Raw genomic sequence first — 56049 nt, 5'->3', positions numbered from 1 at the left:
CGTGGCGGACCACCACAGGCCTTCCGTGTCGACCAGGGTCCCGTCCATGTCGAAGAGCACGGCCTGCGGAACGTCAGACCGCATCGGCGACTTTCGACGCGGCGGGCGTGGTCACCGTACGGGCGGCGACCAGGACGGGCCGCTCGACCAGGCGCACGGACACGCGGGTGCCCGGCGCCAGCCGTACGGCCTCGTGACCGGGGACGTCGGCGAGCACCTCGCCCCCTTCCAGCGACACCCGGAGCCGGACGGAAGCCCCGCGGAAGGACGCCGCGATGATCTCGGCGCGCCCGTCGGGGTCGGGGGAGACCTGCACGGCTTCCGGACGGATCAGGACGTCCACGGCCGGGTCGCCGGAGTGCGAGCCGTCGACCGGCAGCAGCTGCCCGAGCACCGTGACCTGGTCGCCGGAGACCTGCCCGGCCAGATGGTTCATGGTGCCGACGAACTCGGCCACGAACGGCGTGGCGGGCCGGTCGTAGACCTCGGCGGGCGGGCCGCACTGCTCGAGCCGCCCGTCGCGCAGCACCGCGACCCGGTCGGCGATCGAGAGCGCCTCCTCCTGGTCGTGGGTGACGAAGATGGTGGTGATGCCCAGGTCGAGCTGGATGCGCCGGATCTCCTCGCGCAGCGTCACGCGCACCTTGGCGTCCAGCGCCGACAGCGGCTCGTCGAGCAGCAGCACCCGCGGCTCGAGCGCGAGCGCCCTGGCCAGCGCGACCCGCTGCTGCTGCCCGCCGGACATCTCGTGCGGGAAGCGGTCGGCGTACCCCGGCAGGCCCACCAGCTCGAGCAGCTCCTGCGCCCGCGCGGCCCGCGTCGCGGCGGGCACCTTGCGCACCCGCAGCCCGAACGAGACGTTGTCGCGCGCGTTCAGGTTGGGGAACAGCGAGTACGACTGGAAGACCATGCCCGCGTCCCGCTTGTTGGCGGGCACGTCGGTGACGTCCTTCCCGTCGACCAGGACCGCCCCGGAGTCAGGACGTTCGAACCCGGCCACGCACCGCAGCGCCGTCGTCTTGCCGCACCCGGACGGCCCGAGCAGTGCGACGAACTCGCCCGGCTCGATCGTCAGGTCCAGCCCGTCGAGCGCCACGGTCTTGCCGAACTCCCGCCGCAGCCCGCGAAACTCCACCCGCGCCGTCATCGCTTCTTTTCCTTCCCGAAGGCGGTGGAGACCGCCAGCAGCAGCAACCAGATGAGCACCAGGCTGAGGATCGACACCGCGACCGACAGCTGCCCCTTGGACCCGGAGATCGTCACGATCCACACCGCGAACGGCTGGTAGCCGAGCAGGCTGGCCACGGTGTACTCGCCGAGCACCAGCGCGAGCGCCAGGAACGAGGCACTGGCCAGCGCCGAGCGCAGGTTCGGCACGATCACCCTGAAGACCACGTACGGCCACGACGCGCCCAGGTTGCGGGCCGCCTCGACCAGCGTCCGCACGTCCATGGTGCGCAGCCCCGCGTCCAGCGACCGGTAGACGAACGGCAGCACCAGGACCACGTACGCCAGCACGAGCACGAGGGGGAAGCCGGGGTCCTGGATCGCGTTCAGCGTGGCCCAGAACGGCGTCGGCGCCAGGATGTCGCCCCCGTTCTTCAACGTCGTGGTGAGCCCCACCACGAACGTGATCGGCGGCACCACCAGGGGCAGCGTGCACAGCACTTCCATGACGGGCCTCAGCCGGGGCGCCGCCAGCCGTACGGCCAGCATCGCGGGAAGCGTCAGGAGCAGGACCAGCACGATCGTGGCGACGGCCAGCGACAGCGAGAGCAGCAGGCTCTGCACGAAGCCGTCGGCGGTGAGCAGCTCGCCGTAGGCGGAGAAGGAGACACCCTCGGTCGGGGTGTAGATCGTGTACCACAGGGCCGCGCCCAGCGGGATCAGGAAGTACGCGGCGGCCAGCAGGAAGACGACCCAGCGCCACGCCCTGCGCGGCGGGCGCGCGGGGGCCGTGGCGGCCACCGGCTCCAGGCCGGTCAGCGCAGCCATCGGGTGCTCCTCCTCTGCAGCGGCAGGTAGATCGCCATGACGAGCCCGGCGACCACCACCATGTCCAGGCTGAGCGCCAGCGCGATGTTCTCGTAGCCGATCAGCACGTCGCCGGTGAGCGCGCTGGCGATCTTCAGGGTGACCAGCGGGACCACGGTGCCGACCATCGCGTTGGCCGTGGCGAACGCCGAGAACGCGCTGCCGAACAGCAGCACCACCCCGCCGAGCATGGCCGGGGTGAGCACCGGGATGCCGACGTAGCGCCAGTAGTGCCAGGAGGAGGCGCCGCTGTTGGCCGCCGCCTCCCGCCACTGCGGCCGCAGCCCGTCCAGCGCGGGCGCCATCACCAGCACCATCAGCGGAATCGAGAAGTACATGTAGACGATGACCAGGCCCCAGAAGGTGTACAGGGACCCGGACGGCAGCCCGATCAGCCCGCTGACCACGCCGGAGTTGCCCAGCGTGGCGATCCAGAAGAACGCCAGCGGCACGCCGCCGAAGTTGGCCAGCACCCCGGAGGCGGTCAGCACGGCCTCGCGCAGGCGGGAGGTGACCACCGCCTGCGCCAGGAACGTGCCCAGGATCGCGCCGAGTACCGCCACCACGCCCGACAGCTTGATGCTGCCGAGCATGGCGTTGAGGTAACCGCCCTGCAGGCTCTGGCTCAGGTTGCCCAGGCTCGGCCTGCCCTGCGCGGTGAAGGCCCCCGCCACCAGAGCGATGGCGGGGATGCCGAAAACCACGGCGAAGAAGATCAGCAGGGGCCACGCCCCTAGGGAGCGCCTCATCCCGAGATGGCCGCGTCCCAGCCGCTGGCCAGCTTGGCCTTGGCGGCGTCGACCTGCTCGGGGGTGGGGAACGTGGGCGTGCCCTCCACCTTGGGCAGCGCGTCCGCCGCGGCCTTGTCGACCGAGCCGTCGCTGGTCATCGAGGGCAGCAGGACCGGCCGGGCGAAGCCCTTCAGGTACAGGTTCTGGCCCTCGGCGCTGTACAGGTACTCCTGCCAGAGCCTGGCCGCCGCCGGGTGCGGGGCGTCCTTGTTGATGGCCTGGGCGTACATCTGGAAGTACTGGCCGTCCGTCGGGACGTTGACCTTCCAGTCGATGCCCTTGGGCGTCATCTCGGGGGCGTAGGCGGCGTTGTTGTAGTCCCAGTCGATGCTGATCTGGGTCTCGCCCTTTTCGATGGTGGCCGGGGTGGTCTCCACCGGGTTGTAGTTGCCGGCCTGCTTGAGCTTCTTGAAGAAGTCGATGCCGGGCTGGATGTCGTCGAAGGAGCCCTTGTTGGCCAGCGACGCGGCGTACACGCCGGCGAAGGCCGAGCCGGACTTGGTGGGGTTGCCGTTCATCGCGACCTTGCCCTTGTACTCGGGCTTGAGCAGGTCGGCGAAGGTGGTCGGGCAGGTGGCGATCTTCTTGGCGTCGCAGCCGATCGAGACGTAGCCGCCGTAGTCGTTGGCCCAGAGCCCGGTCGACTCCTTCTGGCCCTCGGGGATCTTGTCGAACGACTGCACCTTGTAGGGGGCGAACAGGCCATCCTTGGCGCCGCTCAGCGCGAAGGACTGGCCGAGGTCGACCACGTCGGGCGCGCGGTCCTGGCCCTTGCGGCTCTTGATCGCGGTGATCTCGTCGGCGCTGGCCGCGTCCGGCGTCTCGCTCTCGATGGTGATGCCGTACTTCGCCTGGAAGCCCTTGATGATCTCACCGTAGTTCGCCCAGTCCGGCGGAAGGGCGATCACGTGGAGCTTGCCCTCCTTCTTGGCGGCTTCGACGAGCTTGTCCAGCCCGCCGAGGTCGGCGGCCGAGGTGGCGGTGCGCGCGTTCACCCCGCCCTCTGATGCCTTGCCCTGCTCTGCGCCGGGGGCGGCGCCGCACGCGGCGGTGACTACGGTTAGTGCTGCAAAAACGCCTGCCACGCGGGCGCGAGGTGTGAGCACGTCGCCTCCACTCTCTGGGGGTGTGGAAAGAACTTAGGGGAACTTGTACAAACAAGCCAGACCCAGTTAGTCGCATATACATTGCTATTTCGTGAACAGGGAGGGTCGCGGATGGTTGCGCGCTATGAATGGATTGCCGCTGAGTTGCGCGACGAGATCCACGCCGGTGTCCACCCCGTCGGGTCGCAGTTACCGAGTGAGGCGGAGCTGGCGGCGCGCTACGACGCGGCCAGGGGCACCGTACGGCAGGCCGTGGCAGTCCTGGTCGCGGAGGGGCTGGTCGGCTCCAGGCAGGGCGCGCGGCGCATCGTGCTGGGCAGGTCCCGCAGCCAGAGTTTCGCCGAGTTGCACAGCTTCGCGCAGTGGGCGCGCGCCAACGGCTACCGCTACGGCGGCCAGGTGATCAGCCAGAGCCGCAGGGCCGCCGGCCCCGTCGAGGCGGCCCGCCTCGGCTCCGACCAGGTCCTCGAGGTGCTCAGGCTGCGCACACTCGAGGACGAGCCGGTCCTGCTCGAGCGCACCGTCTACGCCGACTGGATCATCGCGGCCGTGGAGGCCCTGCCGCCCGACTGCGAGTCGGTCACCGCCGCGCTCTATGCCTCGGTCGGCCTGGTCGTGGCCTACGGCGAGCACCTCATCGACGCGGTGCCCGCGGGCACGCAGGACGCGCGGCTGCTGGGGGTGCGGCGGGGTAGTCCGCTGCTGCGCCAGCGCAGGATCACCACCACCCACGAGGGCAAGCCCGTGGAGTGGTCCGACGACCGCTACCGGGCGGGGAGCGTGGCCTTCAGCATCCGCAACTCGGTCGGCGCGAACCCGCTCACAAGGGAGGCAGGCGACTTGCATTTCGGGGCGTAAGAACATATGTTCGAGTAGCAGAAACGCCCGTCTTCCCCCGGGTGGCTCAGCGACAGATCAAGAGCCGCGGGGAGAAGAAGCCTTGAGCAGACTCTATGGCGATCCGATAGAGGTGTGGACCCGAGACGGGCAGCCGACCCAGTTCGTCTGGCGTGACCGGCTCTTCCTCGTGCGCCGCGTCCTCGACCACTGGGTGGTCGCCCGCGAGTGGTGGAAGACCGGCGAGGGCGATCCCGGCGAGCGCCAGTTCTGGCGGGTCGAGGCTTCGCCCGGCCGCGAGGTGGGCTCCTACGAGCTGCGGTTCGACACCGCCAGCGGAGGCTGGCTGCTGCTGCGGGCGTGGGACTGATGGCGCCGTTCCCGCACCTGAACGTGTCCTCCGCCTACTCGATGCGGTACGGCACCGCCTTCCCGCACGCGCTGGTGGCCAGGGCGGCCGACGAGGGCATGGACATCCTGGCCCTCACCGACCGCGACGGCCTCTACGGCGCGATCAAGTTCGCCCAGGCCTGCCACGAGGCCCACATCGCCCCCGTCTACGGCGTGAACCTCGCCCTCTCGCGAGGTGAGGACTCCCGTCCGCGAACGGGCCCCGACGCCGAAGACCGGGTCACGATCCTGGCCCGCGCCAACGGCTGGTCCCGCCTGGCCCGCCTGGTCACGGCCGCCCACTACGTCGGTGACCGCGGCGACCCCCGCCTCACCCCCGACCTGGTCGCCACCTGGGCCGGTGCCTCCCGGGGAGGTGCCGGGCCCCACACCGGCACCTCCCCGGGAGGCATCGCGGGCGGGAACGGTCCAATCCCAAAAGCGAACGGCTCCCGTACGCGCGGAGAGCGGGAGCCGTTCGGGCCTGACGACGGGCTGGTGGTGCTGCTGGGTCCCAGGTCGGACGTGGGCCGGGCGGTGGCAACGCGGCGCGACGAGCACGCCAGGGCCCTGCTGGCCCGGTGGCGCTCCCTGGCCCCAGCCGTCGTGATCGAACTGGTCGACCAGTACGGCTACCGCGACGCGAGCACGGCCGTCCGGATGCTGGCCCTGGCCGAGGAGGCGGGCGTGCCCGCCGTGCTCACCAACGCGGTCAGATACCTCGACCCCGCCGACCACCAGGTGGGCGACGTGCTGGACGCGGCGCGGCAGCTCGTACCGCTGCACCCGCGGCACCTGGACCGGCCCACCTCGCACGCCTACCTCAAGAGCGGCAAGGACATGTGGCAGGTGGCGCGCAAGATCTGCGGCGCCGACACCCAGCGGATCACCACGCTCCTGCGCACCACCCGCGCGCTGGCCGAGGCGTGCGCCGCCGACCCGATGGGCCTGCTGGCGCTGACGGCCGACGACCCGGCGCGGCTGCTCCTGCCCGAGACGGGCAGGGACCCGGTCCCGCTGCTGCGCCACCGGGTGGAGGACGGCCTGCACACGCGCGGCCTGGCCGGTGACCGCGACGCCCTCGAGAGGCTCGACAGGGAGCTGGACATCATCGAGCGCAAGCGCCTGTCCGGCTACTTCATCTCCGTGGCCGGCATCACCGACAGGATCCGCGAGCTGGGGATCCGCTGCGCCATCCGCGGCTCGGGGGCGGGCAGCCTGGTCAACTACCTGATCGGCATCGGCGAGGTGAACCCGCTCGAGCACGGCCTGCTCATGGAGCGCTTCCTGTCCGACGGCCGGATCGGGCTGCCCGACATCGACGTGGACGTGGAGTCCGCCCGCCGCCTCGACTGCTACAAGGCGATCTTCGACATGTACGGCGAGGAGCGGGTGGCCTGCGTGTCGATGATGGAGACCTACCGGGCGCGCAGCGCGATCCGCGACGTGGCGGGCGCCATGGGCCTGCCGCCGCACGAGATCGACGCGATCGCCAAGGCGTTCCCGCACATCAGGGCCAGGCAGATCTCCGCCTCGCTGAGCGACCTGCCCGAACTGCGCGACAGCAGGCTCGGCGAGGCGGGGCTGGATCGCGTCTTCAGGCTGGCGGAGAAGCTCGACGGGCTGCCCAGGCACATCGCGCTGCACCCGTGCGGGGTGCTGATCGGCAACTCGCAGCTGTACGACAGGACGCCGGTGGAGCGCAGCCTGCTCGACTTCCCGATGTCGCAGTTCGACAAGGACGACGTGGAGGAGGCAGGGCTGCTCAAGCTGGACGTGCTCGGGGTGCGCATGCAGTCGGCCATGGCCTACACGCTGGGCGAGATCAAGCGGGTCGACGATCTCGACATCGATCTCGAAGAAGTGCCCCACGACGACCAGACCACCTACGACATGATCTGCGCCAGCCGTACCCTGGGCTGCTTCCAGATCGAGTCGCCCGGCCAGCGCGAGCTGGTGGCCAAGCTGGAGCCGCGCACCATGCACGACCTGATCGTGGACATCTCGCTGTTCCGCCCGGGTCCGGTGAACTCCGACATGGTCACGCCGTACCTGCAGGCCAGGCACGGGTGGCGGCAGCCGTACTACCCGCACGAGAGGCTGCGCGAGGCGCTGAAGGAGACGCACGGCGTCGTCGTCTTCCACGAGCAGGTGCTGAAGATCATCTCGGTGATGACCGGCCGGAACCTGTCCTACGCCGAGAAGTTCCGCAGGACGCTGGCCACCCCCGAGGGCAGGGAGAAGGTGCGCAAGCACTTCGTGCCGCTGGCCAGGTCCAACGGGTTCGGCGACGCCGAGGTGGACAAGGCGTGGAAGGTGCTGGACGCGTTCGGCGCGTTCGGCTTCTGCAAGGCGCACGCGGCGGCCTTCGCACTGCCCACCTACCAGTCGGCCTGGCTCAAGCGGCACCACGCGGCCGCGTTCTTCGCCGGGGTGCTCACCCACGAGCCCGGCATGTACCCGCAGCGGGTGATCATCGACGAGGCCCGGCAGTGCGGGGTGCGGATCCTGCCGCTCGACATCAACAAGTCGGGCAGGGACTGGCGGGTCGAGCGGCTCGGCCCGCGGGTCGAGGTCAGGCTGCGGCCGCTGAGGATCGGCGACATCGGCAAGGGGTACGCGCTGCGCGTCCCGTTCTCGGCGATCAAGGGGGTCAGCGAGGCCGAGGTGGACCGGATGGTGGCAGGCCAGCCGTACACCTCGCTGGCCGACTTCTGGGACCGGGCCAGGCCCTCGCGGCCCGTGGTCGAGCGCATCGTCCAGGTGGGCGGCCTGGACGCCCTGCACGACCTGCGGCCCGGCGACGGCGGCGCGCGCTGGCGCCCCGGCGAGCTGACGAGACGCGACCTGATCGCGCAGGTGGGGGCGCTGGAGCGAGCCTCGGGCAGCGGGGTCACCTCGGGGGCGCGCCGCTCCAAGCGCTACCACGAGCGCGCGCCCGTGGAGGTCGCGACGCCGGCCGTGCAGCTGCCGCTGGGGTTCACCGAGCACATCCCGCCGGGCGAGCTGCCCGAGATGACCGAGAGCGAGATGGTCGAGGCCGAGCTGGAGATCCTCGGCATCGACGTCAGCAGGCATGTGATCAGCTTCCACGACGAGCTGCTCGACGCGATCGGGATCGTGCGCTCCAAGGACCTGCTGGCCCAGCGCAACGGCGCCGAGGTGCTGGTGGCGGGGGTCAAGGTGGCCACGCAGACGCCGGCCGTGCGCTCGGGGCAGCGCGTCATCTTCACCACGCTGGACGACTCCACGGGTCCCGTCGACCTGACGTTCTTCGAGTCGGTCCAGGGCAGGTGCGCGGCCACGGTGTTCGGCTCGTGGCTCATGGTGGCCAAGGGGGTGGTCAGGCGTACCGGCACCCGGGCGGTCTCCATGCGGGCCGTCGACTGCTGGAACCTCACCGACCTGGACGCCCTGTGGCGGGCCCAGGGCATCGAGGCCGTCCGCGCGCTGCTCGACCGGCCGTCCGAGGAGGGCGACAGCGTGACCGGGCGCCGCATCGAGTACGCCAACGGGTTCCGGCTCTCGCCCTACGCGGATCTGGGTCCGGCGATCGTCAGCCCGTCGCGGCGGCTCTGGCACGCCAGCCAGGGCAGCTCGGGCCCCACGGCGGCCTAGCGTCCCGGCGGGCTACAGCGGAGTCGTGACGGAGCCCAGCCCCGCACCCGGCTCAGTGGCGTTTCCCTGGACAGGCCTGCGCCACGTGCGGCGGGTGGCGGTGGGGCGGCCTGCCGTACGGGGGAGCAGGACGCCCAGCGAGGACTGCTGGATGCGGGTGACCTCGCGCACGGTCGTCGCGCACAGCGCGGCGGCCAGCGCGGCGACGGCGAACTCCAGCGGCCCCACCCCGGTGAGGCTGGACCTGCCCGTCTCGAGCGGCAGCTTGACCAGGAACAGCGCGAGCGTGCCCAGCCAGGCCAGCCACCACGCGCCCAGCAGCGCCAGCCAGCGGTTGCGGCGGTCGAAGGGCGGCCGGGCGCCGCGCCAGACCTCGTCCACGAGCATCACGGGGGCGACCAGGTTGACGCCGGGCACCAGCCACGCCGCCACCGCGGGGCCGGCCGGCGCCGAGCGCGCGTTGGCCTGGCGGGCGCGGGCCAGCCAGGTGAGGTAGGCGCAGGCGGCGGCGACCGTGGTGCCGACCAGCAGCATCATCAGCACCGCGAAGACGGTGACCGCGCCCACCACGGCCTGGGCGTCGGCGCCGTGCGGGCGCCCGCCGTAGGCGGCGAGCTGGTGGGCGAGCCGGCGGCCGCGGGCGTACTCGAAGATCACGAGAGCGCCGAGGGAGAGGACCTGCGCGGACAGCGTGAAGTAGACGGCAGAGGCGGCCTTCGTCGGTGGTGTCTGGGCAAAGCGCACGTCTGTCTCCCCCCGGGCCATGCGCTGAGGTCTTGAGTCACTTCTATCCAGCAGACACCGTTGTTAATCAGCTCACCACACCGGATTCCCACGCCCAGGCCGCTATACCCACCCGATTTCGGACACCGAGTTTCGCCTGGATGCTGCCCAGATGCGTCTTGATCGTCGACAGCGAGACGAACAGCTCGGCGGCCGCCTCCTGGTTGGTCCTGCCGCGCGCGATCAGCCGCACCACGTCGAGCTCGCGCTCGGTCAGCGGGTCGCTCAGCGGCGGCAGGCTGGGCTTGGGCTGGGCCAGGTGCTTGAGCAGCCGTACGGTCACCGAGGGGGAGACCAGCGCGTCACCCACGGCCGCCGCCCTGACCGCCTCGATCAGCAGCGTGGGCCCGCTGTCCTTGAGCAGGAAGCCGGTGGCGCCGGCGCGCAGCGCGCCGTAGACGTACTCGTCCAGGTCGAACGTGGTCACGATGACCACCCGCATCGGGCTCTCCACGCCGGGGCCGGCCAGCGCCCTGGTCACCTCCAGCCCGTCCAGCTTGGGCATCCGGATGTCGAGCAGGCACACGTCGGGCCGCAGCCGCCTGGCCTCGGACACCGCCTCGGCGCCGTCGGCCACGGCCGCGACCACCTCCATGTCCGGCTGGGCGTCCAGGATCATCTGGAAGCCGGTCCGCACCAGCTCCTGGTCATCGGCGATCAGCACGCGAATAGTCACGCACCCCACTCTAAGATCGGCCGTTCGGCCGATGAGCCCTGGACACCTGGCCGATCCGCCCGCCGGGGCCCGATCAGCAGGCTGGACGCCATGAATGACGTACTCGTGGGACAGGCCCTGGCCAAGCGCTTCGGCCAGACGGTCGCCCTGGGCGGGGTGGACATCGCGGTGCGGGCGGGCGAGGCCGTGGCGATCATGGGCCCGAGCGGTTCGGGCAAGTCGACCCTGCTGCACTGCCTGGCGGGCATCATGAAGCCGGACTCGGGCGAGGTGCACCTGCTCGGCCAGCGCATCGACGCGATGCGCGAGCGCCAGCGCAGCGCCCTGCGCCGCACCCGCTTCGGCTTCGTCTTCCAGTTCGGCCAGCTGCTGCCCGAGCTGCCCGCCGAGGAGAACGTGGCCCTCCCGCTCATGCTCGGCGACGTGCCGAGAGCCCAGGCCGTACGGCAGGCCAGGGAGTGGTTCGGCCCCCTCGGCCTGCAGGGCATGGAGACCCGGCGACCGGGCGAGCTGTCCGGCGGGCAGGCGCAGCGGGTGGCCATCGCCAGAGCGCTGGTGACCAAGCCGGCCGTGGTGTTCGCCGACGAGCCCACCGGCGCGCTCGACCAGAACACCGGCCAGGAGACGATGCGGCTGCTGGTGGAGGCCACCAAGCACAACGGCGCCTCCCTGATCGTGGTCACCCACGACCCGAACGTGGCCGGCTGGTGCGACCGCACGGTGGAGGTCCGCGACGGCAGGCTGCTGGTGGCCGCGGCATGAACCTGAACCTGACCTGGCGGCTGCTCAAGGGCGGCGGCATGCTCGGGACCTGGCTGACGCTCGGCGCGGTGGCGATCTCCACCGCGCTGCTGCTGTTCGCGGTGGCGGCCAACTTCGCCTTCGCCGCCAGGGGCGAGCGCGGGGCCTGGCGCAACCCGGTGGCGGCCGCCGACCCGGTGGCCGTCGAGGCGCCCCGCTACGACTACGTGCGCGACAAGCCGATCACGGTGATCGACCTGGCCGCGCTGCGCTCCGGCGTGCGGCCGCCCCCCGGCATGGACAACTTCCCCCAGCCCGGCGAGGTGTGGCTGTCGCCCGCGCTGGCCAAGCTGGCCCGCGAGCTGCCCGCCGACCAGCTCGCCGACCGCTACAAGGGCGTCAAGGGCGTGCTCGGCGACGACGCGCTGGTGTACCCGGACGAGCTGGTGGCCGTCGTGGGGCACCGCCCTGACGACCCGGCCATGACCGCCAAGCGCTCGCTCGCCGCCGCGCCCGCCCCTCCCGCGAAGATCGCGAACTTCGACGGCAGGTTCTCCGACGAGGCGCAGGGATACCGCATCCTCGCGCTCATCGCCAGCGTGCTCATGGTGGTACCGCTGCTGGTCTTCGGCGGCGCGGCGGCCAGGCTCACCGTGGCCAGGCGCGACCAGCGGCTGGCGGCGCTGCGGCTGGTGGGCGCGACGCCCGGCCAGGTGGTCGGCATGACCGCGGCCGAGGCGGTGATCGTCGCCTTCGCCGGCAGCCTGCTCGGCACCGCCGCCTACGCCGTGGCGACGCCGCTGCTCAGCCGCATCCCGATGCAGGGCGGCGCCTGGTTCGCCGGCGACCTGTGGCCGCACCCGCTGGCCATGCTGGGCGTGCTGGTGGCCGTGCCGCTGCTGGTGGGCCTGTCGGCCGTGGTCGGGCTGCGGCGCGTGGTGGTCAGCCCGCTGGGGGTGGCCAAGCGGGAGACGCCGCCCGGCATGAAGGCGATCAGGGTGGTCGTGCTGCTGGCCGTACTGGCCGCGTTCCCGCTGCTGAGCAGGCAGGCCAGCGTCGCGATCGTCGCGGGGGCGATCGGGCTTGCGTTCCTGTGCATCAACCTGGTCGGTCCGTGGGTGGTGGGCGTCATCGGGCGGATCACCGCCAAGGGCGCCCGCCGTCCAGGGCGGCTGCTGGCGGGGCGGCGGCTCATCGACGACCCGCGCTCGGCCTGGCGCACGGTCAGCGGCGTGGCCATGACCGGCTTCGTGGCCGGGTTCCTCGGCCTGCTGAACCCCGGGGCGCTGATCGGGAACACCGTCGACGGCCAGCTCAGCGTGACGGCGCCCGCCTCGGCCGTCGAACAGGCGCGGCAGCGGCTGCAGCAGGCCGGGGTGACGGCGACCGTCGCGGCCCAGAAGAAGAGCGTCGTGGCCGCGCTCGGCACCGGCGTCGACCCCGCCACGATGGACAAGGCGCGGACGGCTCTGTCCGACCTGTCGCCCGGGCACACGCCCACCACCCCGGCCGACATCGACCGGGTGGGCGTGCAGGTCTTCTCCGACATCGGGGCCGGCACGGTGATCGTGCTGTCGGTGTCGTTCCTGGTGGCGATCGCCAGCGCGGGGATCACCGCGGCCTCCTCCGTCCTGGACCGGCGGCAGACCTACGCGCTGCTGCGCCTGGCGGGCACGCCGCTCGAGGTCCTGGACAGAGCCAGGCGCGCCGAGACACTGATCCCGCTGACGGTCATGGGCGGCGGCGCGATCCTGGTCGGCTTGTTCTGCGCGGTGCCCTTCATGATGGGCGGGATGAGCGTCGGCGGCGTCGTCACGCTGGTCACCTGCGTGGTCGCCGGCTTCGCCGGCGTCATCGGCGCCGGCGCCCTCAGCAAGCCCCTCCTCCGCGCCGTAACCACCGACCCCGCCCCCCGCCCGGACTAGCCCGACCGGTCAGGACAGGACGAGGTCGCGGATGGTGCGGAGGGAGTTCTCGTCGCGGGGGCCCATGATCAGCAGGCTGGTGACGGGGGAGTCGTGCCAGGCCTGCAGGCGTTCCTTGATGCGGGCCGGTGGCCCGACCAGGGAGATGCCGTCGGCGAGCTCGTCGGGGATGGCCTCGAAGGCCTCCTGCCTGCGCCCGGCCAGGTAGAGCGACTGGATGTGGGCGGCCGCCTCGGCGTAGCCCATCCGCCCGATGATGTCGGCGTGGAAGTTGCGCTGCTTGGCGCCCATCCCGCCGATGTAGAGCGTCAGCATCATCTTGACGCCGTCCAGCGCGGCCCTGATGTCGTTGGAGATGACGACCATGACCATGGCCGCGATGTCGAAGTCCGGCTTGCGGCCGCTCAACGCCTCGCCGTACATCTGCGTGATCTTGCCGGGGAAGGCGAACAGCGGTAACCAGCCCTGGGCGATCTCCGTGGCGAGCGCGACGTTCTTGGGACCCTCCGCGCCCAGGTAGACGGGGATGTCGGGGCGCGGCGGGTGGGTGATGAGCTTGAGCGGCTTGCCCAGCCCGCCGGGCAGCGGCAGCGGGTAGTGCACGCCGTCGGAGGTGACCGGCGCCTCGCGCCGCCACACCTGCCGCATGATCTCCACGTACTCGCGGGTCCTGGCCAGCGGTTTGGCGAACGGCTGGCCGTACCAGCCCTCGACCACCTGCGGGCCGGAGGCGCCGACGCCGAGCAGCAGCCGGCCGCCGCTCAGCGCGTCCAGGGTCATCGCGGTCATCGCGGTGGTGACCGGCGGGCGGGCCGACAGCTGGGCGATCGAGGTGCCCAGCTTGATGCGGGTGGTTCGGGCGCCGTACCAGGCCAGCGGGGTGAAGACGTCGCTGCCGTAGGCCTCGGCGGTCCAGACCGAGTCGTAACCGAGCCGTTCCGCTGCCAGGACGGTCTCGGTGGCGTCGTCGGGGTCGCGCTGCCAGTAGCCGAGGTTCAGGCCGAGCTTCATGAGACACCTCCGGAATTAAGTTCTATTAGTGCCGCAGGTAAGCTTGAGTGTCAATGTGAGGTCTTTCGGGGAAGTCACTTTCTGTGCTCAAGGGTCTCCGACGGCTGCTCTGTCTGCTGCCACTCATGATCACGGCCGCCATTCCGGCGGCGGCCGAGGGGGAGGCGCGGGCCCCCAAACCGAACATCATCTTCGTCCTCACCGATGACCTGGACAGCGGCACGCTGCAGTACTTCCCCAACATCACGCAGCAGCTGGTACGGCAGGGCGCCTCGTTCGACCGCTTCTTCGTGACGAACTCCTGGTGCTGCCCGTCGCGCTCGTCGATTCTGCGCTCCCAGTACGTCCACAGCCACGGCGTCTGGACCAACACCCCGCCCGAGGGTGGTTTCGACCGCTTCTACGCGCTAGGCCTGGAACGTTCCACGATCGGCACCTGGATGACCCAGGCCGGCTACCGGACCGGACTGATGGGCAAGTACCTCAACCACTACCCGGGCACGAGCGCCCCCGAGACGTACGTGCCGCCGGGCTGGAACGAGTGGGACGTCCCGGTCCGCAACCTCTACCAGGAGTACGGCTACCGCCTCAACGAGAACGGCAAGCTGGTCGACTACGGCTGGTCGGAGGCCGACTACCTGTCCGACGTGCTGTCCCGCAAGGCCCGCGACTTCATCACCACCTCCAAGCAGCCCTTCTTCCTCTACCTGGCGCCGATCGCCCCGCACAACCCGAACAACCCGGCGGTCCGCCACATGAACGCCTTCCCCGACGCCCAGGCGCCGCGCACGCCGGACTTCAACCAGGCGGACGTGTCGGCCGAGCCGCAGTGGCTACGCAACCTGCCCATGCTGCACGAGGACGGCATCGCGCGCGTCGACGAGCGCTACCGCGCCAGGCTGCGCTCCATGCTCGGCGTGGACGACATGGTCGGCTCGATCGTCGGGACCCTGCAGGCGGCGGGCAAGCTCGACGACACCTACATCTTCTTCAGCTCCGACAACGGCTTCCACCTGGGCACCCACCGGCTCAGGCAGGGCAAGACCACCCCGTTCGACGAGGCCATCAGGGTGCCGCTGGTGGTGCGCGGGCCGGGGATCAAGGCCGGTTCGGTGATCAAGGACATGGCGGACACGGTCGACCTGTCGCCGACGTTCGCCGCCCTGGGCGGCGCCGCCACACCGTCCTTCGCCGAGGGGCGCTCGCTGCTGCCGGTGCTGCAGGGTCAGCATCCGGAGACGTGGCGGCACAACGCGCTGATCGAGTTCACCCGCCCGAGCAGCGCCGCCTCGGCCAGGCAGACGCCGGTGCCGCCCTACACGGCGCTGCGCACCGAGCAGTACACCTACGTCAAGTACGACACCGGGGAGACCCAGCTCTACGACCTGGCCAAGGACCCCTGGGAACTGCACAACATCGCCGCCACCGCGGATCCCGCGCTGCTGCGGAACCTGGACACCCGCCTGGAGGCGATGCACACCTGCTCAGGGACGAACTGCACGGTCGCCGACACCCGCCAGTAGGGCGAACTCCCTGATCCGCTCGTTCTCCGCCGAGCGCAGCCAGCACAGCGCGGCCCTGGCGGGCGGCATCCCGGTCACCGGGACGTAGGTGACGCGCGGATGGCCGTAGTGCTCGACGAGCGTGGTGCACGTGACGAAGCCGCACCGGCCGTCGGCCACGTGCGCCAGCATCTCGTGATGGCTCGCGGCCACCGGCCCCGGCGGGATGGGACGGCCCGACGGCGTGGTGGCCGGAGGCCAGAAAGTCGCCCGCAGCTCGGCGGGCACGCCCGCGTGCGGCTGCACGATCGGCAGGCCCGCCAGATCCTCCAGCGACACGCTCTCCCGCCGCGCCAGCGGATGCGCCCGCGCGATCGCCAGCACCCGGGCCGACTCGCCAGGCACCGTGACCGCGGCCAGGTCGGGCTGCTCGACGGGCCACAGCGTGACCTGCACGTCCACCTCGCCGCGCCGCAGCGGACCGAACAGGTCCCCCCAGTGGATCTCGGCCAGCTCCACCGGCCCGCGGTAGGCGGCCAGCACCGGGCTCAGCGCCTCACTGTAGGCGCCCAGGAACCCGATCCGCAGCCCGCGCGCCGACCGGCGCGCCTCCGTGACCGCCTCCCGCAGTTCGGCGTAGGCGGGCCTGGCCCGGTCCCTGAGCCGCACGCCCAGCGGGGTCAGCGAGACCCGGCGGCTGGTCCGCTCGAACAGCCGCCCGCCCACGCGCCGCTCGAGCGACCGGATGAGCTGGCTGACCCGGGGCTGCGTGATGAGCAGCCGGTCGGCGGTCCTGCCGAAGTGGAGCTCCTCGGCCAGCGTGAGGAACGCCTCCATCGCGGCCAGATCGACGCGTTCCTCCTCCATGGCCCCCTATTGTCCCAGGGCCTGGATCACCAGTCGCGCGGCGGCCACCCCGGAGTACTGCTGCTGCCCCGTGATCAGCAGCCCATCCCGTACGGCGTGCGGGCGGAACCGCCCGGCCACCACGAAGTTGGTGCCCGCCAGCTCCTTGGCCTGATCCTCGATGCGGAACGGCTGGATCCGCTGCCCGACGTAGTCGTCGGCGTAGTCCTCCTCGGAGTTGGCGAACCCGGTCCACGTCTTGCCCGCCACCAGCAGCTCCCCGTCGGACAGCCGCGTCTTCAACAGGATGCAGGTGGCGTGGCACACCACCGCCGTGATCTTCCCCGCCTGGTGGAACCGGGCGGCCAGCTCGTGCACCCGGGTGTCGTCGTGGAAGGTGTACATCGGCGCCTGGCCGCCGACGAGGAACACGGCGTCGTAGGAGTCCAGGTCCAGCTCCGACAGCGCCGGGGTCTTCTCCACCAGCGCCGAGTGCCGTGGTGAGGTGATGAAGCCCAGGCTGAGCAGGTCGTCGGCCGAGTAGCCGGACTCGTCGCGAGGGTCGCTCCACGAGTCGGCCTGGAGCGCTCCACCGTCGGGGCTGGCGATGTCCACCTGGTAGCCGTGCTCGGTGAACTCCCAGTACGGATGGGTCAGCTCGGCCCACCAGAACCCGATCGGCCAGCCCGTCTGGCCGGAGACGGCCGGGTTGGAGGCCACCATGAGGATCTTCCTGGGCTCGCGGATGTCAATGGTCGCAGTCATGGTGCGACCCTGCCGGAGCCCCGGAGCGCCATCAATGGCGGGATTCGTACCGATCGAGAAGCCCTGCTTATCGATCCCAGAGCGCCGGGTAGGCGTGCTCCAGGTGCGCGGTCACCGCCGCGGCCGCCTCGTCGGCCGAGCCCGCGCGGATGGCCTCCATGATGCGCCGGTGGTCGGCCTGCAGGACCGCGGTGTCGCCGAGGCTCTCGACGGCCTCGACCGCGTAGTGCCGCATCGTGTCGCGCAGCGACCGCATGATCGCGGCGATGAGCCGGTTGCCCGAGGCGTCGGCGATGGCGCAGTGGAAGGCCGTGTCGTGCTCGACGAACTCCTCCGCCGACCCCGCCGCGTCCATGCCCGCGATCGCCCCGGCCAGCGCCTGGGTGTCGGCCCGGGCGACGGCGGCGCGCGTGGCGGCCCACCGCTCGATCATCAGCCGGGTGTCGATCACCTCGCGCAGCTCGAGCCCGGCCAGCCCGAGGTGCAACCGCAGCAGGTCGGTCAGCGCGCCGTCCGGCCTGGAGGTCAGGATGGCCCCCGCGTCGGGGCCGCGCCCGACCTGCGAGGAGACCACGCCGAGCGTCTCGAGCACGCGCAGCGCCTCCCGTACCGACGAGCGGCCGACCCGCAGCTGCTCGGCCAGTTGCCGCTCGCCGGGCAGCCGGTCGCCGACGGTCAGCCCGTCCTCGACGATGCGCCGCTCGATCTGCGCCAGCACCCCTTCGAAGGTCCGCGTCCGCCGCTCGGCCATGGGCGTCCCCCCTTGTCGCGATGTATGGTCTGACCATACTGTGGTCTGACCATACTTTGGAAGGAGTGCCGTGAGAGTCGCCCTGTTCATCACGTGTGTGAACGACACGCTCTTCCCCGGCACCGGCAAGGCCGTCGTGAAGCTGCTGCGCAGGCTCGGCGTGGACGTGGACTTCCCCGCCGCGCAGACCTGCTGCGGCCAGATGCACGTCAACACCGGCTACCGCGAGGAGGGCGTACGGCTCGCGCGCCACTTCACCGAGGTGTTCGCCGGCTACGACGCCGTGGTCGCCCCGTCCGGCTCCTGCGCGGCCATGGTCCGCGAGCAGTACCCCAAGCTGGTACGGCAGGGCAGCAGGGGAGCCGCGGCGATCGCCGAGGTGGCGCCGAAGGTCTACGACCTGTCCGAGTTCCTGATCGACGTCCTCAAAGTCGACGACGTAGGCGCATATTTCCCGCACCGGGTGACATATCACCCGACGTGCCATTCGCTGCGCGGGCTGCACCTGGGCGACCGCCCCACCCGGCTGCTCAGCCACGTCAAGGGGCTGACGCTGGTGCCGCTGGGCGCGGCCGACGAGTGCTGCGGCTTCGGCGGCACCTTCAGCGTGAAGAACCCGGCGATCTCGGCGGCCATGTGCGCCGACAAGGTCCGCAACGTCCTGGACACCGGCGCCGAGGTCCTGTGCGCCGCCGACAACTCGTGCCTGATGCACATCGGCGGCGCCCTCGGACGCCAGCGCACCGGGGTACGCGTCATGCACCTGGCCGAGATCCTGGCCTCAGGAGGGGAATGATGGCAGGCACCTTCCTCGGCATGCCGGGAGACTTCCCGCGGAACTCGGCGGCAGCCGTACAGGACTCCCAGCTCAGGCACAACCTGCGGCGGGCGACGCACACGATCCGCGACAAGCGCGCCCGAGCCGTGGCCGAGCTGCCCGACTGGCAGGAGCTGCGGGCGGCGGGCAAGGCGATCAAGGACCACACGCTGAGGAACCTCGACCGCTACCTGGTCCAGCTGGAGGAGGCGGTCACCAGGGCGGGCGGGCACGTCCACTGGGCCGTCGACGCCGCCGAGGCCAACCGCATCGTGACCGACCTGGTCAAGGCCAAGGGCGAGACCGAGGTCGTCAAGGTCAAGTCCATGGCCACCCAGGAGATCGGGCTCAACGAACACCTGGCCAAGGAGGGCATCACCGCCTACGAGACCGACCTGGCCGAGCTGATCGTGCAGCTCGGGGACGACTTCCCCTCGCACTTCCTGGTCCCGGCGATCCACCGCAACCGCTCGGAGATCCGCGAGATCTTCCTGGCGAAGATGGCCGAATGGGGCCGCCCGGCGCCATCCGACCTCACCGACGACCCGCCCGCGCTGGCCGAGGCCGCCCGGCTGCACCTGCGCGAGCGCTTCATGACAACCAAGGTCGGCGTCTCCGGCGCGAACTTCATGATCGCCGAGACCGGGACGCTGGTGGTGCTGGAGTCCGAGGGCAACGGCCGGATGTGCCTGACGCTGCCCGAGACGCTCATCAGCGTGGTCGGCATCGAGAAGCTGCTGCCCACCTGGCGCGACCTGGAGGTCTTCCTCCAGCTGCTGCCGCGCAGCTCCACGGCCGAGCGGATGAACCCCTACACCAGCACGTGGACGGGCGCGGTCGAGGGCCAGGAGTTCCACCTGGTGCTGCTCGACAACGGCCGCACCGGCGTGCTCGCCGACGAGGTCGGCCGCCAGGCGCTGCGCTGCATCCGCTGCTCGGCCTGCCTGAACGTGTGCCCGGTCTACGAGCGCGCCGGCGGCCACGCCTACGGCTCGGTCTATCCGGGACCGATCGGCGCGATCCTGACCCCGCAGCTGCGCGGGATGAGCTCGCCCATCGACGCCTCGCTGCCGTACGCCTCCTCGCTGTGCGGCGCCTGCTTCGAGGCCTGCCCCGTCGCGATCGACATCCCCGAGGTCCTGGTCGACCTGCGCGCCAAGGCCCCGCACTCGCCGGTTGAGCGCGCGGGCATGAAGGTCGCGGGGTGGATCTTGAACAAGGACGTACGGCTGGCCAAGGCGCAACGCCTGGCGACCCGCTTCCGCAAGCTGGCGCCCAGACGTCTGCCGGGTCCCCTGTCCGCCTGGACCGACACCAGGGACCTGCCCGAGATCCCGGAAGAGTCGTTCAGAGATTGGTGGGAGCGCGATGGGCGCGCGTGAGGAGATCCTGGCCAGGGTACGGCAGGCCGTCGCGGGAGCCCCCGAGGTGGAGATCCCGCGCGGCTACCGGACCACGATCCCGATCGAGGACCTGGTGGGCCGCTTCGCCGAGCGGGTGGACGACTACCGGGCGACCGTCCACGTGGTGCCGTCCGCCGACGTGCCCGCCAAGATCGCCGAGCTGACCGCGGGGCGCAGGATGGTCATCCCCGACGGGCTCGCGGAGGAGTGGCGGCCCGCCGTACCGGAGAGCGACCTGGCCAGGGCCGACGGCGTGATCACCGGCTGCGCGGTGGGCATCGCCGAGACCGGCACGATCGTGCTCGACGCCGGTCCCGGCCAGGGCACCCGGGCACAGACGCTGCTGCCCGACTACCACCTGTGCGTGATACGCGCCGACCAGGTCGTGGCGGGCGTGCCGGAAGCCGTGGCCCGGCTCGATCCGGCCGACCCGCTGACCTGGATCAGCGGGCCGTCGGCGACCAGCGACATCGAGTTCAACCGGGTCGAGGGCGTGCACGGCCCCCGCACGCTCGAGGTGATCATCAGTACCTGACGACCGCGACCACGTCCGCCAGGTCAGGACAGAACCACAGCTCGGCGTCCGTCATCGCGGCGGCCCTGACCACGGCGGAGTCGGCCCGTTCCGGCACCGGGTGCTCCACACCCCAGCGCCGCAGCTCCGACCTGTCGGGTGAGAGCTGGGTGGAGCCGGGGCCGATCCAGATCTCCTCGGCCAGCTCGCCCGGCATCAGGACCGCGTGCGCCCTGCCCTCCCGCAGCGCCCTGCCCACCTGGGTCAGGCCGCGTGGGCCCGCGGTGGCCTCGTAGCGCTCGAGCAGCTCGGCGCGGCGCCGGTCGAGCCAGCCGTCCAGCGCGGTCTCCGCGTCGCGCGCGAAGTCGGCGTGGGTGCCGTGCTCGACCATGAGTACCCGGTCGGCTGCCTTCGTGCCGAGCCGGTCGCACAGCAGCGAACGGGGACGTGGCTCGCCCGCCACCACGACCAGCTCGACCCCCAGCCTGCGCACCTGCTCGTCGACCTCGTGGGCGGCGACCACCGCGTCGTAGGCCCCGTCCTCGTACCGCACGCGCGACCAGCCGCCCCGAGCCGTCTTCTGCAGCGGCCAGGTGGAGGCGGAGTCCGTCGCCTTGCGGGGCGAGCCGCCACCGACCGCCGTCAGCTCGGCTCCGGCCTGGTCCACGATCACCCGCAGGTGCGGCACGTTCTCCCCGCGCAGCATCAGCATCGGAGCGATGCGCGGCAACGGCGACCACTCCACGCTTTCCACGGGCGGCCCCATGAACGCCTCCGCCAGCACGACCTCCCCGTGCGCGGCGAACATCGCCCGCCCCGCGGCGGGCTGGATGGCCTCCTTCTCCAGCGCGTCCAGCGTGTGGGGGTCGGCCTCGGACAGCCGGTCGCGCAACTCACGCCAGTGTGCCTCTCCCTCGGGTCCCGCCAGATACACCGAGGCGTACGGACCAGGCCTTTCATACAGCGGCCGGATGAAATCGAGCCGCACAGCCATCACCTCCGCTTCTACATGCGCCCGTACCCCTAGATTCCCTCGCAAACCTTGCCCGCTGTAGCCTCCGAGACGTGTTCGACGCAGATGTCAGGATCACCACGGACCGCCTGGTCCTGCGGCCGTTCCGGCCCGACGACGCCGACCGGATCCGGTCGATCGTGACCTCGGGCATGCAGTTCCTCCCCCCGGGCACGCCCGCCCAGCCGGCCGGCGTCGCCCAGTGGCTGGCCACCGGCGTGCACGAACTGTGGCGCACCGGCCAGGGCGTGCACCTGGCCATGGTGGAGGAGGACACCGGCGTGGTCGGCGCCATCAGCCTGTTCAAGACCTCGTGGGGCGCGGGCACCACCGAGGTGGGGTACGGCGTGCACCCCCTGTACCGGGGCCGCGGCTTCGCCACCGAGGCCGTGCGCGGGCTCGTGGACTGGATCTTCGCCACCACCGAGCTGCGCAGGGTGGACCTGACGGCCAACCTGGACAACGTGGCCTCGCTCCTCGTGGCGCGCAAGGCGGGCTTCACCTGGGAGGGCGTCGTCAGGGGCGGCGCCATGGAGGACGACGGGCCGCACGACCTGGTGATCTTCGGGCTGCTGCGCGGCGACAGCCGTACGCCGTCCAAGGCCCTGCCCAGGACGGAGCTGCGCTCGTCGCGGCTGAGGCTGCGGCCGCTCGGCGAGGCGGACGTGCCGGACCTGGCCGCGACAGGCGCCGACGAGCTGACCCGGGCCAACACGGGCGTGCCGCGCGGCTACAACAGGCACGACGCGGCCGCGTTCGTGGCGATGTCCGAGCGGATGCGGCTGCGCGGGCACGGCATCGCCTTCGGCGTCGAGGAGCTGGCGAGCGGCCGCTTCGTGGCCAACGTCGACCTGCGCGACCTCGACTGGGGCAACCTGACCACCGAGGTGGGCTACATGGTCGCGCCCTGGGCCAGGGGCAACGGCTACGCGGGTGAGGCCGTCGTGACCATCGCCCGCTGGCTGTTCGGCGAGCACGGCTTCCGCCGGATCCAGCTGCGCGCGGCCGTGTCGAACACGGCCTCGCAGCGGGTGGCGGAGAAGGCGGGCTTCACCAGGGAGGGCGTGGCGCGCAACGCGCTGGACGGCCAGGACCTGGTGGTCTACGGCCTGACCCCGGGCGATCTGGGCCTGTGACGCCGGAACCACAGAACTGGCCTTCGCACCCCTTGGTGAAACACCTCGGCAGCCGTCACTCTTGGTGGTGAGGCGGTGAGTGCCATGATCACGGTTGTCGGGTGGGACGGATCGGACCTGTCGGCCAAGGCCCTGGCGCGGCTGCACGCGGCGGAACTCGTCGTCGGGCCCGACGACGTCCTGGCCCATCTGGATCTCAAGGCCAGGAGAGCCGGCGCCGACGACCTGCTCGGCACCCTCGACGCCCACCTGGAGCGCGGCGAGGGCGACGCCGTCGTGGTCGCGCAGGGTGATCCCGGCCTGTTCGGCGTCGTCGGCGAGCTGCGCGCGCACGGCATCAAGCCCGAGGTGGTGCCCGCCGTCTCGCTCGTCGCCCGCGCCTTCGCCGGGACCGGGCTGAACTGGGAGGACGCCCTGGTGGTCGCGCCGCGCGGGCCCGAACAGCTGCCCAGGGTGGTCAACGCCTGCCGCGCGCACCACAAGGTCGCGGTCCTGGTCGCGCCCGGCGCCGGGCCGGGCGAGATCGCCAGGGAGCTCGCCCCGACCACGCCCCGCGCCCTGATCGTGTGCGAGGACCTGGGCGGCCCCGACGAGCGGATCACCCACAGCCGCATGGGCGAGGCCACCACCCGCCCGTGGAAGGACCCCGACGTGGTCCTCGTCCTCGACCCGCTGCACAAGCCCAGGCAGGCCGGCTGGATCGCGGGCGCACAGCCGGGGCCCGCCGAGTGGGCGCTGCCGTTCGAGCGCGGGCTCCCGCCCGTGGTCAGGGCGTTCGTGCTGGCCAAGCTCGGCCCCCGGCTCGGCGACCTGGTCTGGGACGTGGGCGCGGGCTCCGGCGAGATCGCCGTCGAGTGCGCCAGGCTCGGCGCCGCCGTGATGGCCGTCGAGCGCGACGAGCGGTCCTGCGCCCGGCTGCGCACCACCGTGCTCGAGCACGGCGTCAAGGTGGCGCTGACGCGCGGCCAGGCCCCACCCGCGCTCGAACCGCTGCCCGACCCCGACGCGGTGTTCGTGGGCGGCGGCGGCGCCGACGTGATCGTCGCCTGCGCTGCGCGCGGGCCGCGCTCGCTGGTCTGCGCGCTGAAGACCGTCGAGCAGGTGCCCGCCGTCCTCGACCGGCTGCGCGAGCACGGTTACCGGGCCAAGGGCACCCAGATCGGCGCCGCCGAGCTGAGCGTGCTGCGCGGCGGCTCGCACACGCTGAGCGCCGCAGACCCCGTCTTCGTTGTCCACGCCGTGCCTGGTCAAGCGGGGTGACCTGTCCAGCAGTGCTGCCAATCGGTTATCCTCGCGTGTCTGTCTACGCAGGAGATCCCCTACAACATGAAGCCGCCGCTGCTGCTCATCGGGCAGGGCTCGAACGACGACGCCGACTCCGCGGAGTTCGGCAGATTCGTCCACCGGCTCCGCTGCCGCCTCGATCAGACCGCCGCCGATGTCTCCGGGGGTTACCTCGAGCGTGCCACTCCCCGGCTGAGCGAGTCCGTCGCCTCCCTCGTCGCCCGCGGGCACCACCGCCTGGTGGCGCTCCCTCTCAGCCTGAACAGGATGGGAGAGGAGTTCCCCGCCGCCATGGCGCTGGAGCAGGAGAGGCACCCCACCCTCATGTACGACTACGGCCGTCCCCTCGGCCCTGACCCCCGCGTGCTGGCGCTGCTGGCCGAGCGCCTCAACGACGCCGCCGCCGAGATGCCCAAGCTGCGTCCCCTCGAGCTGGTCGGCGGCCGCCCCCGGCTGCGCGCGGTCGACTCGATCCCCGTCGAGGAGCTGCCCCACCACGTCGACCCGGGCGAGACCGCCGTCGTGCTGGTCGGCGAGGGCTCGACCGACCCGGCAGCCAACGCCGAGATCCACCGGGTGTCGCGGCTGTTCTGGGAGACCCACGCCTACGACTTCATGACCGTCGAGACGGCGTTCGTCTCCGTCACCCCGCCCGGCGTGCCCGGCGGGCTCGAGCGCTGCCGCCGCCTGGGGGCCAAGCGCGTCATCGTGGTGCCCTACCTGCTGTTCGCCGGCGGCATGCTGGAGCGGGTCTGGGCGCAGGCGCTGGCCTACGGCGCCGGACACCCCGACCTCGACATCCGCTGCGCCGAGGTGATCGGCGACTGCGAGACCCTGGCCGACGTGGTCATCGACCGCTACGAGGAAGCACTCGAACTGGTGCAGTGATGTTGTCAGAGACGCTCGCCGCGATCAGGCCCGCCGACCCCCGCGCGCTGGCTGACGCCCGCGCCCATCAGGACCGCCTCACCAAGCCGCGCGGCTCGCTCGGCGCGCTCGAGGAGGTCGCCGTACGGCTGGCCGGGGCGGCGGGCACCTGCCCTCCGCCCATGCCGTCGCCCGCCGCGCTGGCCATCTTCGCGGCCGACCACGGGGTGCACGCCCAGGGCGTGAGCCCCTGGCCGCAGGAGGTCACCGCGCAGATGGTGGCCAACTTCCTGGCCGGCGGCGCCGTGGCCAACTCCTTCGCCGCCCAGGCGGCCGCCTCCGTCACCGTCGTTGACGTCGGCATCGCCACGGACCTTCCGCCGGGCTTCGCGGGCTTGCCCGCCCTGGTCGACCACAAGATCGCCCGGGGCACTGCCGACCTGTCGCTCGGCCCCGCCATGTCGCGCGACCAGGCGGTCGCCGCCGTCGAGGCGGGCATCTCCGTGGCCCGCGCGCTGGTGTCGTCCGGGGCGCGCTGCCTGATCACCGGCGATATGGGCATCGCCAACACCACCGCCTCGGCCGCGCTCATCTCCGCCTTCACCGGGCACGATCCCGCCCGGGTGACCGGGCACGGCACGGGCATCGACGAGGAGACGTACGCGCACAAGGTCGCGATCGTCCGCCGCGCCCTGGAGGTCAACTCCTTCGACGTGGCCGACCCGCTGAGCGTGCTCGCCGCCGTGGGCGGGTTCGAGCACGGGGCCATCGCCGGGTTCGTGCTGGGCGGGGCGGCGCTCGGGGTGCCCGTCATCCTGGACGGCGTGATCGCCGGGTCAGCCGCGCTGGTGGCCGCCGCGCTGGCGCCCGCCGTCGTCGACCACTGCGTGGCCGGTCATCGTTCTGCCGAGCCGGGGCACGCCGCGGCGCTCGGCCATCTCGGGCTTCGGCCGCTCGTCGACCTCGAGCTGCGGCTCGGCGAGGGCACCGGCGGGCTGCTGGCCCATCCGCTGGTGTGCGCGGCCGTGCGGGTCATGCACGAGGTCGCCACGTTCGATTCCGCCGGGGTCACGGACAAGACCGGCTAGGCGGGTTCCGTTCGCGACGTCACGGCGGGATCCTGCGCGCCCGGCCGGCGTGGAAGCGACGGGCGGGGTGAGGTGTCGGCGGGGAGTGGGGGGTGCGGCTTGCCGTACTGCCTGAGAGGGCCGCACCGGAGAGATGTGAGGATGGACGGCATGAGTCGATATGGGGCGATGTTCGGGCCGGACATCACGTTCCTCGGTGTCGATCGGTGCGACGTCAACGACGCCTCGACGTACGCCGACGCCGACGTCGTGATCATCGGGGCGCCTTTCGACGGCGGCACCTCGAACCGGCCGGGCGCCCGGTTCGGGCCGAACGCGCTGCGGCAGGCCTGCTACCTGCCGCACGACGGGTCGCGGCCGAGCCTGGCGCTGCGCGTGGACGGGCTGAAGGACCTGCGCGTCTACGACGCCGGTGACGTCGAGATGTACTCGGGCGACGTCGAGACCTCGCTGTCCAGCATCGAGGAGGCCGTGCACAAGATCGCCTCGTCGGGGGCGATCCCGCTGATCCTGGGCGGCGACCACACCGTCGCGCTGCCCGACGCGCGCGGGACGGCCAGGGCGTTCACCGAGCGGCGCACCTCGATGATCCACTTCGACGCGCACGCCGACACCGGCAACATCCAGTTCGGCCACCTGCACGGCCACGGCACGCCGATGCGGCGGCTGATCGAGTCCGGGGCCATCCGCGGCGACCGGTTCCTGCAGATCGGGCTGCGCGGCTACTGGCCCGAGCCCGAGACGCTGGACTGGATGGCGCAGCAGCGGATGCGCTCCTACGAGATGACCGAGGTCGTCGCCCGCGGGCTGGAGGAGTGCCTGACCGAGGCGTTCGAGATCGCGCTCGACGAGTGCGACCAGATCTTCCTGTCGGTCGACATCGACGTCTGCGACCCCGGGCACGCCCCCGGCACGGGCACCCCCGAGCCCGGCGGGCTGACCGCCAGGCAGCTGCTCGACTCGGTCCGGCGCATCTGCTACGAGCTGCCCGTCGCCGGGATGGAGGTCGTCGAGGTCGCCCCGCCCTACGATCACGCGGACATCACCGCCTATCTCGGCAACCGGGTTATCCTTGAGGCGCTCTCGGCGATGGCCAGGCGCCGCAAGGACGCGGGTGGCGGGCCCGGCTGGAATCCTCTCCAGCCTCTTCTTGACGGCCGTTGACTCGTGCGAAGCAAAACTCTCGTAAGACCCGGTAGGTTTGCCTCCTAACACACAACCTTCGCGAACCTGGAGATTGCCCGCCATGGGTCCCTACCTCCTCGGCCTGCGGCTTGACGGCCGCCGGGTGCTCGTCGTGGGCGGCGGCCGTGTCGCCCAGCGCAGGGTGCCCGCGCTGCTCGAGGCCGGCGCCCTGGTCACCGTGGTCTCGCCGAGCGTCACACCGGCCCTCGACGACCTGATCGCCACGGACAGGATCACCTGGCACGCCCGCCCGTACGAGGTGGGCGACTGCGACGGCGCCTGGCTGGTCCAGGCGTGCACGTCGGCGCGGGAGGTCAACGCGCAGATCGCCGCCGAGGCCGAGGCCAAGCGCATCTGGTGCGTACGCGCCGACGACAGGGACGCCTCGGCCGCGTGGACCCCCGCCTCCGGCAGGGTCGACGAGATCACCGTGGCCGTCACCGCCGGCGGTGACCCGCGCAGGGCGGCGGGGATCAGGGACGCGGTGGTCGGCGCGCTGCGCGACGGCACTGTCGACGCGCGGCGCAACCGCACCAAGCCCGTCGGCGTCGCCCTGGTCGGCGGCGGTCCCGGCGATCCCGGGCTGATCACCGTGCGCGGCCGTCAGCTGCTCGCGCAGGCCGACGTGGTGGTGGCCGACCGGCTAGCGCCGCGGGCCCTGCTCGACGAGCTCGCGCCCGACGTCGAGCTGATCGACGCCGCCAAGGTCCCGTACGGCAGGGCCCTGGCGCAGGACGCGATCAACACCGTGCTGATCGACCGGGCACGGCAGGGGAAGTTCGTGGTCCGGCTGAAGGGCGGTGACCCCTTCGTCTTCGGGCGCGGCGGCGAGGAGATGCTCGCCTGCGCCCGGGCCGGGATTCCGGTGCTGGTGGTGCCCGGCATCACCAGCGCGGTTGCGGTACCGGCGGCGGCCGGGGTTCCTGTTACGCATCGGGGAGTAAGTCAAGAGTTCCACGTCATTTCCGTACACGTGGCGCCGGATGATCCGCAGTCGACCGTCGACTGGCCCGCTCTTGCCAGGTCACAGGGCACGTTGGTGCTGATGATGGCCGTGGAGAGGCTGGGGAGAGTGGCCGAGGCCCTGCTCCGAGACGGACGTTCGCCGGAAACTCCCGTAATGGTGGTACAGGACGGTACCCTTCCGACCCAGCGGGCGGTTACCGCCTCGCTATCCACCGTGGCCGACCGCGTGTCCGCGGCTGGGATACGGCCGCCGGCGATCGTCATCGTCGGCGAGGTCGTCAGGGTCGGCCAGGAGGTCGAGATGGTTCGAGCGGAGCGCTTGCCGTGAACACGGCCATGGACGACGGGCGCCAGGAGTCGGCAGGGGAGCAGACTCTTAGCTTCGGGGTTGTCCGGGATGAGGACGTCGTGGACGACGTCCGGGAGGACGCTGCGCCTCCCGAAACTTCCGAGGTGTCCGACGAGGTCGCCGAGCCGGAATCGGATTCGGAAGATGATTCCGATCCGCCTGATTCCGATACGCCTGCCGTACCGGAGGACGGCGTGCGGGAGGAGGCGCTGCCCGCCGAGGCCGCCGAGGCGCTGACCGGCGCGCTCGACCAGCTGCGCGAGAGCATCGCCGACATGCGCTTCGGGCTGGACCTGCCGGGCGTGGAGGAGGCCAGGAAGACGCGCGCGGACCTGCTGGCCCAGCTCCAGGACTACGTGATCCCCCGGGTGCGCACCAGCGCCGCCCCGGCGCTCATCGTGATCGCGGGTTCGACGGGCGCGGGCAAGTCCACGCTGGTCAACTCGCTGGCCGAGAAGAACGTCTCGCGCACCGGCGTCCGCCGGCCCACCACGGGGACTCCGGTGCTGGCCTGCCACCCCGACGACCAGCCCTGGTTCTCCGGCGGCGAGCTGCTCGGCGGGCTCCAGCGCCTGGACAAGCCCACCCGGGAGTCCGGCACCGACGGGCTGGTCGTGGTGCCGACCGAGAAGCTGCCGCAGGGCGTGGCGCTGCTCGACACCCCCGACATCGACTCGGTCGTCGAGGAGCACCACGGGATCGCCCACCGCATGCTCGACGCCGCCGACCTGTGGATCTTCGTGACCACGGCCGCCCGCTACGCCGACGCCCCCGCCTGGAACCTGCTGCGCCTGGCCAAGGAGCGCGGAGCCCGGCTGGCGATCGTGCTGTCGCGGGTGCAGCCCCGCTCGCGCGAGGTGGTGATGAAGCACTTCGTCCGCATGCTGTCGGAATACGGCCTGGGGGAGATCGACCGCTTCGTCATCCACGAGTCCGACGTCGCGGACGGCCGCCTGCCCGACAACGAGGTCACCGACCTGCGGCTCTGGCTGGCCGAGCTGTCCGTCGACGAGGAACGCCGCGCCCAGGCCGTGCAGGAGACGCTCAGCGGCGTGCTCAACAGCTTCCGCACCCGGGTGCCCGCGCTGGCCCGCCACCTGGAGGGCCAGGTCGCCTTCCGCGCCGAGCTGCGCACCGACGTCGAGGCCGCCTACATGGGCGCGCTCGCCGAGATCGACCAGGCCTTCCGCGCCGGCCAGCTGCTGCACGGCGAGGTGCTGGCCCGCTGGCAGGACTTCGCCGGCTCCGGCGATCTGACACGCTCGATCATGCTGCGCAAGCGCGGCAAGGCGGCCAAGCAGGGCCCCGAGCGGATCACGGCGTTCCGCGCCGCGCTGCGCGCCGGCATCGAGTCGGTGATCGTGTCCGCCGCCAACCGCGCCGCCGAGGAGGTCGTCGCGCGCTGGCGGCACCGCTCCGAGCTGGGCGCCACGCTCAGCGCCGGCCTCGAACGCCCCTCCGACGAGCTGGTACGGCACGCCGGCCGGGCCATCGCCGCCTGGCAGGAGCACGTGACCGAGCTGGTGCGCACCGAGGGCGTGGCCAAGCGCACGGTGTCGAAGGTGGTGCAGTTCGACGCCGACTCGCTGTCACTGATCTTCATGGTCGCCATGTTCAGCGGCACCGCGGAAGGCGTGCCGCACCGGCTGGTCAACGCGCTGCTCGGCGCCGAGTCGCTGCGCGGCATCGGGGCCAAGGCGCTCAGCGACCTGCGCGCCAGGATCGGCATGCTGTTCGACGAGGAGTCCATGCGCTACGTGCAGGCCCTCGATTCGGCGGGGATCCCCGATGAGGCCGCGGCGACCCGCCTCTACCAGGCAACGTACAACCTCGAGGTCGCTCGATGACGGTAATGACCACCAGGCAGGGGCTCGGGCCCCGGCTCAACGCCCTCAACAAGATCGTGGAGCTCGGACCGGGCAGGCTCGACCAGAAGCTCCTCACGGAGGCGGGCAACCTGCTGCTGCGGGCCGGTGACCGGCTCAAGCTGTCCTCCGACCACACCGTGGTCGCGCTCGCCGGAGGCACGGGCAGCGGCAAGTCGTCGCTGTTCAACGCCGTGTCGGGGCTCGAGCTGTCGCCCACCGGCGTGCGCAGGCCCACCACGGCGCGCACGCACGCCTGCGTGTGGGGCCTGGAGGGCGCGGGGCCGCTGCTCGACTGGCTGCAGATCCAGTGGCGCCACCGCTTCGCCCGCGCCTCCGCGCTGGACAAGGGCGAGTCGCAGCTGCACGGCCTGATCCTGCTCGACCTGCCCGACCACGACTCCATCAGGGCGCTCACCGACAACGAGGCCGACCGCCTGATCGGGCTGGCCGACCTGGTCGTGTGGGTGCTCGACCCGCAGAAGTACGCCGACGCCTCCACCCACCGCCGCTACGTCACCGAGCTGGCCGGGCACGACGCCGTCACCGTCTTCGCGCTCAACCAGGCCGACAAGCTCACCACCGAGGAGCTCGCCGAGCTGGTCATCGACCTGAACGACCTGCTGCGCCGAGAGGGCGTCGAGCACCCCACGGTGGTGCCCACCTCCGCGGTCACCGGGCGCGGCATCGACAGCCTCAAGAGCGTCATCGCCGGATCCGTCTCGCGCCGCCGGGCCGCCATCCAGAAGCTGGAGGCCGACCTCGACCGGCTCGAGCAGCGCCTGACGGACTCGATGCCGGTCGGCGAGGCGCCGTCCACCGTCGACGAGGCGCGCAGGCTGGGCCTGACGGACGCGCTGTGCGACGCCGTGGGCGTGCCCGCCGTCGGTGAGGCGCTGGAGAACGTCTACGCCGCCCGCTCCAAGCTGTGGACCGGCTGGCCGTACCCGCGCTGGATCGCCAAGCTGCGGCCCGACCCGCTGAAGAGCCTGCGCCTGGACGACCTGGGCGAGGAGATCCGCGGCATCACCACCGGCTCGGTCAGCGCCCAGTCGGCCGAGGTGAACAACGCCGTCCAGGCGCTGTCCGACGGGCTCTCCGCCGGCATGGCGCCCGTGTGGCGCTCGGCCGTCCACCACGCGGCCAGGTCCCGCTCGGCGCAGCTGCCGCAGGCGCTCACGGAGGAGCTGGCGGAGGTGGCGCCCGAGCTCGACCGCGTGCCCGGGTGGTGGCGCGTGCTCAAGATCTGGCAGTACGTCCTGGTGGTGGCGTTCGCGCTCGGCCTGGTGTGGCTCGCGGCCGGGCTCTTCCTCGGTGGTTCGCTGCCGTCCGGGCTGGAGCTCTTCGCCGACACTGCGGCGCTGCCCTGGGTCGGGCTCATGATGGCCTCGGTCCTCGGCCTCGGCGCGCTTTCGGCGGTCGCCTCCAAGAACTTCGTCGAGCTCGGTGCCTCGCGGGAGCGGGAGCGGCTCGAGCGCGAGATGCGGCGGAGGGTGGCGGCGGTTTCCGAGTCCATGGTGGTCGAGCCGGTGGAGCGCGAGCTGGGCCGCCACCAAGCCTTCTACACCGCCCTCAAGGGCCTGTCCGGCTGACCCCTTCACGGCAGGCTTTGGTACGGCAGGCCGTACCCGCTTGTCCGTTGCTGCGGCAGGCCGCACCCGTCGTCCCTACGCTCGGCGTAGCCCTCGTCGAACTCGTGGTTGCCGACCGCGGAGACCTGCACGCCGATCTTGCCCAGGAAGTCGACGGACGGTTCGTCGTGGAAGGCGGCCGAGATCAGCGGCGAGGCGCCGATCAGGTCGCCCTGGGCCACCTCGATCGTGTTCGCGTCCCGCAGCGCCTTCATGTGCGCGGCCACGTAGATGTGCGGTTGGACTTTCGCGCCGTCCCTACAGTGCGGACCCGTCATGCCCTTGGCAGGGCGGGTGGTACGGCGGGCCGTGGCGTCGTCCACAGCGCGCTAGCAGTGCTATCCCCAGAACGCCGCTCGGCGCCCTGACCCGCCCGCCCTACGGGAGAACCTGTTCCCGGTCCGCGGGCATCGGGGCCCGCCGCACTGGGAGGCACAGGGATGAACGACATCTACGTCACGCTCACCGGCAACGTCGCCGCCGAGCCGCGCCAGTACACCTTCGACGACGGTGTGAAGGTCACCTCGTTGCGGGTGCTGACCAACCATCGCTACTTCGACAAGAAGACCGGGCAGTGGACCGACGGGGAGCGGGTCGCGTTCGCCGTGCGCTGCTGGCGCGAGCTGGGCGACAACGTGGCCCAGTCGATCCGCGTCGGCCATCCCGTCGTCGTGCAGGGCAAGCTCCGCATCAGGGAGTTCGAGGGCGAGGAGGGCCGGCGCTTCATGGCCGAGGTCGAGGCCATCTCGGTGGGCCACAACCTGCGCTGGGGCACGGGCAGCTTCGCCAAGCCCGAACGCGGCGTCGCCACCCGCGAGCGCCGCGACCTCCTCGACGAGGACACCCAGGACTGGGCCATGACCACCGCCCCCGCCCGTGAGCTCGCCACCGCGTCCCGACCCGACGGCCGGCCAGGCCCCACCTGGCACCGCGACACCGCCCCTACGACCCACGTAGAGGTAGTGCCCCCAACCACTGCCGAGCCCGATCGCACAGCACCCCAGCCCATAGGCGCCCTGACCCGCACTACCTCACCGGCCGCCACTGCCTCACCGGCCGCCACTGCCTCACCGGCCGCCACTGCCTCACCGGCCGCCACTGCCTCACCGGCCGCCACTGCCTCACCGGCCGCCACTACCTCACCGGCCGCCACTGCCTCACCGGCCGACACCGCCTCCGCGGCAGCCCAGGCCTCCATCACCGCGGGCGACATCCTCGCAACCACCCCCGCCGGTACGGCTCACGAAGTCTGGCCCTCCACCGCCCACCCGCTCAGCGAGCCCGCCCCGCCACAGCACCGAAACAGCTCTCCCCTCGAAGCCCCCACCACGCTGCAGAACGGCGAGCAATCCGACGCGCCCCAGGACCGAGGCGGCGCCGACATGGCGACTGGTCCCGCAGTCGGGAACGTGCCGCAGAACGGCGAGCACTCCGACGCGCCCCAGGAGCGGGACGGCGCCGACGTAGCGGCTGGTCGCGCACGCAGGGACGCGCCGCAGAACGGCGGCGAGCCTGGGGCGGCGCGAGACCGAGGTGGGGTCGGCATGGCGGGCGGTCGCGACGGTGGCGACGTCGGCGCGGTGCGCGGTCGCGTGGGCGAGGACGGACCACAGAGCGCTGGGGAGCCTGGGGCGGTGCGGGAGCGAGGCGGTGTTGGGGCGGGCGGTCGCGTCGGTGGCGGCGGGGCGCAGAGTGGTGAGGAGCCTGGGGCGGGGCGAGACGGTGGGGGTCCTGTTGTGGAGGGGGACAGAGGGGCTGGTCCCGAGTCGGGGGGTGACGGGCGAGGTGCCGAGGTCATGGGGGTGCGGCGGCGCGGGCGGAAGGGTGGCGGCGCGCGGGAACGTGAGGCAGAGGTGGGGGCAGCGCGAGATGGCGGGCTGGAGGGAGACACCGGGAGGGCGGTGATGGAGGACCGGGTGGCCGCCTGAGGTGGAGGGGGCATCGGCCGACGCGATCGGTGTCCCCGAGTTCTGCTGAACCGTGCACCGAAAGGAGTGGCCGACGGCGTTGCCCGTGTCAGATGGCTAGAGCATCTGTCAGGTCCAGGTCACGCCCCGCACCATGGCTGCTCCTTTCCCAGCACGGCCCGCTCGCGGAGTGAGCGGCATCCCTTCGCAGCCACGTGGACGCACGTGGCCACGTTGCCCAAGGTAGCGGTTCCCGTCGCGCATCGCACACTCCGCAACTATTGTGTTACACATCGTTAGTCAGGGAGGAGACGAGATGGCGGCGACCAGTCACACCTCGGTCAAGTCTCGCGACGGTGTGTCAACACTGGCCGGTCGATGGCCGCTGCTTGGACAGCGGCGTCCGCTCGTGGTCTACCTATGCGGGATCGTAACTCTGGATCTCGCTGCGATTGTGGTGTTTGCGACATCTACCGATTTTCGCTGGCCTGACCTGCTGACCTTCCTGGCCCTGATGGGCTGCGGTGCCGTGTGCATCGAGGCCAGCCGCCGTCTTGGCATGCCGGCCGGCGTGTCGCGCGACCTGCTGTCGGCGTGGTGGCTGCCGGTGGTGTTGCTGCTGCCGCCGGTCTACGCGCTGTTCGCGCCGATCCTCCTCCAGGGTCTGCTGCAATTGCGTGTGCGGGCGACCGTTCTCTATCGCAGGGTGTTCAGCTCGGCTGCGATCGGTCTGGCCGGCTGTACGGCCTCGGTGGCGTTCCACTGGCTGGTGCCCGACCCGGCCGTGCTGGCGCGGGGCGAGGGATTGCCGATCGTTTTCGCGGTGGCGTGCGCGGTGCTGTTCGCCCTGCTCAACGCCGCCCTCATCGCGGTCGCCGCGCACACGGCCGACCCCGACACACGCTGGCGTGAGGTGCTGTGGGACCGGGAGAGCCTGCTGCTCGACGTGGTGGAGCTCTGCCTGGGCGTCACGGTGGCGATCGCCTCCGGCCTCAACCTGGCGCTCCTCGTGCTCGCGCTGCCGCCGGTGGTCCTGCTCCAGCGCAGCCTCCTGCACGCCCAGCTCCAGGCCGCCGCCCGCACGGATCCCAAGACGGGCCTGCTCAACGCGGCCGCCTGGCAGCGTGAGGCCGACACGGAGATCGTCCGTGCCCGCCGTACCGGGGAGACGCTGGCGCTGCTGATCATCGACATCGATCACTTCAAACGGGTCAACGACCGCCACGGCCACCTCGTCGGCGACCAGGTGCTGGTCGGGGTGGCGGCCACGCTGCGCAGCCAGCTGCGCGACTACGACGTCGTGGGGCGGTTCGGCGGGGAGGAGTTCGTGGTCCTCCTGCCGCGCGCCGACGTCCACGAGGCCCGCCGGGTCGCCGAACGCCTCAGGACCCGCATCGGCCGCATGGCCGTGCCCGCGGACGACGCCATGATCACCGTGACGATCTCGGCCGGGGTAGCGATCATGAGCGTCCACGGCGACGACCTCATCGAACTCCTCGCCGCCGCCGACCTGGCCCTCTACCGAGCCAAGGAACTCGGCCGCGACCGCATCTGCATCCCCGCCGTCCAACCCCCCAAACCCCCACCCCCCTCGCCCTAACCAGGCTCCCCACAAGACCACGCCACCCTCCCCCAGAGAGCTCCCACCTCACGGCATGCCCTCGCACGGGCCTGCATGCCGCACAGCGTGCCCGCCGTACGGGGTGCCCACCACACGGCGTGCCCGCTGCATGCGTGTCCGTCGTGTGGGGTGCTCGGGCTGGGGTGTCGGTTGCTTGGACGCGCGGTTGTACGGCGTGCGTCGCCGGTCTCGTGGCGGCCTGCAGGGACTTGGGCCACGCGGGGAAGCCTCGTCGCGGCGCTCTCTTGCGCAGGGGAGCGCGGAGCCTTGCTGCCAGGGCTCGCGCCGCATGGGTGCGTGCCGTACGGGGTGCCCACCACACGGCGTCCCGCCGCATGCGCGCCCGCCGTATGCGCGTCCGCCGTAAGGGGTGCTCAGGCTGGGGCGCCGATTGCTCGGGCGCGCGGCGGCTGTACGGCGTGCCTGCCGCGCGGGGTGCCTGCCGCACAGCGTTCCCGCCGTACGGGGTGCCGGCTGCATGCGCGTCTGTCGTATGGGGTGCTCGGGCTGGGGTGTCGGTTGCTTGGGGGCGCGGTTGTACGGCGTGCGTCGCTGGTCTCGTGGCGGACTGCAGGGACTTGGGCTACGCAGGGAAGCCTTGGCGTGGTGGTCTCGTGGGCAAGGGCGGCGCGCTGCTGTGGGGGTTGTTTCGGGTGGGTTGGGTGGCGAGGGGGTTTTCCGTGGGGGCTTCTTGGCGGTTGGGGGTGTTTGGTTCTTCTGGGTTCGGGGGGAGGGAGCCTGCATGAAGCTTGTGCGGGAACCCCTAAGCTAGGGAGCATGCCCGAGTACATCTACACGTTGCAGCGCGTGCGCAAGGCGCATGGCGACAAGGTCGTCCTTGACGACGTCACGCTGTCGTTCCTGCCGGGAGCCAAGATCGGCGTCCTGGGCCCGAACGGTACCGGAAAGTCGACGCTGCTGCGCATGATGGCCGGTCTTGAGCAGCCGTCGAACGGCGATGCGAAGCTGATGCCCGGGTTCACCGTGGGCATGCTGCAGCAGGAGCCCCCACTCAACGAAGAGAAGACCGTGCTCGGCAACGTCCAGGAGGGCGTGGCCGACACGATGGCGAAGCTGGCGCGGTTCAACGAGATCGCCGAGCTGATGGCCACCGACTACAGCGACGCCCTGCTCGAGGAGATGGGCAAGCTGCAGGACGCGCTGGACCACAGCAACGCCTGGGATCTCGACTCCCAGCTGGAGCAGGCGATGGACGCGCTGCGCTGCCCGCCGCCCGACGCGGACGTGACGAAGCTGTCCGGTGGCGAGCGCCGCCGCGTGGCGCTGTGCAAGCTGCTGCTCGAGGCCCCCGACCTGCTGCTGCTCGACGAGCCCACCAACCACCTCGACGCCGAGAGCGTGCAGTGGCTGGAGTCGCACCTGGAGAAGTACGCGGGCACGGTGCTGGCCGTCACCCACGACCGTTACTTCCTCGACAACGTGGCCAACTGGATCCTCGAGCTCGACCGCGGCCGCTGCTACCCCTACGAGGGCAACTACTCCACCTACCTCGACATGAAGGCCCAGCGCCTCAAGGTCGAGGGCCAGAAGGACGCCAAGCGCAAGAAGCGCCTGGAGGACGAGCTGGAGTGGGTCCGCTCCAATCCGAAGGCCCGCCAGACGAAGAGCAAGGCCCGTCTGCAGCGCTATGAGGAGATGGCGGCGGAGGCGGACAAGCACCGCAAGCTGGACTTCGAGGAGATCCAGATCCCGCCGGGCCCGCGCCTGGGCACCACGGTGATCAGGGCCAACCAGCTCACCAAGGGCTTCGACGACCGCGTGCTGATGGAAAAGCTCACGTTCGACCTGCCGCGCAACGGCATCGTCGGCGTCATCGGCCCGAACGGCGTCGGCAAGACCACCCTGTTCCGCATGATCACCGACGGCGAGATGCCCGATTCGGGATCGATCACGGTCGGCGATACCGTCAAGATCTCCTACGCCGACCAGTCGCGCGGCGGCATCGACCCGAGCAAGAACGTCTGGGAGGTCGTCTCCGACGGGCTCGACCACATCAAGGTCGGCAACGTCGAGATGCCGTCCAGGGCCTACATCGCGGCGTTCGGCTTCAAGGGTCCGGACCAGCAGAAGAAGTCCGGCGTGCTGTCGGGCGGCGAGCGCAACCGGCTCAACCTGGCGCTCACCCTCAAGCAGGGGGGCAACGTCCTCCTGCTCGACGAGCCGACCAACGACCTCGACACCGATACCCTGTCGTCGCTGGAGAACGCGCTGCTCGACTTCCCGGGCTGCGCGGTCATCACCTCGCACGACCGGTGGTTCCTCGACCGCATCGCCACCCACATCCTGGCGTGGGAGGAAGGCTCGAACTGGTTCTGGTTCGAGGGCAACTTCGCCGACTACGAGAAGAACAAGATCGAGCGCCTCGGCGCCGACGCGGCCCGCCCGCACCGGGTCACCTACCGCAAGCTCGGCCGCGACTAGCGTTCCCGGCCTCGCCGTACACGACCATCCCTGTACGGCGAGGCCGTAGCGCTACGGCGAAGCCGAGATAGTACGGCGAGGCCGAAGCGCTACGGCAAGGCCGCGAAGTACGGCAAAGCCGAGACGGTAAGGCAAGGCCGAAGAACTACGGGCAGGGCCGGGCTGAAGGCAACGGCGGGGCCGGGTAGTGCGGCCAGGGCGAGGAGCTACGGCGGGGCCGGAGGGCTGGGCGAGGCCGTAAGCGCGGTGGGGGTTACGAGCGGCGTTCTGCGAGGGCGCAGGCGACCGCGCCGATCAGCATGCCGATCCCGGCCAGGGCCATCAGGCCGGCGGAGTCGCGGTAGATCTCCAGGAGGCTCGGCGTGGCGCCGAGCACTGCGAAGAGCAGCAGCACCACACCGCTGAGCAGGAACGCGTTCCTGAAGATCCGCGCGGAGTCCGCCGGACCGCGGCGGGCTCGCCGGGCCCCGTCGAGGAAGGCGAGCACGCACAGGATGGCGGGTAACGCGCCGTAGAGATCACCCATGTGGATGATCGTAGGGCGGGGCCAGGCGGTGTGGTGAGGGTTACGGCCTTCCGCGAGCGTGCTGCGCTCAGGCCTCCTGGGGGATGGGTGCGGGGGCGGGGCGGCGCCAGGGGCCGTGGAAGAGGACGATGGCGGGGATGAACAGGACCAGGCAGCCGAGCGCCACCAGCAGCCAGGTCTGCCAGTTCGTGGCCTCGACGACCCGCGGGATCACCAGCAGGCCGACGACCGCGATGGCCTTGGTGAGGAACCCGAACAGGCCCCAGGCGGTCCCCTGCAGGCGCGGGTCCACGTCCTCGGCGTCCTCGGAGTAGTTGGCCATCCAGGGGCCGTAGGCCACCCCGAGCGACCCGCCGAGCAGCGCCCCGACCACCATGAGCTGCCCGGTCGACACGTCGTCCTGACCGAGGATGAGAGCCAGGTAGGCGGTCACGAGCACCGAGGCGATCGTCCCGCCCAGCGAGTACGGCTTGCGCAGCTGCGTACGGTCGGACACCCGCCCCACGATGATCAGCGTGATCAGGTTGAAGCTCCAGAACGCCGCCATGATCGTGGAGGCCTTGGCGGCGCTGATGCCCAGCGCGGTGGTGAGCATCGTCTGCCCGAACAGGGACAGCGTGATGTAGAGGACGAGCCACAGCGAGATCCCCACCACGTGCGCCCAGATGTTGCGCCGGGCGAAGAGCGCGCGCATGCGCGGCGGCCGGGACAGGTCGACGACCTCGCTGGCGGCGCTTTCGGTGTGCTGGATCCTGGCCCGCAGCTCGGGGGAGAGGTCGGCGATGTTGAACGCGATCACCAGCGAGATGACCAGCGAGAAGCACCCCATGATGACGAACTGCGAGCGCCACGAGTCGTGGAAGACCGGCAGGGTGGCCCCGGCGATCGCGGCGGCCAGGAAGTTGGCGCCCACCGGCCCCCAGGTCCAGAAGCCGAACGCCTGAGCGCGGCCCATCCGGGGTGAGAAGTCCCTGATCAGCGGGGCCGTGCTGGCCATCGCGACGCCGTCGACGAACGCGAGCAGGATCCGCGCGAGCAGCAGGTCGCGGGGGCTGTGCACGAGGGTCATGACGAAGCAGCACAGGGCGGTGAGCAGCATCAGCGGGACGAGGAGCCGTACCCGCCCGAGCCGGTCGGTGAGCCGCCCGCCCAGGATCGAGGCGATGGCGCCCGCGATGGCGGCGGCGCCGGAGACCAGGCCGTAGGTGGCCAGCGTCATGTGCAGGTCTTTGAGCAGCAGCGGGACGACGGGAGCGATCTGGCCCTCGTAGGAGCCGATGAGGATGGCCAGCACGGCCATCGTGAGGATCTTCATGCGGCGCGAACCAGTGGGGTATTCGTCGAGCTCGCGGACATAGAACAGCCTCATGCGGCCTGCCTTCCTCAAAGTTCTAGAAGTAGGCTCTAGAATCCTTTTCTGGGAGACTCCTCCTCGCGCCCGCCTGAGTCAAGGGGTGCAATGATTGGAATGTGATTCTAGGATTAGGTCCAGGAAAGGAGTCGTGCGTGGATCTTGAACTCGACGGCCTGGAGGTCAGGTTCGACCACACGGCCGTGGCCGCGCCCCGGATCAGAGACCTGCTGCCGATCTACCGTGACCTGCTGGGCGGGGTCTACCTGGGCGGTGGCGACCACCCGGACAGCGGCTACCGCACGCTGCAGCTGACCTACGCCAACGGCAGCAAGATCGAGCTGATGGAGCCGCTGGCAGGCTCGACGTTCTTCGACAGCTTCTTCGAGCTCACCCGCGGCCGCGGCGGAGTTCACCACCTGAACTTCCACGTCAGCGACATCGACGCGGCGGTGGCCCGGCTGACCGAGCGCGGCTACCGCCTGCACGGCCTCAACCTCGGCAACCCGCGCTGGCGCGAGGTCTTCCTGCATCCGAAGGAGGCCCACGGCGTGCTCATCCAGCTCGCCCAGCCGGGGCCGCGCGACGGCGAGAGCCGTCCCTCGCTCGAGGAGCTCCTGGCGGGCCGCGGATGGCAGGGCAACGGGGTGCCCAGCCCATGAAGCCCGTCCCCAGACCCACTCCCGAGACGCGGCCGTTCTGGGACGGCGCCGCTGCTGGGCAGCTGCGGATCCAGCGCTGCCTGGCCTGCGAGCGGCACTACTTCTACCCCCGGCCCGGCTGCCCGCGCTGCGGCTCCGACCAGGTCGAATGGGTCACCGCCAGCGGCCGCGGCACGCTCTACTCCTACGTGATCAACCACCGCCCCGCACCCGGCTTCGAGGACGAGACGCCTTACGCGATCGCCGTCGTGGAGCTGGAGGAGGGCGTCCGCATGATGACCAACCTCGTAGGGATCGAGCCGACCCCCGAGAACCTGCCCCTCGACCTGCCCCTGCGCGTCGTCTTCGAGCAGCGCGGCGAGGTATGGATCCCGCTGTGGGAGGTGGCGCGGTGACCATCGTGATCGCCGGTGCCGCCGAGACGGACGAGGTGGGCCGCCTGCCGTACCACTCGACCCTGCGGCTGCACCTGGAGGCCGCGCGCAACGCGCTGGCCGACGCGAACATGACCAAGGACGACATCGACGGCATCGCCACCGTGGGCACGCCGGGTCCCATCCAGGTCGCGCACGCGCTCGGCATCTCGCCGACCTGGCTCGACGGCACCGCGGTGGGCGGCTCGTCGTTCCTGTTCCACGTACGGCACGCCGCCGCGGCCGTCTCCGCCGGGCTGTGCCGTACCGTGCTGATCACCCATGGGGAGTCGGGCAGGTCCCGCGTGGGCGCGGGGCGGTACGCGATGACGGCCGACTCGGTGTTCGGGCAGTTCGAGCTGCCCTACGGCGTGCTGGGGCCGCCGACGCTGTTCACGCTGACGGCGCTGCGGTACATGAAGGAGACCGGGCTCACGCACGAGCAGCTGGCCGGTGTGGCGGTGGCGCAGCGGCGATGGGCGTCGATGAACCCGCGGGCCATGTACCGTGACCTGATCACCGTCGAGGACGTGCTGGCCTCGCGGCTGGTGGCCTATCCGTTCCACCTGCTGGAGTGCTGCCTGGTCACCGACGGCGGCGGGGCGCTGATCGTCACCACGGCGGAGCGGGCCAGGCGGAGCCCGGTCCACCTGCTCGGGTCCGGCGAGGCGGCCGAGTCGCCTGTCATCTCGCAGATGGAGGACTTCACCACGTCCAAGGCGTTCCGGGTGTCGGGAGAGGCGGCCTTCCGCGAGGCCAAGATCTCGCACGCGGACGTGGACCATCTCATGGTGTACGACGCCTTCGCCCACGTGCCGATCTACGGCCTGGAGGACCTCGGCTTCGTCGAGCGCGGCGAGGCAGGGGCCTTCATCGAGGAGGGCCACACCTCGCCCGGCGGCCGGCTGCCCATGAACACCAACGGCGGCGGGCTGTCGTACACGCACACCGGGATGTACGGCATGTTCGCCATCCAGGAGTCGGTCCGCCAGCTCCGCGGCGAGGCGGCCGCCCAGGTGCCGGGTGCCGAGATCAGCGTCGTCCTCGGCAACGGCGGCATGTTCTCCTCCGCCGCCACTCTGGTCCTGGCCGGCCATCTCTGATGACTCATCGCGATTCGCGATGAGTGGGTGCGGGGATTGATCACCGCCGACCTGCGGGTCACGCCCGCCGCCGCGGGGTGGGTTCTGACCGTGCACGCGCTGGCGCTCGGGGCGGGCACCGCGCTGTTCGGGCGGCTCGTCGACGCCTGGGGCGCGCGGCGGACGCTGGCGTTCGGGTCGGCGATCCTCGCCCTCGGCACCCTCACCTGCCTGCTGTCGCCGAACCTGGGCTGGCTCATCGCCGGGCGGTTCCTGCTGGCCGCGGGATCCGGCGCGATGACCACGACGGCCATCACGCTGGCCGGGAGCAGCCCGGCCGAGCACCGGGCGCGGTTGCTGGGGATCTTCGGCGCCGTGCTCGCCGTGTTCTCGGCCGGTGCCACGCTGGCCGCCGGGTTGATCACGGCGGGCCTCTCCTGGCGCGTCACGGTCGTGCTGCCCGCGCTGTCGCTGCTCGCGGTCCCCTTGACGGTACGGCCGGCCGCCGCGAGCCGGGGGAGCGGCCGCCCGGTCGACCTGCCGGGGGCGGTGCTGCTCACGGCGGCCGCCGCGGCGCTGCTGATCCTGATCCAGGCGCCGGTGCTGCGCCTGGCCTGGCCGCGGGGCGTCGTCGGGGCCGCGCTGTCGCGCATGTCCGGGGCGGTCTCCGGCGGTCCCCGCCTGCCGGCGGCGATCATCACGGTGTCGGCGCTGGCGCTGGGGTGGATCGGGCTGTCGGGAGGCGGGATCGCCGCGCCGCTGCTGGCCGCCGCCACGGGGGTGGCCGCGTTCACGGTCACCCAGGTCGTGACGACGGCCCAGCTGTCGGCGCACGTGCCCGTGGAACGCCGGGGCGCCGCCATCGGCCTGCGCAACCTGGCCTTCTTCGTCGGCGGCGCCGTGGGCTCGGCCACCGTGGGCACGCTCTCCCACGCCCTGCCCCTGCCCACGGCGCTGGCCCTGGTCGGCCTCCTCCCGCTGGCCGCCGCCGGGCTGTCACTGGCGCTGCGCTGACCTACGGGGCGTGCCAGGTGATCAGGGCGTCGAGGGCCTCGACGGTGGAGCCGGTGACCAGCAGGGGGTTGACCTCCAGGGACTCCAGGCAGTCGCCGAGGGACTGGGCGACCTCGGCCAGGCCGGTTACGACGGCGGCGACGGCATCGAGGTCGGCCGGCGGGGTGCCGCGGGCGCCTGCCAGGAGGCGGGCGCCACGCAGTTCCGTCAACGCCTGCCGTACCTCGTGGTGGTCGACCGGCAGGACGCGCAGGGCCGTGTCGCGCAGGACCTCCACCCACACCCCGCCCAGGCCGACCGCGAGCGTGAGGCCCCAGGCGGGGTCGCGGACGATGCCCACCAGGAGTTCCACGCCGCTCTTGCGGTGTGGCTGGACGAGGGCGTCGGTGCCGGGGATGGCCGCGTAGGCGGCCGTCACCGCGTCGGGGGTGGCCAGGTCGAGGTGGACGCCGCCGACGTCGCTCTTGTGCCCGAGCCCGTCGGCGGACACCTTGAGCACGACCGGGTACCCGAAGGCCTCGGCCGCCGCCACGGCCTCGCCGGGCGAGCGCACCAGGCGCGAGGGCACCACAGGGATCCCGGCCTCGCCGAGGAACGCGGCCGCCCGGTGCTCCGCCCACACTCCCGCCGCACCGGCGGGCGGCCGGGCGGCAGCTCGCGCGGAGGGAGCCTGCGGCGCTGTCGCGGCCGAGGCGCGGGCCCGGGTCTCGGACCAGCGGACGGCGGCGCCGATGGCCTGGATGCCGTGCTCGATGCCGCCGAGCACGTGCGGGTAGCCGGTCTCCTGCTGGACCGTGCGGCCGAACTCGGTGACGTCGGTGAGGACGTTGCTGACCGCCACCACAGGCACGGGCGAGCCCGCGATGGTGCGGGCGGTGGCCGAGTACGCCGCGAGCGTCGGGCCGGGATCCGGCGGGGCCGTCTTGGGCGGCTCCGACAGCAGCATGACCACGTCGATGCCGGGATCCTGGGTCACCACCGTCAGGGCACGGCTGAGCAGCGTCCGGTCGATGAGGATGTAGCCGGTGACGTCCAGCGGGTTCTGCACCGTGGCGAACGGCGGCAGGAACGCCGCCAGCCGCTCCACCGTCTCCGGGGAGAACGGCGGCAGCGTGAGCCCCTCGTCCTGGGCGCGGTCGGCGATGATCTCCGAGGCGCCGCCCGACGGGGTGACCACGCCGACGCGCCGGCCGGGCAGCGGTCCGGTGGTCGCCAGCAGCCCTGAGGTGATCATCAGGTCCTCGAGCGACCGCACCCGGATCACGCCGAGCTGACGGAACGCGGCGTCGATCACGTCGTCGTCGCCCACCAGCGCCCCGGTGTGCGCCTGCGCGGTGTGCGAGGCGAGCTCGCTGCGCCCGATCTTCAGCGCCACGACGGGCTTGCCCGCCAGCAGCGCCCTGCGCGCCACCCGGGAGAACTCGGCCGGATTCCGCACCGACTCCAGGAACAGCGCGATGACCTTCGTGGCCGGATCGTCGACCAGGTAGTCGATCACGTCGGTCACGCTGACGACCGATTCGTTCCCCATCGACGTGAGCAGGCTTATCCCGATATTTCGTGACAGGGCGAAGGCGAGCACCGAACTGGCCAGCGCCCCGCTCTGCAGCACCACGCCCACCGACCCGCGCAGCAGCGGTGAGGGAATCGGCAGGCCGTACGGCGTGACCGAGGCGGCGGCGTTGACGAACCCGTTCCCGTTCGGACCCAGGATCGTCAGCGCGTGCTCCCTGGCCAGCTCGGCGACCTCGTCCTCGAGCGCGGCGCCCTCGGGACCCGCCTCGCCGAAGCCCGCGGTGAGGATCACGTACGACCGGATGCCCAGCTTGGCGCCCTCCCGCAGCACCGCCAGCACCGCGCCCGTCGGCACCATGACGTAGGCCAGGTCCACCGGCCCGGGGATCTCCGACAGGCTGCGGTGGGCGGGCATCCCGTGCACCACCCCGCCCCGCGGGTTGACCAGGTGCACCTCGCCCGCGAACCCGTGGGTACGCAGGTTGAGCAGCGTGCTGATGGACCAGCCCGACTTGTCGGTGGCCCCCACCAGGGCTATGGAGCGGGGGCTGAACAGCTCTGCGACGCCCATGTCACTCCCCGATGGTGCCGAGGCGCACGTGCCCCTTGATCAGGTTCCGCGCGATCGTCCGCCGCTGGATCTCGTCGGTGCCCTCGAAGATCCGCAGCAGCCGCAACTCCCGGTACCACCGCTCGATCGGCAGCTCCTTGGTGTAGCCCATGCCGCCGTGGATCTGCAGCACCCGGTCGACCACCTGGTTGGCCATCACGGCGCCGTTGAGCTTGGCGATGGAGGAGGCGTGGCGCGCGTCCATGCCCTGCCCCACGCGCCAGGCCGCGTACAGCGTGAGCCACTTGGCCGCCTCGATCTCCACCTGCGAGTCCGCGATCATCCACTGGATCGCCTGGTATTCGGAGATCGTCTGACCCATCGACTTGCGGATCTTGGCGTAGTCGACGGCCATGCCCAGCATCCGCTCGGCCGACCCGATCGCCCGCGCCGGGATCATGTACCTGCCTTGCCCGATCCACTGCATCGCCAGGTCGAACCCCTTGCCCAGCTCCCCGAGGATGTTCTCCTCCGGCACCCGCACGTCCTGGAACACCAGCGAGGCCGGTCCCCACTCGCCCATCGTCGGGATCGGCTCCGAGCGCCACCCCATGTCCCGATCGACCAGGAAGCAGGTCACGCCGTACGGCTCGGCCACGGCGAAGACCATGACGAAGTCGGCCTCGTTCCCGCCGGTGATGAACGTCTTCTCCCCGTTGATGACCCACTCGGCGCCGTCACGCACGGCCTTGGTGCGGATGTTGCGGGCGTCGGAGCCCGCCCCCGGCTCGGTGATCGCGAAGCAGGAACGGCGCTCGCCCTCGATCGTCGGGATCAGGTAGCGCTGCTTCTGCTCGCCGGTGCCCGCGTACAGGATGTTGTCGGCCGACCCGCCGAAGGAGAACGGGACGAAGGTCCTGCCCAGCTCCATCGCGATGATCGCGGACATCACCGGGCCCAGCGCGGCCCCGCCGTACTCCTCGGGGGTGTTGATGCCCCAGAAGCCCATCTTCCTGGCCTTGGCCCGCAGGTCGCGGTGCACCACGGGGTCGATGCCCGGGCGCCCGGCCCGCTCGTTGCGCAGCACGTCGGGCTCCAGCGGCATGATCTCCTTCTCCACGAAGGACCGGACCGTGTCGCGGATCTGACGTTCCTCGGAACTGAGCGAGAAGTCCACCGCCGCCTCCCAAATTTCTAGAATGCTCCTCTAGTAATAGATTCTAGCCAGGTGGCGGAGGTGTCAAGAATTGAGTTCTAGAATCAGGGACATGGCACGTAAGTCCTCATGGGAGTGGAGCCGCACGGCGCAGACGCGCCAGAGCATGCTGCAGGCGGCGCGCGAGATCTTCGCCGAGCACGGCTTCGCCGAGGCCAACGTCGCCGACGTGGTGGCCCGCGCGGGCTCCAGCGTCGGCAGCCTCTACCACCACTTCGGCGGCAAGACCGAGCTGTTCCTGGCGCTGTACGAGGACCACCAGGCCGCGCACGAGGAGGCCTCGGCCTCCAGCGTGGCCAAGGCCAAGCAGGCCGGGGTCGCCGACCCGGTCGAGCTGCTCATCGCGGGCGCGCGGGCCTATCTGGCCGGAGCCTGGGAGCGGCGGGACCTGGTCAGGCTCTTCATGGAGGGCGACGGCCCGCCCGGATTCGAGCTGCTCCGCCGCACCCGGGGCCGCGAGTGGATCCGGCAGAACGCGGTCCTGCTGGGAGCCAGCGGCGACCCTGTCGACCGTTTCATGGTCACCGTGCTGACCAGCATCATCGGTGAGGCGGCGCGTGAGGTCGTCACCAGCGACACGGAGGAGGCGGCGCAGGAGGTCATCGACGCCGCGATGGTCCTCATCCGCCGCCTGGACCCGCTCAAGCGCCCCGAGTAGCCCTCCCATGGTCGAGCACCACGGTGCCGTCGTCCTTCGTGGTACGGAAGAGCACCCCGTCGCCGTCGAGCCAGATCGAGACCGTCAGCGACTCGCCGGGGAAGACCGGGCTGGTGAAGCGCCCTGACATCGCGCGAAGTCCGCCCAGCGCGTGGAGCAGCGCCCGCCCGGTGATCCCGTAGGTGCACAGGCCGTGCAGGATCGGGCGCGGGAACCCGGCACGGGCCGCGAAGTCCGGATCCGAGTGCAGGGGGTTGTAATCGCCCGACAGGCGATAAATCAGGGCCTGCTCGGGCTTGGTGGGATAAGTCACCTTATGGTCGGGAGCCCTGGACGGCTCCGCCCACTCCGCCCGGGGACCCCGCGAACCCCCGAACCCGCCCTCGCCCCGGATGAACACCGCGCTCCTGCTGGTGATCACCGGCTCGCCGGTGGCCAGGTCGACGGCCCTGGCCTCGGTCGTCACCAGCGCTCCCGACCCCTTGTCGTAGATGCCTGTCACGCGCGAGGACGTGCGCACCCCGCCGACGGGCGGCAGCTCCCTGTGCAGCTCGAAGGCCTGCTCGGCATGGACCAGCATGGCGGGATCGAAATCGCCCAGCCGGCGCCCCGCCGGCGCCTGGGCGGCCAGCACCGCGAAGGTGGGCAGCACCCGCTGGCCCTTCTCCGTGGTGTACTCCAGCTCGGAGATCCCCGCGCCCACGCCGAGCGCGTACAGCATCGTGTCCTTGGCGGTCCAGGTCCGCTCGACCGGCTCGCTGTCGACGCCGATCAGGCCGTGGTCGAGTCCCATCGTCCTACTCCGGGATCTGGCCGTTGGTCAGGGCGTTCTTGGCGGCCTTGGCGACCAGGTCCGGGATCACCCCGCCCAGTTCCGCCGGATCCCACCGGCTGCCCTTGTCCACGGCGGGACCCGCGTGCCAGCCCTCGGCCACGCTGATCACCCCGGCCCGCACGTTGAACACGCGGCCGGTGACCCCGCGCGCCTCCCTGCTGGCCAGCCAGACCACCAGCGGCGCGATGTCGTCGGGGTCGGCGCTGGCCAGGCCGGAACCCTGCCCGGCGACCAGGTTCTCGGTCATCCTGGTCAGCGCCGCGGGCGCGATCGCGTTGACCGTCACGCCGTACCGCTCCAGCTCCTTCGACGCGATGACCGTCAGGGCCGCGATGCCCGCCTTGGCCGCGCCGTAGTTGCCCTGCCCGGGATTGCCGTAGATGCCGGAGGAGGAGGTCGTGTTGATGATGCGCGCGTCCACCTCATGCCCGGCTTTGGCCCTTTCCCGCCAGTAGGCCGCCGCGTGCCGCATCGGCGCGAACGTGCCGCGCAGGTGCACCCGGATGACCGCGTCCCACTCCTCGGGCGTCATGTTCACCAGCATCCGGTCACGCAGGATCCCGGCGTTGTTGACCACCGCGTGCACGTCGCCGAAGTGATCGACGGCCGACCGGATCAGGCGCTCGGCGCCCTCGAAGTCCGAGACGTCCTCGCCGTTGACGATCGCCTCGCCGCCCAGCGCCTTGATCTCCTCGACGACCTCGTTGGCCGCGTCGGACGATCCCGTCCCGTCCACGGCCGCGCCCAGGTCGTTGACCACGACCCTGGCGCCCTGCCTGGCGAACTCCAGCGCGTGCCCGCGCCCGATGCCCCTGGCCGCGCCCGTGACGATGACGACGCGGTCCTCCATGATCCCGATCATCCGACCCACTCCTTGACCGACGGCCGTTGCGAATTTGATTCTAGTATTGAAATCTAGAAATCGACCACCGGCCCGGGGACGATGGGTCCGAGTGTGGCCGGTACGGTGGCTGCCGTGGTTGCACTACGGCACGTTTTCCTGCGCATGGTCAGATTCGCGGACATCGACTCCCTCGGTCACGTGAACAACGTCCGCTTCCTCGACTACCTGGAGGACGCCCGGTTCGAGATGTTCCATCTGGACCCGCACCGCGCGGGGGAGGGCCCCTTCAAGGGGCTCGTGGTGGCCAAGCACGAGATCCAGTACCGCCGCCCGCTCGACTTCAGGGCCGAGCCCGTCAGGGTGGAGACCTGGGTGACCGAGATCAGGGCCGCCCGGTTCACGCTCGAGCACGAGATCCTCGACGACCACGACCTCTACGTCACCGCCAGGTCCGTCATCGTGGCCTACGACGTCGAGCGGGCCGCCCCGCGCCGCCTCACCGAGGACGAGCTCACCTACCTCAAGAAATTCGCCGCCACATCGTGAGGAGCCGGCGCTGGGTGATGCTCGCGTTAGGCGTCAACGCGCACGCGAGCGTGACCCTGGGACTCTTCGGACTCCCGCTGGTGATCCCCGACATCCAGCACCACTTCGGCGTCTCGCTGCCCGTGGCCGGCGTCATCGCCAACGCCCCCGGCTTCGGCGTCCTGGCCGCCCTGGTCGTCTGGGGTCTGCTGGCCGACCGGCGGGGCGAGCGGCTCATCCTGGGCACGGGCGTCGGCGCCGCCGCCGTGCTGCTCGCCGCCGTGGCCATGGCGCGCTCCACCTGGGCCGTGGTGATCCTGCTCGCGCTGGCCGGCGCGGCAGGTTCGGCCGCGATGGTGGGCGGCGGGCGCATCGTGCTGCGCTGGTTCGAGCCGCCGGAACGCGGCGTCGCGATGGGGCTGCGCCAGGTCTCCTACACGCTCGGCATGGCGGTGGCCGCCTTCGTCCTGCCGCCGGTCTCCCGCGCGCACGGCATCCCCGGCGTCCTGATCGTCTGCGCCGCGGTCAGCCTGGTCGCCGCCGTGCTGGCCGCGCTGTTCCTGGCCGAGCCGCCCCGGTCCCTGTCCGGCGAGTCCGCGGCTCCCGGTGGCTCGCCGTACCGGCAGCTGTCGCTGTGGCGCGTGCACGCCACCAGCGGGCTGCACGCGGTGCCCCAGGTGATCGTCAGCACGTACGGCGTGGCCTGCCTGGTGGGCCTCTACCGCTGGGACAGCGTTGCCGCAGGGCAACTGTTCGGCGTGGCGGCCATCGGCGGCGCGGCCGTCAGGATCGTGGTCGGCCGGTGGTCCGACCGGGTCGGGCTGCGGATGAGCCCGCTGCGGCGGCTCACGCTCGGGACCGTGGTCGTGGTGTCGCTGCTCATCCTCGGCGTCGTCACCCGCTCCTGGCTGGGCCCCGCCATGCTGGCCCTGGCCGCGGTGTTCACCGTCGCGGGGAACGGCCTGGCCTACCTGAAGGCGGGGGAACTGGCGGGACCCGGCTGGGCGGGACGCGTGCTCGGCGCGCACAACAGCGTCCAGAACGTGGTCGCGCTGATCGTCACGCCGCTGGCCGGGCTGCTGATCTCCGGTGCCGGGTACGGCGCCGGGTTCGCGGCGGGCCTGGCCTGCGTGCTGATCTCGTTACCCGTCATCCCGGCGCGCGGGGAGCGGAGACCCTGACATCCAGGCCGCGGTGTCGGGTGGCAGGAGGTCTCCGTCGAGCGGTCCGCTTGCCAGGAGCACCGTCTCGTGCGGCGGTAGCCGTACCGGATCGGGGCCGCAGTTGATCGCGCAGGTCAGCGGGCCGCGGGTGAAGAAAAGCGCACCCTCGGGTGAAGGCAGCCACTCCAGCGTGTAAGGAATGGATCGCACCAGGTCACGGCGGCAGGACAGGGCCCGGCGGTAGAACTCCAGGGTGGATTCGGGGTCCCCGCTCTGGCGCTCGGCGCTCAGTTCGGCGAACTCGGCCGGCTGCGGGAGCCAGGGCGCGACGCCGTCGCGGGAGAAACCGTAGGACGGGCTGCCGGTAGTCCAGGGAAGGGGCACCCGGCAGCCGTCCCGTCCGGGGATCTTGCCGTTGGATCGGGCGAAAACGGGATCCTGGCGAGCCTCCGGGGGAAGATCCTCTACCTCCGGGAGGCCAAGTTCCTCCCCCTGGTAGAGATATACAGACCCGGGAAGCGCGAGCATTGTCACTAATGCGGCTTTTGCCCGCATGAGTCCTGTTCCTGGATCAGCGGTCCCGTAGCGCGTCCGGTGGCGCACCACGTCGTGGTTGGACAGGACCCAGGTCGCGAACGGCACCGCCGCCAGCGTGTCGTCGATCACCGTCTTGAAGGCCGTCGGCGACCAGGGCGCGAGCAGCCAGGCGAAGTTGAAGCTCTGCTGGAGCTCGTCCGGCCGCACGTACCGGGCCAGATCCTCGGCGCTGTCGGTCCACACCTCGCCCACGGCCATCCGCTCGCCCGGGTAGGAGTCGAGCACCTCGCGCCAGGCGCGGTAGACGCCGTGCACCTCGGGCTGCCCCCACACGGGCGAGCGTGACCTGAAGCTCTGGTCCTGGACGTCCGGCAGCCCTTCGGCCTTGTACAGCCCCATCGCCACGTCGATGCGGAACCCGTCGACACCCCTGTCCAGCCAGAACCGCAGGATGTCGAGGAACTCCTGGTGCACCGCGGGGTTGCGCCAGTTGAAGTCCGGCTGCTCGGGCGCGAACAGGTGCAGGTACCACGACCCGTCGGCGACCTGCGTCCAGGCGGGCCCGCCGAAGGTCGACTGCCAGTTGTTCGGCTCGTCGGCGAAGACGTACCGGTCGCGCAGCCCCTGGCGGAACCACGGGTGCCGGTCGGAGCTGTGGTTGGGCACGATGTCGACGATCACCCGCAGCCCCAGCTCGTGCGCGTCGCCCACCAGCGCCTCGAAGTCGCCGAGCGTGCCGAACAGCGGGTCGACGTCGCGGTAGTCGGCCACGTCGTACCCGCCGTCGGCCATCGGCGAAGGATAGAAGGGCGTCAACCAGACCGCGTCGACGCCCAGTTCCTTCAGGTACGGCAGGCGTTCCCTGATCCCGGGCAGGTCACCCACGCCGTCGCCCGAGGCGTCGGCGAAACTGCGGACATAGATCTCGTAGACGACGGCATCACGCCACCAGGGGGTCTCCATGTGGCGTGTTTGCCCGTTATGCCGGTGAGTTCACCAGGCTCTGCGCCGCGTAGACGAGGTAGTCCCACAGACGGGTCTCCTGCTCGGGAGTGAGACCGAGCGACTGGACCGCGTCGTGCATGTGCTTGAGCCACGCGTCGCGCTCGGCCTCGCCGATGACGAACGGCATGTGCCGCATCCGCAGCCGCGGATGGCCGCGCTCCTGGCTGTAGGTGTTCGGACCGCCCCAGTACTGGATGAGGAACCCGCGCAGCCGATCCTCCGCGCCCGTGAGGTCTTCCTCGGGGTAAAGGGGGCGCAGCAGCGGATCGTTGGCGACTCCTTCGTAGAAGGCGTGCACGAGCCGCCGGAAGGTCTCCTCGCCCCCGACGGCTTCATAGAAGGAGGTTTCTGTCACCCGATTAGCCTATGCGCTGGCAGCCATGGCGATGCCCGCCGAGTCCAGCGCCGACTTCACCCGCAGCCGCAGTTCCCTGGCCACGTGGGCCTGCTGGGCGGGCAGCGTCTTGGCCGAGATCCTGAACACCACCGAGCTGTCGGACAGCTGCTCCACGCCGAACACCGACGGCGGCTCCACGATCATCGTCTCGCGGAACTCGGGCTCGCCCCAGAGCTCGTCCGCCACCTTGTCCAACAGCGCCCGGACGGCGGGGATGTCGCTGTCGTAGGCGACGGGAACATCCAGGTAGGCGCGCGACCAGCCCTGCGACTCGTTGCCCACGCGGGTGATGGTGCCGTTGCGGACGTACCACACGCGGCCGTCGGCGTCGCGCAGCCGGGTGACGCGCAGGGTGACCGCCTCGACGGTGCCGGAGGCGGCGCCCGCGTCGATCACGTCGCCCACGCCGTACTGGTCCTCGAGCAGCATGAACATGCCGGCGATGAAGTCCTTGACGAGCTCCTGCGCGCCGAAGCCGATGGCCACGCCAAGGATGCCGACGCTGGTCAGCAGCGGCGCGATCGGGATGGTGAGCCGGTCGAGCACGGTCAGCACAGCGGTGCCCATGATGACCACGGAGGCGACGTGCTTGAGCACCGACCCCATCGTCTCGGCGCGCTGCTTGCGCCGCTCGTGGAGAAGGGCGTCGATGCCCTCGGTCACGCCGTTGCCCTTGCGGAAGCGGCCCGTGATCGACGATCCGGTCGCCGCTTGGTTGACGATCCTGGTGATGAGGCGGTGTGTGAGGTTCCGCACCACGAACGCCAGGATCAGGATCAGGACAATGGTGATACCGCTGGCGACCAGGGGAGCCCACGGCGCATCTCCGAACACCCCGACGAGAGTAGAGCAGAAGCTGTCGCCGCCACAGCTCAGAGCGAACTGGGAGCCCATCTTCCCGAGGTCGAAGCCTTCTATCGGCGACGTGAACACTAGCGAGATCCTCCTAGGAAACGGTTCGGTCGGCGGCTTTAGGCCTTTAAGACCCAAAATCTACCGCCGACCGAACCGGCCGCCGTCACATCACGCCGGGGAAGACGGGGTCGTCATGGCCCGGGGCCACGGAGGGCGGGTCATGACGCTCCGGTGACGGACGGCTCGGTCGGGACACACACCCGGAAGCATGTCCCGTACCGTTCCTATGCTCTTTGGGATCCTGCGATCTTCGTGGAAGCCGGAACCGGCGGGATGCCCAGAGCCCCTGCGTGCAGGAAGCCCTCCGCACCAGTCATCCCGCCGGCTCCGTGTGGCCGCCGTGGGTGCGGTGAGCCAGGGTGGCTGCGCTCCACCCGGGTCACCGTCTCCTCACTCCCCCACCGCGGCGAGCACGCGCGCGACCTTGGTCGCCGCTCCAGCCGGGTCGTCGGCCGTGTGCATCCGCTCACCCCAGGACCAGCAGTACCACCAGTCGGGGATGTCGGAGACATCAGCCGATCGGCAGGTGACGTTCTCCGACAGGCTGGTGGCGTTCGGGTTGATGACCCTGACGAAAAGCCGGCCTGTCTGCGTGCGGACCACCCTGGCGAGCATTCCGCGGGCTCCGAGCTCTGAGACCAGTCGCTCCAGGTGCCCGAAGTTGTCGTCCCCCACCTCGTCCCTCCCTTTGTTTCGTTGCTGGTGCGCCAAAGATGACTCAGAACAGCGAGTGACGCAATGAGGGCCCTATGCTCACGGGGAGTTGCCTTCTCCCTCATGGGTTGTAAGAAACAGTCCGCAGGGGGACGATCCTTAACCGTAAGCTTCAAGTGCACGTTTTCAAGCGGTCGCTGATGGGTCATAGTCGTATGTAGACGCAGAGCGCCCTCGTAACTACGCTGCGTCAGCGGTTCTAGACCGGTCAGGACATTGTGTGAGAGGGGCCGGGATGTCCGGCAGGCAGCACAGGGAAACGGAGATCGCGCGGCGGATCCGGGCCAAGGGCCTCGCCGCGGGACGCACGAATGCCCAGATTGCCGAAGAGATCCACGAGACGTGCGGGCCTCAGTTCGGGACCACGAAGGTCAAGTCGCACCGCCTGTCGTACGGGATCGCGCTCGCGGACGTCATCGAACAGGTGCGGGCGTTGTTCGAACAGGACAAGAAGGCGCCCCCCGGCATCGGCGAGACGCTGCTGTCCGCCTATGAGAGCGGGCTCAAGCGTCCAGGACCCGAATACCTGCACTACCTGTGTGCCGTCTACCGGGTGGAGCCTGCCACGCTCGGCTTCGACGGTCCCTGCATCTGCGGCGGTCACGGCCATCAGCGCCCCCCTCTTGCCGTCACCCACTGGGAGACGACGGCGCGCATGGGGTCTTCGCGCGAGCTGATCATGCAGTCGCACGACGCCGAGGCCCCCAGCGAGGGGATCAGCGAGGACGAGAACATCCTCCGCAGGACGCTGCTGACCCTGCTGTCGACCGAGCCGGGCAAGGCCAAGCTCGACGGCCCGGTGCTCGGCGCCATCGAGGGCATCAGGCGGCGGATGGACGAGACGCTGGTGTGCGCCTCCGTCTCGCCCGCCATGCTCGACCAGTGGGAAGAGGCCACGCTCAGCTTCGGCCGCCAGTACACCACGACCGCCCCCCTCAGACTCCTGTGCGACGTGCTGCTCGAGTTGAGCTCCGTCCGCGCCGCCATGAACCGGCGCCAGCCCATCGACCTTCAAGAACGCCTGTGCCGCATGGCCGCTCAGCTGTCCGGGCTGAGCGGCATGATCATGATCAACCTCGGTGACCACCGGCTGGCGCGCTCGTTCTTCCGTACCGGCCGCACCGCCGCCGACGAGACCGGCGACCGCGCGCTGCGCGCCTGGGTCACCGCCCGCGAGGCGCTCGTCCCGCTCTACTACGGCGACGCCCGCGAGGCGCTGAACCTGGCCAAGAAGAGCCGTGACCTGGCCGGCCAGACCCCGTGCGCCGCGCAGGCGATGGCCCCGGTCGTCGAGGCCCGCGCGCTGGCCATGCTGACGGGCACCGACAGCAGCAAGGAAGTGGTCGACCAGGCCAAACGCGCGCTGGCGCGGGCCAGGAACGCCTTCTCCCACATCAGGGGCACCGAGCGCGAGGACATGGCCTTCGGCTACACCGAGCGGCAGCTCTACTTCTACCAGGGCGACGTGCTCACCAAGCTGGGCCAGACGCTCGAGGCCGAGGTCGTGCTCGACCAGGCGCTCGACAAGTACCAGGACCACATCCTCGACCAGACCCTGATCAGGCTCGACCAGGCCCAGTGCCGCCTCATCGAGGGCGACCTGGACGAGGCCATGACCATCGGCATCAAAGCCCTGAACCTGCTGGGCTCCGACTTCCGCACCGACTTCATCATGCGTCCGGCCGTCGCGCTGGAGCAGGCCGTCGCGGAACGCGACCCGAACCATCCCCTGCTGCCCGTCTACCGTGAGCAGCTTCGCCCGACGATCTCCCTCGCGGAAGGGACAGGCAGTGCATGAAGCTGAAGATCCGACGCTACCGCTGGTCTGATCTCGACACCATCCTCGCCCTGCACCGCGTCTGCCTGGCAGAGGTCGGCCTGGTCCCCGGCGACGGCGTCTACTACGACGACGACTTCCCCCGCATCCAGGAGATCTACCTGGCCTGCGGCGGCGACTTCCTGGTCGGCGAGGTGGACGGGCGCGTGGTCGCCATGGGCGGGCTCAAGCCGATCGACGCGGAGACCGCCGAGGTCTGCCGCCTGCGCGTCCACCCCGAACAGCAGCGGCGCGGGTATGGCGCGGCCATGCTGGAGGCCCTTGAGGCCCGCGCGGTCGAACTCGGCTTCCACAGCGTCCGCGGTGACACCACACTCAACCAGGGCGCGGCCCTGGCCCTCTACGAGCGCAGCGGCTGGCGTGAGCTGTCACGCACCCGCGTGGGCGAACTGACGGTCATCTACGGCGAGAAGCGCCTCCTGCCCGC

At 71.1% G+C, this 56049-nt stretch carries 52 protein-coding genes (2 of these 52 cut by a window edge); 29 read left to right on the top strand and 23 right to left on the bottom strand.

Translation table 11 applies throughout. From position 1 onward, the window contains the following. The 5 genes in view from KIK09_RS44860 to KIK09_RS44840 are tightly spaced (each overlapping or abutting the next) and all read right to left on the bottom strand, a layout consistent with a single transcriptional unit that may run on beyond the window. Positions 1–84 carry the 5' portion of an HAD family hydrolase gene (locus KIK09_RS44860; RefSeq protein WP_214325651.1) on the bottom strand. The gene continues 603 nt to the left of window position 1, outside the view, so only the first 84 of its 687 coding nucleotides appear in the window; its start codon is at positions 82–84; the stop codon falls past the left edge of the window. Beyond that, positions 74–1147: an ABC transporter ATP-binding protein gene (locus tag KIK09_RS44855; protein WP_214325650.1), complete on the bottom strand. Its 1074-nt coding sequence runs from the start codon at positions 1145–1147 to the stop codon at positions 74–76. The genes KIK09_RS44860 and KIK09_RS44855 overlap by 11 nt, the downstream gene beginning before the upstream one ends. Beyond that, positions 1144–1995 (bottom strand): ABC transporter permease, encoded by an 852-nt coding sequence (locus KIK09_RS44850; protein WP_214325649.1) that lies wholly within the window; start codon positions 1993–1995, stop codon positions 1144–1146. The genes KIK09_RS44855 and KIK09_RS44850 overlap by 4 nt, the downstream gene beginning before the upstream one ends. Next, positions 1983–2783 (bottom strand): ABC transporter permease, encoded by an 801-nt coding sequence (locus KIK09_RS44845; RefSeq protein ID WP_214325648.1) that lies wholly within the window; start codon positions 2781–2783, stop codon positions 1983–1985. Before KIK09_RS44845 ends, KIK09_RS44850 begins: the two co-directional genes overlap by 13 nt. Next, positions 2780–3931: an ABC transporter substrate-binding protein gene (locus tag KIK09_RS44840; protein ID WP_214325647.1), complete on the bottom strand. Its 1152-nt coding sequence runs from the start codon at positions 3929–3931 to the stop codon at positions 2780–2782. The genes KIK09_RS44845 and KIK09_RS44840 overlap by 4 nt, the downstream gene beginning before the upstream one ends. Positions 3932–4042: 111 nt before the next feature. On the opposite strand from KIK09_RS44840, the gene KIK09_RS44835 reads away from it, so the two are divergent. The 3 genes from KIK09_RS44835 (at position 4043) to KIK09_RS44825 (ending at position 8776) form a co-directional block, all read left to right on the top strand. Next, positions 4043–4789 (top strand): GntR family transcriptional regulator, encoded by a 747-nt coding sequence (locus KIK09_RS44835; protein ID WP_214325646.1) that lies wholly within the window; start codon positions 4043–4045, stop codon positions 4787–4789. An 82-nt stretch (positions 4790–4871) separates the two neighbouring features. Continuing rightward, positions 4872–5138: a DUF6504 family protein gene (locus KIK09_RS44830; RefSeq protein WP_214325645.1), complete on the top strand. Its 267-nt coding sequence runs from the start codon at positions 4872–4874 to the stop codon at positions 5136–5138. Then, positions 5138–8776, top strand: coding sequence for a DNA polymerase III subunit alpha (locus tag KIK09_RS44825; RefSeq protein WP_250574818.1), 3639 nt, complete (start codon positions 5138–5140; stop codon positions 8774–8776). The genes KIK09_RS44830 and KIK09_RS44825 overlap by 1 nt, the downstream gene beginning before the upstream one ends. A gap of 12 nt (positions 8777–8788) precedes the next feature. Here KIK09_RS44825 and KIK09_RS44820 read toward each other — a convergent pair whose 3' ends face one another. Together KIK09_RS44820 and KIK09_RS44815 are read right to left on the bottom strand one after the other, a co-directional pair. Then, the gene (locus KIK09_RS44820; RefSeq protein WP_308164688.1) at positions 8789–9520 is read right to left on the bottom strand and encodes a DUF4328 domain-containing protein; all 732 of its coding nucleotides are present in this window, start codon (positions 9518–9520) and stop codon (positions 8789–8791) included. A gap of 67 nt (positions 9521–9587) precedes the next feature. Beyond that, complete coding sequence (locus KIK09_RS44815; protein ID WP_214325643.1) at positions 9588–10235, bottom strand: response regulator; 648 nt, start codon at positions 10233–10235, stop codon at positions 9588–9590. 90 nt (positions 10236–10325) lie between these two features. Between KIK09_RS44815 and KIK09_RS44810 the strand changes: the two genes are divergently transcribed. Together KIK09_RS44810 and KIK09_RS44805 are read left to right on the top strand one after the other, a co-directional pair. Further along, entirely contained in the window at positions 10326–10997 is a 672-nt protein-coding gene (locus tag KIK09_RS44810) for an ABC transporter ATP-binding protein (RefSeq protein ID WP_214325642.1), read from the top strand. Continuing rightward, on the top strand, positions 10994–12901 hold the full coding sequence (locus KIK09_RS44805) for an FtsX-like permease family protein (protein WP_214325641.1): 1908 nt from the start codon (positions 10994–10996) through the stop codon (positions 12899–12901). The genes KIK09_RS44810 and KIK09_RS44805 overlap by 4 nt, the downstream gene beginning before the upstream one ends. 9 nt (positions 12902–12910) lie before the next feature. Here KIK09_RS44805 and KIK09_RS44800 read toward each other — a convergent pair whose 3' ends face one another. Further along, positions 12911–13912: an LLM class F420-dependent oxidoreductase gene (locus tag KIK09_RS44800; RefSeq protein ID WP_214325640.1), complete on the bottom strand. Its 1002-nt coding sequence runs from the start codon at positions 13910–13912 to the stop codon at positions 12911–12913. A gap of 125 nt (positions 13913–14037) precedes the next feature. Between KIK09_RS44800 and KIK09_RS44795 the strand changes: the two genes are divergently transcribed. After that, positions 14038–15435, top strand: a complete 1398-nt coding sequence (locus tag KIK09_RS44795) for a sulfatase family protein (protein WP_214325639.1) — start codon at positions 14038–14040, stop codon at positions 15433–15435. On the opposite strand, the gene KIK09_RS44790 is transcribed toward KIK09_RS44795, so the two are convergent. The 3 genes from KIK09_RS44790 to KIK09_RS44780 form a co-directional block, all read right to left on the bottom strand. Beyond that, positions 15397–16281: a LysR family transcriptional regulator gene (locus KIK09_RS44790; protein ID WP_214325638.1), complete on the bottom strand. Its 885-nt coding sequence runs from the start codon at positions 16279–16281 to the stop codon at positions 15397–15399. The two genes, KIK09_RS44795 and KIK09_RS44790, sit on opposite strands and share 39 nt — an antisense overlap. A gap of 6 nt (positions 16282–16287) precedes the next feature. Further along, positions 16288–17025: a type 1 glutamine amidotransferase domain-containing protein gene (locus KIK09_RS44785; protein WP_214325637.1), complete on the bottom strand. Its 738-nt coding sequence runs from the start codon at positions 17023–17025 to the stop codon at positions 16288–16290. Positions 17026–17092: 67 nt separating this feature from the next. Further along, positions 17093–17776, bottom strand: coding sequence for a FadR/GntR family transcriptional regulator (locus tag KIK09_RS44780; protein ID WP_250574776.1), 684 nt, complete (start codon positions 17774–17776; stop codon positions 17093–17095). 70 nt (positions 17777–17846) lie between these two features. On the opposite strand from KIK09_RS44780, the gene KIK09_RS44775 reads away from it, so the two are divergent. From KIK09_RS44775 to KIK09_RS44765, 3 genes are read left to right on the top strand one after another with little or no spacing between them, the layout of a single operon-like run. Then, entirely contained in the window at positions 17847–18572 is a 726-nt protein-coding gene (locus tag KIK09_RS44775) for a (Fe-S)-binding protein (RefSeq protein WP_214325635.1), read from the top strand. After that, positions 18572–19975, top strand: a complete 1404-nt coding sequence (locus tag KIK09_RS44770) for a lactate utilization protein B (RefSeq protein WP_214325634.1) — start codon at positions 18572–18574, stop codon at positions 19973–19975. Before KIK09_RS44775 ends, KIK09_RS44770 begins: the two co-directional genes overlap by 1 nt. Continuing rightward, positions 19962–20531, top strand: coding sequence for a LutC/YkgG family protein (locus tag KIK09_RS44765; protein WP_214325633.1), 570 nt, complete (start codon positions 19962–19964; stop codon positions 20529–20531). The genes KIK09_RS44770 and KIK09_RS44765 overlap by 14 nt, the downstream gene beginning before the upstream one ends. Here KIK09_RS44765 and KIK09_RS44760 read toward each other — a convergent pair. Further along, positions 20521–21498, bottom strand: a complete 978-nt coding sequence (locus KIK09_RS44760; RefSeq protein WP_214325632.1) for a baeRF2 domain-containing protein — start codon at positions 21496–21498, stop codon at positions 20521–20523. The two genes, KIK09_RS44765 and KIK09_RS44760, sit on opposite strands and share 11 nt — an antisense overlap. Before the next feature lie 77 nt (positions 21499–21575). On the opposite strand from KIK09_RS44760, the gene KIK09_RS44755 reads away from it, so the two are divergent. The 8 genes from KIK09_RS44755 (at position 21576) to KIK09_RS44720 (ending at position 31854) form a co-directional block, all read left to right on the top strand. Continuing rightward, positions 21576–22658: a GNAT family N-acetyltransferase gene (locus KIK09_RS44755; protein WP_214325631.1), complete on the top strand. Its 1083-nt coding sequence runs from the start codon at positions 21576–21578 to the stop codon at positions 22656–22658. Between the two features lie 84 nt (positions 22659–22742). Continuing rightward, a complete protein-coding gene (locus KIK09_RS44750) occupies positions 22743–23918 on the top strand; it encodes a bifunctional cobalt-precorrin-7 (C(5))-methyltransferase/cobalt-precorrin-6B (C(15))-methyltransferase (protein ID WP_214325630.1) in 1176 nt (391 codons plus the stop codon). Positions 23919–23984: 66 nt separating this feature from the next. Beyond that, complete coding sequence (locus KIK09_RS44745) at positions 23985–24830, top strand: sirohydrochlorin chelatase (protein ID WP_214325629.1); 846 nt, start codon at positions 23985–23987, stop codon at positions 24828–24830. Beyond that, positions 24830–25897 carry a nicotinate-nucleotide--dimethylbenzimidazole phosphoribosyltransferase gene (gene cobT, locus KIK09_RS44740; RefSeq protein ID WP_214325628.1) on the top strand — a complete coding sequence of 356 codons (1068 nt, stop codon included), beginning with the start codon at positions 24830–24832 and terminating at the stop codon, positions 25895–25897. The genes KIK09_RS44745 and cobT overlap by 1 nt, the downstream gene beginning before the upstream one ends. A 150-nt stretch (positions 25898–26047) precedes the next feature. Next, positions 26048–27061 (top strand): agmatinase, encoded by a 1014-nt coding sequence (speB, locus tag KIK09_RS44735; protein ID WP_250574775.1) that lies wholly within the window; start codon positions 26048–26050, stop codon positions 27059–27061. A gap of 82 nt (positions 27062–27143) precedes the next feature. After that, on the top strand, positions 27144–28376 hold the full coding sequence (gene cobA / locus KIK09_RS44730) for a uroporphyrinogen-III C-methyltransferase (RefSeq protein ID WP_214325627.1): 1233 nt from the start codon (positions 27144–27146) through the stop codon (positions 28374–28376). After that, the gene (locus tag KIK09_RS44725; protein ID WP_308164687.1) at positions 28373–30244 is read left to right on the top strand and encodes a GTPase; all 1872 of its coding nucleotides are present in this window, start codon (positions 28373–28375) and stop codon (positions 30242–30244) included. Before cobA ends, KIK09_RS44725 begins: the two co-directional genes overlap by 4 nt. Continuing rightward, positions 30241–31854: a P-loop NTPase family protein gene (locus KIK09_RS44720; protein WP_214325626.1), complete on the top strand. Its 1614-nt coding sequence runs from the start codon at positions 30241–30243 to the stop codon at positions 31852–31854. Before KIK09_RS44725 ends, KIK09_RS44720 begins: the two co-directional genes overlap by 4 nt. A gap of 5 nt (positions 31855–31859) precedes the next feature. On the opposite strand, the gene KIK09_RS58540 is transcribed toward KIK09_RS44720, so the two are convergent. Then, positions 31860–32216 (bottom strand): metallophosphoesterase family protein, encoded by a 357-nt coding sequence (locus KIK09_RS58540; protein WP_250574774.1) that lies wholly within the window; start codon positions 32214–32216, stop codon positions 31860–31862. 117 nt (positions 32217–32333) lie between these two features. On the opposite strand from KIK09_RS58540, the gene KIK09_RS44710 reads away from it, so the two are divergent. The 3 genes from KIK09_RS44710 to ettA all read left to right on the top strand — a co-directional run bounded on the left by KIK09_RS44710 (position 32334) and on the right by ettA (position 37863). Further along, positions 32334–33821, top strand: coding sequence for a single-stranded DNA-binding protein (locus KIK09_RS44710; protein ID WP_214325625.1), 1488 nt, complete (start codon positions 32334–32336; stop codon positions 33819–33821). Between the two features lie 538 nt (positions 33822–34359). Beyond that, complete coding sequence (locus KIK09_RS44705) at positions 34360–35400, top strand: GGDEF domain-containing protein (RefSeq protein WP_250574773.1); 1041 nt, start codon at positions 34360–34362, stop codon at positions 35398–35400. 798 nt (positions 35401–36198) lie between these two features. After that, entirely contained in the window at positions 36199–37863 is a 1665-nt protein-coding gene (gene ettA, locus KIK09_RS44700) for an energy-dependent translational throttle protein EttA (protein WP_214325623.1), read from the top strand. A 253-nt stretch (positions 37864–38116) separates the two neighbouring features. On the opposite strand, the gene KIK09_RS44695 is transcribed toward ettA, so the two are convergent. After that, positions 38117–38389 (bottom strand): hypothetical protein, encoded by a 273-nt coding sequence (locus tag KIK09_RS44695; protein WP_214325622.1) that lies wholly within the window; start codon positions 38387–38389, stop codon positions 38117–38119. 67 nt (positions 38390–38456) lie between these two features. Further along, positions 38457–39758 carry an MFS transporter gene (locus tag KIK09_RS44690; RefSeq protein WP_214325621.1) on the bottom strand — a complete coding sequence of 434 codons (1302 nt, stop codon included), beginning with the start codon at positions 39756–39758 and terminating at the stop codon, positions 38457–38459. A gap of 137 nt (positions 39759–39895) precedes the next feature. On the opposite strand from KIK09_RS44690, the gene KIK09_RS44685 reads away from it, so the two are divergent. From KIK09_RS44685 to KIK09_RS44670, 4 genes are read left to right on the top strand one after another with little or no spacing between them, the layout of a single operon-like run. Continuing rightward, on the top strand, positions 39896–40402 hold the full coding sequence (locus KIK09_RS44685; protein WP_214325620.1) for a VOC family protein: 507 nt from the start codon (positions 39896–39898) through the stop codon (positions 40400–40402). Then, complete coding sequence (locus KIK09_RS44680; RefSeq protein WP_214325619.1) at positions 40399–40797, top strand: Zn-ribbon domain-containing OB-fold protein; 399 nt, start codon at positions 40399–40401, stop codon at positions 40795–40797. The genes KIK09_RS44685 and KIK09_RS44680 overlap by 4 nt, the downstream gene beginning before the upstream one ends. Beyond that, on the top strand, positions 40794–41918 hold the full coding sequence (locus KIK09_RS44675) for a thiolase C-terminal domain-containing protein (RefSeq protein WP_214325618.1): 1125 nt from the start codon (positions 40794–40796) through the stop codon (positions 41916–41918). Before KIK09_RS44680 ends, KIK09_RS44675 begins: the two co-directional genes overlap by 4 nt. A 27-nt stretch (positions 41919–41945) precedes the next feature. Beyond that, positions 41946–42911: an MFS transporter gene (locus KIK09_RS44670; protein ID WP_214325617.1), complete on the top strand. Its 966-nt coding sequence runs from the start codon at positions 41946–41948 to the stop codon at positions 42909–42911. 1 nt (position 42912) lies between these two features. Here KIK09_RS44670 and KIK09_RS44665 read toward each other — a convergent pair whose 3' ends face one another. Both KIK09_RS44665 and KIK09_RS44660 read right to left on the bottom strand, forming a co-directional pair. Beyond that, positions 42913–44997, bottom strand: coding sequence for an acetate--CoA ligase family protein (locus KIK09_RS44665; protein WP_214325616.1), 2085 nt, complete (start codon positions 44995–44997; stop codon positions 42913–42915). Position 44998: 1 nt separating this feature from the next. After that, entirely contained in the window at positions 44999–46153 is a 1155-nt protein-coding gene (locus KIK09_RS44660; RefSeq protein ID WP_214325615.1) for an acyl-CoA dehydrogenase family protein, read from the bottom strand. A gap of 91 nt (positions 46154–46244) precedes the next feature. Here KIK09_RS44660 and KIK09_RS44655 point away from each other — a divergent pair, with 91 nt between their 5' ends. Further along, positions 46245–46850 carry a TetR/AcrR family transcriptional regulator gene (locus KIK09_RS44655; RefSeq protein WP_214325614.1) on the top strand — a complete coding sequence of 202 codons (606 nt, stop codon included), beginning with the start codon at positions 46245–46247 and terminating at the stop codon, positions 46848–46850. Here KIK09_RS44655 and KIK09_RS44650 read toward each other — a convergent pair. Together KIK09_RS44650 and KIK09_RS44645 are read right to left on the bottom strand one after the other, a co-directional pair. Next, entirely contained in the window at positions 46834–47643 is an 810-nt protein-coding gene (locus tag KIK09_RS44650; protein WP_214325613.1) for a MaoC/PaaZ C-terminal domain-containing protein, read from the bottom strand. The genes KIK09_RS44655 and KIK09_RS44650 overlap by 17 nt on opposite strands. A 4-nt stretch (positions 47644–47647) precedes the next feature. Then, positions 47648–48547, bottom strand: a complete 900-nt coding sequence (locus tag KIK09_RS44645; RefSeq protein WP_214325612.1) for an SDR family oxidoreductase — start codon at positions 48545–48547, stop codon at positions 47648–47650. Between the two features lie 144 nt (positions 48548–48691). On the opposite strand from KIK09_RS44645, the gene KIK09_RS44640 reads away from it, so the two are divergent. Further along, positions 48692–49075 carry an acyl-CoA thioesterase gene (locus KIK09_RS44640; protein WP_250574810.1) on the top strand — a complete coding sequence of 128 codons (384 nt, stop codon included), beginning with the start codon at positions 48692–48694 and terminating at the stop codon, positions 49073–49075. A gap of 17 nt (positions 49076–49092) precedes the next feature. After that, positions 49093–50235, top strand: a complete 1143-nt coding sequence (locus KIK09_RS44635) for an MFS transporter (protein ID WP_250574809.1) — start codon at positions 49093–49095, stop codon at positions 50233–50235. Here the strand turns inward: KIK09_RS44635 and KIK09_RS44630 are convergent. The 4 genes from KIK09_RS44630 to KIK09_RS44615 all read right to left on the bottom strand — a co-directional run bounded on the left by KIK09_RS44630 (position 50197) and on the right by KIK09_RS44615 (position 53746). Then, on the bottom strand, positions 50197–51717 hold the full coding sequence (locus tag KIK09_RS44630; RefSeq protein ID WP_214325609.1) for a glycoside hydrolase family 13 protein: 1521 nt from the start codon (positions 51715–51717) through the stop codon (positions 50197–50199). The two genes, KIK09_RS44635 and KIK09_RS44630, sit on opposite strands and share 39 nt — an antisense overlap. A 16-nt stretch (positions 51718–51733) precedes the next feature. Further along, positions 51734–52114, bottom strand: coding sequence for a globin (locus tag KIK09_RS44625; RefSeq protein WP_214325608.1), 381 nt, complete (start codon positions 52112–52114; stop codon positions 51734–51736). Between the two features lie 9 nt (positions 52115–52123). Then, positions 52124–52990 carry a mechanosensitive ion channel family protein gene (locus KIK09_RS44620; protein WP_308164686.1) on the bottom strand — a complete coding sequence of 289 codons (867 nt, stop codon included), beginning with the start codon at positions 52988–52990 and terminating at the stop codon, positions 52124–52126. 471 nt (positions 52991–53461) lie between these two features. Next, positions 53462–53746 carry a hypothetical protein gene (locus tag KIK09_RS44615; protein ID WP_214325607.1) on the bottom strand — a complete coding sequence of 95 codons (285 nt, stop codon included), beginning with the start codon at positions 53744–53746 and terminating at the stop codon, positions 53462–53464. A 274-nt stretch (positions 53747–54020) separates the two neighbouring features. On the opposite strand from KIK09_RS44615, the gene KIK09_RS44610 reads away from it, so the two are divergent. Further along, the gene (locus KIK09_RS44610; protein ID WP_214325606.1) at positions 54021–55583 is read left to right on the top strand and encodes an NsdA family TPR-like regulatory protein; all 1563 of its coding nucleotides are present in this window, start codon (positions 54021–54023) and stop codon (positions 55581–55583) included. Continuing rightward, positions 55580–56049: the 5' portion of a GNAT family N-acetyltransferase gene (locus tag KIK09_RS44605; RefSeq protein WP_214325605.1), read on the top strand. The gene runs 22 nt beyond the window's last position; only the first 470 of its 492 coding nucleotides appear in the window; its start codon is at positions 55580–55582; its stop codon lies off the right edge, out of view. The genes KIK09_RS44610 and KIK09_RS44605 overlap by 4 nt, the downstream gene beginning before the upstream one ends.

The organism is Nonomuraea sediminis (assembly GCF_018531495.1).
GTDB classification, from domain to species: domain Bacteria; phylum Actinomycetota; class Actinomycetes; order Streptosporangiales; family Streptosporangiaceae; genus Nonomuraea; species Nonomuraea sediminis.
This window is presented reverse-complemented; position numbering and strand designations above follow the sequence as displayed.

Excerpts from the sequence above, each read along its gene's own strand:
- KIK09_RS44855 (WP_214325650.1), bottom strand. The coding sequence starts at position 1,147 with ATGACGGCGCGGGTGGAGTTTCGCGGGCTGCGGCGGGAGTTCGGCAAG.
- KIK09_RS44850 (WP_214325649.1), bottom strand. The coding sequence starts at position 1,995 with ATGGCTGCGCTGACCGGCCTGGAGCCGGTGGCCGCCACGGCCCCCGCG.
- KIK09_RS44845 (WP_214325648.1), bottom strand. The coding sequence starts at position 2,783 with ATGAGGCGCTCCCTAGGGGCGTGGCCCCTGCTGATCTTCTTCGCCGTG.
- KIK09_RS44835 (WP_214325646.1), top strand. The coding sequence starts at position 4,043 with ATGGTTGCGCGCTATGAATGGATTGCCGCTGAGTTGCGCGACGAGATC.
- KIK09_RS44825 (WP_250574818.1), top strand. The coding sequence starts at position 5,138 with ATGGCGCCGTTCCCGCACCTGAACGTGTCCTCCGCCTACTCGATGCGG.
- KIK09_RS44810 (WP_214325642.1), top strand. The coding sequence starts at position 10,326 with ATGAATGACGTACTCGTGGGACAGGCCCTGGCCAAGCGCTTCGGCCAG.
- KIK09_RS44805 (WP_214325641.1), top strand. The coding sequence starts at position 10,994 with ATGAACCTGAACCTGACCTGGCGGCTGCTCAAGGGCGGCGGCATGCTC.
- KIK09_RS44800 (WP_214325640.1), bottom strand. The coding sequence starts at position 13,912 with ATGAAGCTCGGCCTGAACCTCGGCTACTGGCAGCGCGACCCCGACGAC.
- KIK09_RS44795 (WP_214325639.1), top strand. The coding sequence starts at position 14,038 with ATGATCACGGCCGCCATTCCGGCGGCGGCCGAGGGGGAGGCGCGGGCC.
- KIK09_RS44790 (WP_214325638.1), bottom strand. The coding sequence starts at position 16,281 with ATGGAGGAGGAACGCGTCGATCTGGCCGCGATGGAGGCGTTCCTCACG.
- KIK09_RS44785 (WP_214325637.1), bottom strand. The coding sequence starts at position 17,025 with ATGACTGCGACCATTGACATCCGCGAGCCCAGGAAGATCCTCATGGTG.
- KIK09_RS44780 (WP_250574776.1), bottom strand. The coding sequence starts at position 17,776 with ATGGCCGAGCGGCGGACGCGGACCTTCGAAGGGGTGCTGGCGCAGATC.
- KIK09_RS44770 (WP_214325634.1), top strand. The coding sequence starts at position 18,572 with ATGGCAGGCACCTTCCTCGGCATGCCGGGAGACTTCCCGCGGAACTCG.
- KIK09_RS44765 (WP_214325633.1), top strand. The coding sequence starts at position 19,962 with ATGGGCGCGCGTGAGGAGATCCTGGCCAGGGTACGGCAGGCCGTCGCG.
- KIK09_RS44750 (WP_214325630.1), top strand. The coding sequence starts at position 22,743 with ATGATCACGGTTGTCGGGTGGGACGGATCGGACCTGTCGGCCAAGGCC.
- KIK09_RS44745 (WP_214325629.1), top strand. The coding sequence starts at position 23,985 with ATGAAGCCGCCGCTGCTGCTCATCGGGCAGGGCTCGAACGACGACGCC.
- cobT (WP_214325628.1), top strand. The coding sequence starts at position 24,830 with ATGTTGTCAGAGACGCTCGCCGCGATCAGGCCCGCCGACCCCCGCGCG.
- speB (WP_250574775.1), top strand. The coding sequence starts at position 26,048 with ATGAGTCGATATGGGGCGATGTTCGGGCCGGACATCACGTTCCTCGGT.
- cobA (WP_214325627.1), top strand. The coding sequence starts at position 27,144 with ATGGGTCCCTACCTCCTCGGCCTGCGGCTTGACGGCCGCCGGGTGCTC.
- KIK09_RS44720 (WP_214325626.1), top strand. The coding sequence starts at position 30,241 with ATGACGGTAATGACCACCAGGCAGGGGCTCGGGCCCCGGCTCAACGCC.
- KIK09_RS44710 (WP_214325625.1), top strand. The coding sequence starts at position 32,334 with ATGAACGACATCTACGTCACGCTCACCGGCAACGTCGCCGCCGAGCCG.
- KIK09_RS44705 (WP_250574773.1), top strand. The coding sequence starts at position 34,360 with ATGCCGGCCGGCGTGTCGCGCGACCTGCTGTCGGCGTGGTGGCTGCCG.
- ettA (WP_214325623.1), top strand. The coding sequence starts at position 36,199 with ATGCCCGAGTACATCTACACGTTGCAGCGCGTGCGCAAGGCGCATGGC.
- KIK09_RS44695 (WP_214325622.1), bottom strand. The coding sequence starts at position 38,389 with ATGGGTGATCTCTACGGCGCGTTACCCGCCATCCTGTGCGTGCTCGCC.
- KIK09_RS44690 (WP_214325621.1), bottom strand. The coding sequence starts at position 39,758 with ATGAGGCTGTTCTATGTCCGCGAGCTCGACGAATACCCCACTGGTTCG.
- KIK09_RS44680 (WP_214325619.1), top strand. The coding sequence starts at position 40,399 with ATGAAGCCCGTCCCCAGACCCACTCCCGAGACGCGGCCGTTCTGGGAC.
- KIK09_RS44665 (WP_214325616.1), bottom strand. The coding sequence starts at position 44,997 with ATGGGCGTCGCAGAGCTGTTCAGCCCCCGCTCCATAGCCCTGGTGGGG.
- KIK09_RS44655 (WP_214325614.1), top strand. The coding sequence starts at position 46,245 with ATGGCACGTAAGTCCTCATGGGAGTGGAGCCGCACGGCGCAGACGCGC.
- KIK09_RS44650 (WP_214325613.1), bottom strand. The coding sequence starts at position 47,643 with ATGGGACTCGACCACGGCCTGATCGGCGTCGACAGCGAGCCGGTCGAG.
- KIK09_RS44645 (WP_214325612.1), bottom strand. The coding sequence starts at position 48,547 with ATGATCGGGATCATGGAGGACCGCGTCGTCATCGTCACGGGCGCGGCC.
- KIK09_RS44640 (WP_250574810.1), top strand. The coding sequence starts at position 48,692 with ATGGTCAGATTCGCGGACATCGACTCCCTCGGTCACGTGAACAACGTC.
- KIK09_RS44635 (WP_250574809.1), top strand. The coding sequence starts at position 49,093 with ATGCTCGCGTTAGGCGTCAACGCGCACGCGAGCGTGACCCTGGGACTC.
- KIK09_RS44630 (WP_214325609.1), bottom strand. The coding sequence starts at position 51,717 with ATGGAGACCCCCTGGTGGCGTGATGCCGTCGTCTACGAGATCTATGTC.
- KIK09_RS44610 (WP_214325606.1), top strand. The coding sequence starts at position 54,021 with ATGTCCGGCAGGCAGCACAGGGAAACGGAGATCGCGCGGCGGATCCGG.